This is a genomic window from Flavobacterium adiutor (assembly GCF_048282555.1).
In the GTDB taxonomy this organism is placed as follows: domain Bacteria; phylum Bacteroidota; class Bacteroidia; order Flavobacteriales; family Flavobacteriaceae; genus Flavobacterium.
This window is the reverse complement of record NZ_CP182487.1, coordinates 3,455,515-3,512,970: the sequence shown is the minus strand read 5'-3', so window position 1 is coordinate 3,512,970 and position 57,456 is coordinate 3,455,515. Positions and strand designations below refer to the sequence as shown.

57 protein-coding genes (2 of these 57 cut by a window edge) are annotated in these 57,456 nt (G+C 32.9%); 22 read left to right on the top strand and 35 right to left on the bottom strand.

The features are described 5' to 3' along the window. A protein-coding gene (locus tag ACNC7R_RS14925) for a hypothetical protein (RefSeq protein ID WP_417941869.1) crosses the window boundary here: on the top strand, positions 1–152 show its 3' portion. Its footprint begins 145 nt before the window's first position; the window shows 152 of its 297 coding nt (coding positions 146–297); the start codon falls outside the window, past its left edge; it ends in the stop codon at positions 150–152. Between the two features lie 50 nt (positions 153–202). Here ACNC7R_RS14925 and ACNC7R_RS14920 read toward each other — a convergent pair whose 3' ends face one another. The 6 genes from ACNC7R_RS14920 to ACNC7R_RS14895 form a co-directional block, all read right to left on the bottom strand. Beyond that, positions 203–2,989: a T9SS type A sorting domain-containing protein gene (locus ACNC7R_RS14920; protein WP_417941868.1), complete on the bottom strand. Its 2,787-nt coding sequence runs from the start codon at positions 2,987–2,989 to the stop codon at positions 203–205. Positions 2,990–3,276: 287 nt separating this feature from the next. Beyond that, the gene (locus ACNC7R_RS14915) at positions 3,277–3,579 is read right to left on the bottom strand and encodes a DUF6787 family protein (protein ID WP_417941867.1); all 303 of its coding nucleotides are present in this window, start codon (positions 3,577–3,579) and stop codon (positions 3,277–3,279) included. Positions 3,580–3,612: 33 nt separating this feature from the next. Then, complete coding sequence (locus tag ACNC7R_RS14910) at positions 3,613–4,050, bottom strand: DUF6146 family protein (RefSeq protein ID WP_417941866.1); 438 nt, start codon at positions 4,048–4,050, stop codon at positions 3,613–3,615. A gap of 160 nt (positions 4,051–4,210) precedes the next feature. Further along, the gene (locus tag ACNC7R_RS14905; RefSeq protein ID WP_417941865.1) at positions 4,211–5,161 is read right to left on the bottom strand and encodes a D-2-hydroxyacid dehydrogenase; all 951 of its coding nucleotides are present in this window, start codon (positions 5,159–5,161) and stop codon (positions 4,211–4,213) included. Positions 5,162–5,353: 192 nt separating this feature from the next. After that, on the bottom strand, positions 5,354–6,424 hold the full coding sequence (gene serC / locus ACNC7R_RS14900) for a 3-phosphoserine/phosphohydroxythreonine transaminase (protein ID WP_417941864.1): 1,071 nt from the start codon (positions 6,422–6,424) through the stop codon (positions 5,354–5,356). A 79-nt stretch (positions 6,425–6,503) separates the two neighbouring features. After that, positions 6,504–7,589 carry an acyl-CoA reductase gene (locus tag ACNC7R_RS14895; RefSeq protein ID WP_417941863.1) on the bottom strand — a complete coding sequence of 362 codons (1,086 nt, stop codon included), beginning with the start codon at positions 7,587–7,589 and terminating at the stop codon, positions 6,504–6,506. A 137-nt stretch (positions 7,590–7,726) separates the two neighbouring features. Between ACNC7R_RS14895 and ACNC7R_RS14890 the strand changes: the two genes are divergently transcribed. Both ACNC7R_RS14890 and ACNC7R_RS14885 read left to right on the top strand, forming a co-directional pair. Then, complete coding sequence (locus ACNC7R_RS14890) at positions 7,727–8,077, top strand: 4Fe-4S dicluster domain-containing protein (RefSeq protein ID WP_417941862.1); 351 nt, start codon at positions 7,727–7,729, stop codon at positions 8,075–8,077. Positions 8,078–8,234: 157 nt separating this feature from the next. Further along, positions 8,235–9,398, top strand: a complete 1,164-nt coding sequence (locus tag ACNC7R_RS14885) for a hypothetical protein (RefSeq protein ID WP_417941861.1) — start codon at positions 8,235–8,237, stop codon at positions 9,396–9,398. A gap of 63 nt (positions 9,399–9,461) precedes the next feature. Here the strand turns inward: ACNC7R_RS14885 and ACNC7R_RS14880 are convergent, their stop codons facing one another. Then, positions 9,462–12,197 carry a TonB-dependent receptor gene (locus tag ACNC7R_RS14880; RefSeq protein ID WP_417941860.1) on the bottom strand — a complete coding sequence of 912 codons (2,736 nt, stop codon included), beginning with the start codon at positions 12,195–12,197 and terminating at the stop codon, positions 9,462–9,464. Positions 12,198–12,493: 296 nt separating this feature from the next. On the opposite strand from ACNC7R_RS14880, the gene ychF reads away from it, so the two are divergent. The 4 genes from ychF to ACNC7R_RS14860 all read left to right on the top strand — a co-directional run bounded on the left by ychF (position 12,494) and on the right by ACNC7R_RS14860 (position 16,370). Further along, a complete protein-coding gene (gene ychF / locus ACNC7R_RS14875) occupies positions 12,494–13,588 on the top strand; it encodes a redox-regulated ATPase YchF (RefSeq protein WP_417941859.1) in 1,095 nt (364 codons plus the stop codon). A 417-nt stretch (positions 13,589–14,005) separates the two neighbouring features. After that, positions 14,006–14,683: a TIGR02117 family protein gene (locus ACNC7R_RS14870; protein WP_417941858.1), complete on the top strand. Its 678-nt coding sequence runs from the start codon at positions 14,006–14,008 to the stop codon at positions 14,681–14,683. A 7-nt stretch (positions 14,684–14,690) separates the two neighbouring features. Beyond that, positions 14,691–15,392 carry a hypothetical protein gene (locus tag ACNC7R_RS14865; RefSeq protein ID WP_417941857.1) on the top strand — a complete coding sequence of 234 codons (702 nt, stop codon included), beginning with the start codon at positions 14,691–14,693 and terminating at the stop codon, positions 15,390–15,392. 63 nt (positions 15,393–15,455) lie between these two features. After that, positions 15,456–16,370: a YihY/virulence factor BrkB family protein gene (locus ACNC7R_RS14860; RefSeq protein ID WP_417941856.1), complete on the top strand. Its 915-nt coding sequence runs from the start codon at positions 15,456–15,458 to the stop codon at positions 16,368–16,370. 43 nt (positions 16,371–16,413) lie between these two features. Here the strand turns inward: ACNC7R_RS14860 and ACNC7R_RS14855 are convergent, their stop codons facing one another. The 9 genes from ACNC7R_RS14855 to murQ form a co-directional block, all read right to left on the bottom strand. Then, entirely contained in the window at positions 16,414–18,225 is a 1,812-nt protein-coding gene (locus tag ACNC7R_RS14855) for a cytochrome-c peroxidase (protein WP_417941855.1), read from the bottom strand. 73 nt (positions 18,226–18,298) lie between these two features. Further along, complete coding sequence (locus ACNC7R_RS14850; protein ID WP_417941854.1) at positions 18,299–19,774, bottom strand: hypothetical protein; 1,476 nt, start codon at positions 19,772–19,774, stop codon at positions 18,299–18,301. A gap of 161 nt (positions 19,775–19,935) precedes the next feature. Beyond that, positions 19,936–20,565: a PolC-type DNA polymerase III gene (locus ACNC7R_RS14845; protein ID WP_417941853.1), complete on the bottom strand. Its 630-nt coding sequence runs from the start codon at positions 20,563–20,565 to the stop codon at positions 19,936–19,938. A gap of 2 nt (positions 20,566–20,567) precedes the next feature. Beyond that, the gene (locus ACNC7R_RS14840) at positions 20,568–22,481 is read right to left on the bottom strand and encodes a DUF294 nucleotidyltransferase-like domain-containing protein (protein ID WP_417941852.1); all 1,914 of its coding nucleotides are present in this window, start codon (positions 22,479–22,481) and stop codon (positions 20,568–20,570) included. A gap of 381 nt (positions 22,482–22,862) precedes the next feature. Next, entirely contained in the window at positions 22,863–23,234 is a 372-nt protein-coding gene (locus tag ACNC7R_RS14835) for a DNA topoisomerase IV (protein ID WP_417941851.1), read from the bottom strand. Between the two features lie 144 nt (positions 23,235–23,378). Beyond that, positions 23,379–23,954 carry a DUF1572 family protein gene (locus ACNC7R_RS14830; RefSeq protein ID WP_417941850.1) on the bottom strand — a complete coding sequence of 192 codons (576 nt, stop codon included), beginning with the start codon at positions 23,952–23,954 and terminating at the stop codon, positions 23,379–23,381. 2 nt (positions 23,955–23,956) lie between these two features. Then, positions 23,957–24,529: a pentapeptide repeat-containing protein gene (locus ACNC7R_RS14825; protein ID WP_417941849.1), complete on the bottom strand. Its 573-nt coding sequence runs from the start codon at positions 24,527–24,529 to the stop codon at positions 23,957–23,959. A 52-nt stretch (positions 24,530–24,581) separates the two neighbouring features. After that, the gene (locus tag ACNC7R_RS14820; RefSeq protein WP_417941848.1) at positions 24,582–24,803 is read right to left on the bottom strand and encodes a DUF6095 family protein; all 222 of its coding nucleotides are present in this window, start codon (positions 24,801–24,803) and stop codon (positions 24,582–24,584) included. Positions 24,804–25,046: 243 nt separating this feature from the next. Next, the gene (murQ, locus tag ACNC7R_RS14815; protein WP_417941847.1) at positions 25,047–25,859 is read right to left on the bottom strand and encodes an N-acetylmuramic acid 6-phosphate etherase; all 813 of its coding nucleotides are present in this window, start codon (positions 25,857–25,859) and stop codon (positions 25,047–25,049) included. A 180-nt stretch (positions 25,860–26,039) separates the two neighbouring features. Between murQ and ACNC7R_RS14810 the strand changes: the two genes are divergently transcribed. Together ACNC7R_RS14810 and ACNC7R_RS14805 are read left to right on the top strand one after the other, a co-directional pair. Beyond that, complete coding sequence (locus ACNC7R_RS14810; protein ID WP_417941846.1) at positions 26,040–27,173, top strand: helix-turn-helix domain-containing protein; 1,134 nt, start codon at positions 26,040–26,042, stop codon at positions 27,171–27,173. 156 nt (positions 27,174–27,329) lie between these two features. After that, positions 27,330–29,717 (top strand): TonB-dependent receptor domain-containing protein, encoded by a 2,388-nt coding sequence (locus ACNC7R_RS14805; protein ID WP_417941844.1) that lies wholly within the window; start codon positions 27,330–27,332, stop codon positions 29,715–29,717. Between the two features lie 191 nt (positions 29,718–29,908). Here ACNC7R_RS14805 and ACNC7R_RS14800 read toward each other — a convergent pair whose 3' ends face one another. Both ACNC7R_RS14800 and ACNC7R_RS14795 read right to left on the bottom strand, forming a co-directional pair. Further along, positions 29,909–30,577: a ZIP family metal transporter gene (locus ACNC7R_RS14800; RefSeq protein WP_417941843.1), complete on the bottom strand. Its 669-nt coding sequence runs from the start codon at positions 30,575–30,577 to the stop codon at positions 29,909–29,911. A gap of 16 nt (positions 30,578–30,593) precedes the next feature. Next, positions 30,594–31,358, bottom strand: coding sequence for a class I SAM-dependent methyltransferase (locus ACNC7R_RS14795; RefSeq protein ID WP_417941841.1), 765 nt, complete (start codon positions 31,356–31,358; stop codon positions 30,594–30,596). Positions 31,359–31,489: 131 nt separating this feature from the next. Between ACNC7R_RS14795 and ACNC7R_RS14790 the strand changes: the two genes are divergently transcribed. The 3 genes from ACNC7R_RS14790 to ACNC7R_RS14780 are packed head-to-tail and all read left to right on the top strand — an operon-like array spanning position 31,490 to position 33,622. Next, a complete protein-coding gene (locus ACNC7R_RS14790; RefSeq protein ID WP_417941840.1) occupies positions 31,490–32,653 on the top strand; it encodes a THUMP domain-containing class I SAM-dependent RNA methyltransferase in 1,164 nt (387 codons plus the stop codon). Positions 32,654–32,679: 26 nt separating this feature from the next. Further along, positions 32,680–32,916, top strand: a complete 237-nt coding sequence (locus ACNC7R_RS14785; RefSeq protein ID WP_243233134.1) for a hypothetical protein — start codon at positions 32,680–32,682, stop codon at positions 32,914–32,916. A gap of 13 nt (positions 32,917–32,929) precedes the next feature. After that, positions 32,930–33,622, top strand: a complete 693-nt coding sequence (locus ACNC7R_RS14780) for an aspartate/glutamate racemase family protein (RefSeq protein ID WP_417941839.1) — start codon at positions 32,930–32,932, stop codon at positions 33,620–33,622. 68 nt (positions 33,623–33,690) lie between these two features. Here the strand turns inward: ACNC7R_RS14780 and ACNC7R_RS14775 are convergent, their stop codons facing one another. From ACNC7R_RS14775 to rlmD, 3 genes are read right to left on the bottom strand one after another with little or no spacing between them, the layout of a single operon-like run. Then, the gene (locus ACNC7R_RS14775) at positions 33,691–34,500 is read right to left on the bottom strand and encodes a DUF6048 family protein (RefSeq protein WP_417941838.1); all 810 of its coding nucleotides are present in this window, start codon (positions 34,498–34,500) and stop codon (positions 33,691–33,693) included. Next, on the bottom strand, positions 34,481–35,014 hold the full coding sequence (locus ACNC7R_RS14770) for a DUF6452 family protein (protein ID WP_417941837.1): 534 nt from the start codon (positions 35,012–35,014) through the stop codon (positions 34,481–34,483). The genes ACNC7R_RS14775 and ACNC7R_RS14770 overlap by 20 nt, the downstream gene beginning before the upstream one ends. 11 nt (positions 35,015–35,025) lie before the next feature. Further along, a complete protein-coding gene (gene rlmD / locus ACNC7R_RS14765) occupies positions 35,026–36,438 on the bottom strand; it encodes a 23S rRNA (uracil(1939)-C(5))-methyltransferase RlmD (RefSeq protein WP_417941836.1) in 1,413 nt (470 codons plus the stop codon). A 157-nt stretch (positions 36,439–36,595) separates the two neighbouring features. Between rlmD and ACNC7R_RS14760 the strand changes: the two genes are divergently transcribed. Beyond that, positions 36,596–37,648, top strand: coding sequence for a sensor histidine kinase (locus ACNC7R_RS14760; protein ID WP_417941835.1), 1,053 nt, complete (start codon positions 36,596–36,598; stop codon positions 37,646–37,648). Here the strand turns inward: ACNC7R_RS14760 and ACNC7R_RS14755 are convergent, their stop codons facing one another. The 5 genes from ACNC7R_RS14755 to epsC all read right to left on the bottom strand — a co-directional run bounded on the left by ACNC7R_RS14755 (position 37,649) and on the right by epsC (position 41,488). Further along, entirely contained in the window at positions 37,649–38,089 is a 441-nt protein-coding gene (locus ACNC7R_RS14755) for a hypothetical protein (protein WP_417941833.1), read from the bottom strand. It lies immediately after the preceding gene. Positions 38,090–38,156: 67 nt separating this feature from the next. After that, a complete protein-coding gene (locus tag ACNC7R_RS14750; RefSeq protein WP_417941832.1) occupies positions 38,157–38,573 on the bottom strand; it encodes a hypothetical protein in 417 nt (138 codons plus the stop codon). A gap of 138 nt (positions 38,574–38,711) precedes the next feature. After that, positions 38,712–39,698 (bottom strand): aldo/keto reductase, encoded by a 987-nt coding sequence (locus ACNC7R_RS14745; RefSeq protein ID WP_417941831.1) that lies wholly within the window; start codon positions 39,696–39,698, stop codon positions 38,712–38,714. Positions 39,699–39,807: 109 nt separating this feature from the next. Then, positions 39,808–40,695, bottom strand: coding sequence for a cysteine synthase CysM (gene cysM / locus ACNC7R_RS14740; protein WP_417941829.1), 888 nt, complete (start codon positions 40,693–40,695; stop codon positions 39,808–39,810). Between the two features lies 1 nt (position 40,696). Beyond that, entirely contained in the window at positions 40,697–41,488 is a 792-nt protein-coding gene (epsC, locus tag ACNC7R_RS14735) for a serine O-acetyltransferase EpsC (RefSeq protein ID WP_417941828.1), read from the bottom strand. A gap of 190 nt (positions 41,489–41,678) precedes the next feature. Between epsC and ACNC7R_RS14730 the strand changes: the two genes are divergently transcribed. Then, complete coding sequence (locus tag ACNC7R_RS14730; protein ID WP_417941827.1) at positions 41,679–42,380, top strand: DUF1003 domain-containing protein; 702 nt, start codon at positions 41,679–41,681, stop codon at positions 42,378–42,380. Between the two features lie 14 nt (positions 42,381–42,394). Here ACNC7R_RS14730 and ACNC7R_RS14725 read toward each other — a convergent pair whose 3' ends face one another. Further along, positions 42,395–42,661: a DUF2752 domain-containing protein gene (locus ACNC7R_RS14725; protein WP_417943175.1), complete on the bottom strand. Its 267-nt coding sequence runs from the start codon at positions 42,659–42,661 to the stop codon at positions 42,395–42,397. 123 nt (positions 42,662–42,784) lie between these two features. Between ACNC7R_RS14725 and ACNC7R_RS14720 the strand changes: the two genes are divergently transcribed. After that, positions 42,785–42,970, top strand: a complete 186-nt coding sequence (locus ACNC7R_RS14720; protein ID WP_417941826.1) for a hypothetical protein — start codon at positions 42,785–42,787, stop codon at positions 42,968–42,970. Further along, positions 42,960–43,511 carry a Smr/MutS family protein gene (locus ACNC7R_RS14715; RefSeq protein WP_417941825.1) on the top strand — a complete coding sequence of 184 codons (552 nt, stop codon included), beginning with the start codon at positions 42,960–42,962 and terminating at the stop codon, positions 43,509–43,511. The genes ACNC7R_RS14720 and ACNC7R_RS14715 overlap by 11 nt, the downstream gene beginning before the upstream one ends. 142 nt (positions 43,512–43,653) lie before the next feature. On the opposite strand, the gene ACNC7R_RS14710 is transcribed toward ACNC7R_RS14715, so the two are convergent. Further along, positions 43,654–44,604 carry a hypothetical protein gene (locus ACNC7R_RS14710; protein WP_417941824.1) on the bottom strand — a complete coding sequence of 317 codons (951 nt, stop codon included), beginning with the start codon at positions 44,602–44,604 and terminating at the stop codon, positions 43,654–43,656. Positions 44,605–44,691: 87 nt separating this feature from the next. Here ACNC7R_RS14710 and ACNC7R_RS14705 point away from each other — a divergent pair, with 87 nt between their 5' ends. Then, a complete protein-coding gene (locus tag ACNC7R_RS14705) occupies positions 44,692–45,816 on the top strand; it encodes a cysteine desulfurase family protein (RefSeq protein WP_417941822.1) in 1,125 nt (374 codons plus the stop codon). 7 nt (positions 45,817–45,823) lie between these two features. On the opposite strand, the gene ACNC7R_RS14700 is transcribed toward ACNC7R_RS14705, so the two are convergent. Then, positions 45,824–46,393, bottom strand: coding sequence for an L-threonylcarbamoyladenylate synthase (locus tag ACNC7R_RS14700; RefSeq protein ID WP_417941820.1), 570 nt, complete (start codon positions 46,391–46,393; stop codon positions 45,824–45,826). A gap of 269 nt (positions 46,394–46,662) precedes the next feature. Here ACNC7R_RS14700 and ACNC7R_RS14695 point away from each other — a divergent pair, with 269 nt between their 5' ends. Next, a complete protein-coding gene (locus ACNC7R_RS14695) occupies positions 46,663–48,495 on the top strand; it encodes an ABC transporter ATP-binding protein (protein ID WP_417941818.1) in 1,833 nt (610 codons plus the stop codon). 22 nt (positions 48,496–48,517) lie between these two features. Further along, on the top strand, positions 48,518–49,774 hold the full coding sequence (locus ACNC7R_RS14690) for a glycosyltransferase (RefSeq protein WP_417941817.1): 1,257 nt from the start codon (positions 48,518–48,520) through the stop codon (positions 49,772–49,774). 6 nt (positions 49,775–49,780) lie between these two features. On the opposite strand, the gene ACNC7R_RS14685 is transcribed toward ACNC7R_RS14690, so the two are convergent. Further along, positions 49,781–51,004: a glycosyltransferase gene (locus ACNC7R_RS14685; RefSeq protein WP_417941815.1), complete on the bottom strand. Its 1,224-nt coding sequence runs from the start codon at positions 51,002–51,004 to the stop codon at positions 49,781–49,783. After that, complete coding sequence (locus tag ACNC7R_RS14680) at positions 51,005–52,192, bottom strand: glycosyltransferase (protein WP_417941814.1); 1,188 nt, start codon at positions 52,190–52,192, stop codon at positions 51,005–51,007. Positions 52,193–52,480: 288 nt separating this feature from the next. Between ACNC7R_RS14680 and ACNC7R_RS14675 the strand changes: the two genes are divergently transcribed. Next, a complete protein-coding gene (locus ACNC7R_RS14675; RefSeq protein ID WP_417941812.1) occupies positions 52,481–53,455 on the top strand; it encodes a hypothetical protein in 975 nt (324 codons plus the stop codon). On the opposite strand, the gene ACNC7R_RS14670 is transcribed toward ACNC7R_RS14675, so the two are convergent. Continuing rightward, on the bottom strand, positions 53,447–54,613 hold the full coding sequence (locus ACNC7R_RS14670) for a glycosyltransferase family 4 protein (protein ID WP_417941811.1): 1,167 nt from the start codon (positions 54,611–54,613) through the stop codon (positions 53,447–53,449). The genes ACNC7R_RS14675 and ACNC7R_RS14670 overlap by 9 nt on opposite strands. Then, complete coding sequence (locus ACNC7R_RS14665) at positions 54,586–54,870, bottom strand: hypothetical protein (RefSeq protein ID WP_417941810.1); 285 nt, start codon at positions 54,868–54,870, stop codon at positions 54,586–54,588. The genes ACNC7R_RS14670 and ACNC7R_RS14665 overlap by 28 nt, the downstream gene beginning before the upstream one ends. 57 nt (positions 54,871–54,927) lie before the next feature. Between ACNC7R_RS14665 and ACNC7R_RS14660 the strand changes: the two genes are divergently transcribed. Next, positions 54,928–55,635, top strand: a complete 708-nt coding sequence (locus ACNC7R_RS14660) for a polysaccharide deacetylase family protein (RefSeq protein ID WP_417941808.1) — start codon at positions 54,928–54,930, stop codon at positions 55,633–55,635. On the opposite strand, the gene ACNC7R_RS14655 is transcribed toward ACNC7R_RS14660, so the two are convergent. Beyond that, complete coding sequence (locus ACNC7R_RS14655; protein ID WP_417941807.1) at positions 55,627–56,364, bottom strand: glycosyltransferase family 2 protein; 738 nt, start codon at positions 56,362–56,364, stop codon at positions 55,627–55,629. The two genes, ACNC7R_RS14660 and ACNC7R_RS14655, sit on opposite strands and share 9 nt — an antisense overlap. A 55-nt stretch (positions 56,365–56,419) precedes the next feature. Here ACNC7R_RS14655 and ACNC7R_RS14650 point away from each other — a divergent pair, with 55 nt between their 5' ends. Next, positions 56,420–57,235, top strand: a complete 816-nt coding sequence (locus ACNC7R_RS14650; RefSeq protein WP_417941806.1) for a glycosyltransferase family 2 protein — start codon at positions 56,420–56,422, stop codon at positions 57,233–57,235. 146 nt (positions 57,236–57,381) lie between these two features. On the opposite strand, the gene ACNC7R_RS14645 is transcribed toward ACNC7R_RS14650, so the two are convergent. Beyond that, positions 57,382–57,456: the 3' end of a glycosyltransferase family 9 protein gene (locus ACNC7R_RS14645; RefSeq protein WP_417941805.1), read on the bottom strand. 984 nt of this gene lie beyond the right edge of the window; 75 of the gene's 1,059 nt are visible here — the last part of the coding sequence; its start codon lies beyond the right edge, outside the window — the gene reads right to left on this strand; its stop codon occupies positions 57,382–57,384.

Here is a 57,456-nt window from a genome sequence, read left to right as displayed (position 1 = left end):
TCATGACGAGAATGTACAAGGGAAGAGTAGGACGTGTGACCAGTATTTTGACTTTTGTAGAAGAAATAATACCATTTACGGATGTTATTCCATCCTTTACGATAACCTGGATTTATACTTATTTTTTTCAGAGACAAAAAGAAATTCAATAAAAATGACAGCCTGTAAAGCTGCCATTTTCAAACTAAAAAATAAACTAAACTTATTGTACTATAATTTTTTTGACATGTAAAACTGTTTTTGTTTCAGGGTCAGAAATCTTTATAATGAACACTCCTTTTGATTTTAAGTTGATATTTTCAGGTGTTTTTCCGTTAATATTTCTTTTTATTACTTCTTTGCCTAAAATATCGAAGATTTTAAGTTCTGCATTGTTTCCGTCATTTTCCATTAGTAAAGAAAATGAACCGTTATTTGGGACAGGCCAAATTTTTAAAGCGCTATTTTCTATGTACGCTTTTTCCACGGATAGAGTAGAATTGTATCTGCTAACGATATTTACTTTACGGGTCATACTTGCTCCTTCATTGTCTGTAACAGTAAAATCGAAAGAACATAAACCGTTTGCATTTGGAGTGAATCCTACAATGTTTGAATTAAGTGTAGCATTTCCGTTAACTACATTTGAAAGTGAATAATTCACACCGTTTGTAAAACCTCTTGAAAGTTTCTGTATATCAATGTCAACTTTATTTCCGGCTGGAGAATCATAATGCGGTAGGGACATCCATTGCAGATACTGGTCTAAATTGGTGTATCCGTCTAAATCGTTATCTGCATTAGAGTCTGAAAAATCACCAATAGCTGAATCTGGATTTGTGCCTATGATTGTTTCCCACCAATTTGGCAGACCATCCAGATCTGTGTCCCAATTAGTATTTCTGACAATTTCAGGGTATGTTTCGTATCCGCCAACATCAGATTCATTATCGGGAAAACCAGCTTTATTAGTAACGCTTCCTCTGTGTGTGTAAGTTCCTGCCAATGTTTCTGTTATCATTCTTTGATCATGTACGTCCAATTCAGGCTGTACACAACCTACATCAGAGAGTACAATTTTATAAGCATTCGCTGCAGATTGTGTTGTTACAAAAGATGGAAAAAATGGTGCATTTACAAATGTTTCATAATTTATGGTAACGCCATTTGATAATCTCGATCTTCTGCCAAGTGATTGGTTTGTTTCATCAAAATATCCAGGCATAACATTTCCATTGAAGTAAGCTCTTTGCATACCTGCAAAATTATTCTCATGATCCATAATTAGTGCGTATTGCTTCAACTCAGTACCTGGGCCTGGTTTATAATAGTTATTAACAAAGTTGACTTCGCTGGCTCCACCATCTGTTGTTCTGGAGCCCCAGTTGTAAACTACATTATTGGTAATATCTAATTTTCCGCTAAAAACATTATTGGCATCTAATCCTCCGCCTAAACTCCAATTACGCCCATAATTATGTGCTAATAAGTTATGATGAAAACTTCCGACATCGCCACCAATAGTTGCAGCATAACCATGCTGAGTTCCTGCAGGGTAATTTGCATGTCCTGCTGCATTCAGTGCTTCTGAGATTAAAGTTCTCTGTAAAGTAATATTTTTTCCTGAGCGAGAACTAAAAGATTCATCAATTGTCCAGCTGATAGAACAATGATCAATTATACTGTTATCAGCACCTGTTAATCCCATACCGTCAAAAGTAGTTCCTCCGCCCAATCGCACCCTTATATTCTGAACAACAACGTCATTTCCTGTGATTCCGAAAGGGGCAGTACGAATGCAAATGCCTTTTCCAGGAGCAGTTTGACCAGCAACTGTAACATATGGCTGGCTTAAAACCAGTCTGGAATTAAGTTGTATGATTCCCGAGGTATTGAAAATAATTGTTCTTGGACCAATATCATTTGTAACAGCTTCACGTAAACTTCCAGGGCCGCTATCGTTCAGATTAGTAACAGCTACTACTTTTCCGCCCCTTCCGCCACGGGCAAAACGCCCATATCCCTCAGCACCCGGAAAAGCAAGCTGGGCTGGACGAAAGCACCAGATGTTTCCTTTTACTATTTCATTGTTAGCCAGAACTTCATCTACTCTCCAATAATAAGTTGCTCCAGTGTATAAGCCGCTTAACTGATAAGAAATATTTGTTTTAAGCTGATTTCCTTTGTATTCTGGTGATGATGTTCCCGCAGCTTCCAAAGCAGCTAAGTCAGTACCAAAATAAACATTGTGAGATACAGCATTGATAGCTGAAGTCCAGCTTAATATTGTGTTTCCGGAGTTTAATTCTACATGTTCGTTATTATTTTTAGGAACAGGATTTGTTGACTGATTAAAAATATTAGGTGTGTTTAATTCGAATCCGTTAAACATGATATTTTTAATGTTTTCATTACCTGAGGTTTCGGCTTCAAATAAAATTACAACATCAGTATTTTCGGTTGCATGAAATTTCAAATAAGCTGATTTTGCAGACGCTGGTGTTAATGCTCTGACACTTGGAATTAAATTGTCTACTACTTTATTGCCGTCAACCGAAATATCAATTGGACTAAAGTTGTTACCACTGGGACTGTCGACAGCGTTTAAAAAAGCCATTAAGGTATGTTCTCCCGTTGCTAACCCCTTTATTTTAAGTTCTATTTTTGCTCCCAGATTGGCATTTGTGCCTTTTACAGTAAGGCCATCACCAGTTAATTTTGCAAAATTAGGGGATTGTATTCCGGCTTTATACCAATTAGTGCCTAATTCCGTACCATTATCTCCCATTCTTGTTACAGTAAAAGTTATTCCATTTGTTGTAAAAGTACTAGTGTTAAGTGATCCTACAACCCATGGAATATAGCTTGGTTCACTTACCTGAGCTGTTGGTTGATTAATAATATCAAAATCAATTTTTACTACCGGGCTTTGGGCAAAAATCTTTGTAGTTAACATTGTAAAGCAAATAGTCGCCATTACAAATGATGGTTTTAAGGTGTTGTTGAACATGTAGTTTGGTTGGTTTTGTTAGTAAAGAAATTTTTATCTTAAATGTAAATTTTTAAAATATTAAATACAAAACTGTCCTGCCCCATCCTGTCCAATGTTTTTTTTTAGTGATTATTGATGATAATTTAACCTAATGACACATGTTTTATAATAAAAAAAATATTAAATTGTTAAGATTTATTCAAAATAGTAAAAATGATTACTGTCATAAATCGATAATGTGTTGCGTATTTAAAGGAGGTATTACAGAAAGAAAATATGACCTGTAAATATAGTTTAAACTAGAGTTAATCTTTAAATAAAAACCCCAATCCCATACTTTTAAGCATTTTCTTTTCGAAGTTCCAAAAAAAACGAAACTGACCAAATAAGGTTCCTATTCCAACTAGCAGAACTTGATAAATCGGGAAAATAATCAGTAGCCTAATCAAGGTGAACCAGCCACCGAAATCTTCTTTGGTTATGTTTAATAATTCACAAAAGGGTCTGGACAGCCATGCAGATGCCGATCCGGTGATGGCAAATACGATAAATATAATAACAAGCTGAAAGTTTGAGGTGATCCCCCAACGTTGTTTTAATCTGTTCATTTTTTGTCTGTAGTGATTGCAAATATACTAACATTATCTGGAAGGGACATATCCTGCCAGTTTTTGTTTGTAAGTATTTTGGAAGTAAATCATGTAATTGTAGATTAGGTAATTTACTTCGTATCCGTATCGAATATGTGGCTGATAATCTATGGTCATCTCATATAAATTTTGATTATAACGGTTAGGCTGTAAAACGCGATTGTTCCATTCTGTTACATAAATCTGATTTTTATTTTCCAGATAGGTCAAGGAATAAAAATTTCTCGGTAGCGCCACCGATGCCAGCCAAAAACTAAATCCGTTATCTATGATTATAACTTCATATTCTAAAGAGTCATTTGCAATTCGCACCGTATCGTTTACAGCTGCTTTTATTGAAGTATCAGTTGTCGCAATTGTATTCTTTGAAGATGTGGAGCATGCAATAATTGTAAATAAGATTCCTAGTATGTAAACGAAATTCTTCATGGCTTAAATTTGAAAATTAAATTTACGGAAAAAGAAGTAATGGTTTTATTATTTAACATAAGCGATTAAAATGATGCAGTTGTTAAATAAAAGCGAAAAAGAAAGGGGATTTATTAAGCAGCGTTAATAAATCCCCTCGAATTATTTAGTTATAATGAAATTAACTCAATAAAGTAATGATTTGTGAAGCTAATTCAGTACCGATTCTATCCTGAGCTTCTCCTGTAGCAGCTCCAATATGAGGAGTCAATGAAATTTTAGAATGCATTAAAATAGCCATTTCAGGTTTTGGTTCGTTTTCAAAAACGTCTAATCCTGCAAATGCTACTTTTCCTGAATCTAACGCTTTTACAAGCGCAACTTCATCAATAACACCTCCACGTGCACAGTTTACGATTCCAACACCATCTTTCATGATTTCAAATTCTTTCTCACCAATGATATATCCATCCTGAGCAGGAACGTGCAAAGTGATGAAATCAGATTCTTTTAATAAAGACTCTAAAGACTGAGGAACGATAGTAGTTGTAATAGACTGGCCATCAAAAAACTCAACTTTTACATCTACAGAGGGAATAAATCCATCGGCAGCAATAACTTTCATGCCTAAACCAAGAGCCATTTTTGCAGTTGCCTGACCAATGCGGCCAATTCCAATGATGCCTAATGTTTTTCCTCTTAATTCGGTTCCATTTGCATAAGCTTTTTTCAAACCGTCGAAGTTTGAATCACCTTCCAAAGGCATATTTCTGTTTGAATCATGTAAAAATCGAACACCAGAAAGTAGGTGTCCAAATACTAGTTCAGCAACTGATTCTGAAGAAGAAGCAGGAGTGTTAATTACATGAATACCTTTACTTTTAGCATAATCAACATCGATGTTATCCATACCAACACCTCCACGTCCGATGATTTTGATACCAGGACAAGCGTCGATAATATCTTTACGAACTTTAGTTGCACTACGAACTAAAATTACATCTACATTGTTTTCATTGATAAAGTTGGCTACTTGTTCCTGAGCTACTTTTGTAGTGATAACTTCAAATCCACCTTTTTCTAGAGCTAGAATTCCGCTTTTAGAAATTCCGTCATTGGCTAATACTTTCATTTTAGTCTATTTGTTTTGATTATTATTAATCGTTGAAAATAAATAATAATTATGAATGATATAATTTTTCTTTTTTATTTAGAAGCTAATCCCGCTATTCGTTGCAATCTTTTATGTTTTAAAGAAAAACATAAAAGGATTTTCACTGCTATCGGGGCTAAGACTCTGGTATTCTACTGCTCTTTTTGGTAACTATACTTTAGTTTCCAAAGCTTTCATGACATCTACTAACACCTGAACACTTTCGATAGGCATAGCGTTGTAAATTGAAGCTCTGTAACCGCCTACAGAACGGTGTCCTGGCAATCCTGAAATTCCGGCTTCTTTCCACAATTTATCAAATGTTTCAGTATGGTCAGGATTTGTAAGAAGGAAAGTTACGTTCATGTTAGAACGGTCTTCAACATTTGCAGCACCTTTGAATAATGGATTTCTGTCGATTTCGTTATAAAGTAACTCCGCTTTAGCGTTGTTTAATTTTTCAACAGCAGCTATACCGCCTTTTTCTTTAATCCATTGTAGTGTTAGTAATGAAACATATACCGCAAATACAGAAGGAGTGTTGTACATACTTTCTGCTTTGATGTGTTTGCTGTAATCCAGCATACTCGGAATTGTTCTTCCGTTTTTACCTAAGATTTCTTCTTTAACTACAACTAGAGTCGTTCCTGCAGGCCCCATGTTTTTTTGAGCACCGGCATAGATTAAGTCAAATTTAGAGAAATCTAATTCACGTGAAAAAATATCAGAACTCATGTCGCATACCACTGGAATGTTGGTTGATGGAAATTCCTTCATTTGGGTTCCAAAAATGGTGTTGTTGCTTGTACAGTGAAAATAATCTGCATCGGCAGGTATTTCGTAACCTTTTGGAACATAAGTATAATTATCGTCTTTTGAAGAACCTACGATAACAGTTTCTCCAAAAAGTTTAGCTTCTTTGATGGCTGCTGTCGCCCATGTTCCTGAATCTAAATAAGCTGCTTTTCCATTTTCTTTCATCAGGTTGTAAGGAGCCATTATAAATGCTGTACTTGCTCCGCCTTGTAAAAATAAAGCCTGATATCCTTTGCCTGTAAGCCCTAATAAGTCTAAGGCCAATGCACGGGCTTCGTCCATAACTGCAACGAAATCTTTGCTTCTGTGCGAAATTTCAAGAATTGATAATCCTGAATTATTAAAATCTAAAACTGCTTTTGATGCTTTTTCAAAAACTTCCTGAGGTAAAATACTTGGTCCTGCGCTGTAGTTGTGTTTTTTCATGGTATAGTTAAAAGTCCAAATTTTAAAAACGCAAATTTCGGGAATACAAGCCGAAAAACCGTTAAATTATTCGCAATAATTACAAATTTTTATCCGATGTTATTAACAAAAACGATATAGTATCGACGTTGTCTGCATAATCCCATAATTGCGGAGTCTGTGTTTTTCCGAATGGAATGCTGTTTTTAATCAGATTATTGCTCACAATGCACTGGATTTGCTCAGATTCTGCTTCCAGACGATTTTTGAGATCTTCTAAGTTTTCGTAAAATTCATAAAAGACACTCGAAATAGGAGAGGCATAACTGGAATCTTCCTTTATTGTCAAAAAACCATTGTCAAGCAATTTAAAATTGCTCATTAAAAAAACGGCTTTGTTATAGTCATAATTATTAGCATATTTTTCGTAATAAATTACATCCTGATATTTAAAAATAGCTTCAAAAAAAGTGTCGAATTTATACTCTTTCGGAACAAAAAGTTTAGACACGTTACGGCATCCCAAACCAAAATAGCGAAAAATATCTTCTCCTAAAGCTTCTAAATCTTCCTTTGTTTCCTGACCATTTAAGACGGCAACAGAATTTCTGTTTTTGCGAATAATAGATGGTTTGTCTTTAAAATAATATTCAAAATAGCGGGCAGTATTATTGCTTCCTGTAGCAATAACGGCATCAAAATTCTCTAATTTTCCTTGCACGAAAGTGATCTTGTCTTTTAGACTTTGATCAATAAAAATTAAATATTTGGCTAAAAATGGCAGTAAATGCTGGTCGTTCGAAGATGTTTTTATCAGAGCCTTATTTCCGGTAATTAACACAGATAAAAAGTCATGAAACCCTACAAGCGGAATGTTACCGGCTAAGATTAAAGCTATGTTTTTTTCTTTTCTATTATACTGAGAGAACTCGGCAGAATAGCCCGAAAGCCATTTGTCTATATTTTCTTCAGTCAGGGCATCTGCCCATGATCTTATGGCGAAATAGACTTGTTCAGGCGTGTACCATCCATTGTGTGATTGCGAAAGTTCAATGAGTTTTATAAAATCATCAAAAAACAAATCATTACCTAAAACAGATTCATTTTGAGTATTTTTTTCTTCTGAAAACTGACTCAAAAACCGACCAAGTGCTATAAAAGATTGTTTTTTTTCGTTTTGTAACATAAGTAATTTGTTTATGAAAGGTTTTGATTGTAATTTTGCACAAAAATAAGCTATATTAAGTTATAAGGCAAAGCAGAATAAAATGTTTGACATTTTTAATAAAGCCTTCTAATTTTTAACCTGTAACCAAGAATAAAATGGCAATAATTATAACTGACGAATGCATCAATTGTGGGGCTTGCGAACCAGAATGCCCTAATACAGCAATTTATGAAGGAGCTGATGACTGGAGATACAAAGACGGAACAAGTCTTTCCGGAAAAGTAATTTTACCTGATGGAACAGAAGTTGACGCAGATGATCCACAAACGCCAATTTCGGATGAAGTGTATTATATTGTACCTGGAAAATGTACAGAATGTAAAGGTTTCCATGATGAACCTCAATGTGCAGCTGTATGTCCTGTTGATTGTTGTGTGCCAGACGAAAACCACGTTGAAGATGAAGAAACCCTGTTGAACAGACAGGCATTTTTGCACGCTGAATAATATTCAAAATTATACTATATTAAATCCTGAGTGTTAAGCTTAGGATTTTTTTTATTTTATATTTATAATAAATTATTCAAATATTTTGTATTTATCTGGTTTTTAATGTTTTGTTTTTGTTAAATTTGGCCATAATTTTTGTATTTTTATAATAACCATGAAAAGACTAATACTTATATTTATTCTGTTGTTCAGTGTTGATTTTTTTGCTCAAAGCACGGAATATTCGATTGTTATAAAAGATATAGAAACGTTGATGCCTATTGAAAATGCTACTGTTTTTATTTTGAAAACCAAGCAGACTTTGATAAGTAATAAAGATGGGAGAGTAACTTTTGAACTGAATGGTGCTTCAAACGTTCAGGTGTCTGAAACAAATTATGAAAAACTGACGCTTCGGTGGGCAACTTTAAAGGAAGATCAGTTTGTAGTTTATCTTAAAAACAGCCATAATAAATTAGATGAAGTAGTTGTTTCAACTGAAAACCCTCAAAAAACGCTTCAAAAAATCGTTTCTAATTCAAGGCACAAATTAGCTGATTCTTATCGTTTAAAGGTATACGTGAGAGAGTTTTTTTTGTTAGATAACAAATACTCTTATTATAATGACGGACTTGTGAATTTTCAGTTTTCTGTCAGTCAGAAAAAAGCAACAACAACATTGCTTGTCGAGCAAAACAGGTCTTATGGTTTATTGGAGGCTGATATCAGTGCGGATTTAAGAGGATATAATTTGAATAATATTATGGAAAATTATTGCAATTTAAATTATTTCGACCCTCTTTTAGAATCAAAAGCAAAAAAAGAATACGGCTTTACAATCAAGGGGCATCCAAATAATAAAAATTACTATATAATGTCTGTAGTACCTTTGGATGATTCAAGAACTGCTCTCGATACTTACGAAATAGTCTATGACCCTGAAAAAAAGTTAATTATAGAGTTTAGTGTCATCATTGAACCAAAAAATTTATCGGAAATAGCAGAAAATGAACAAATTGGTGCTAAAAATGTTACCAGGTCGATTGTAAAGGTTAGTTACAGAGCTGAAGGTCAGGATTATTATCTTTTGACTGCCAACGAAGAGATAGGATATGATTTGGTTTTAAAAGAGGAAATTAAAAACATTCAGGTACGTAATAATTTTATAACAACCAACTTCAACAGACAAAATTTTACTTATAAAGAAAGCGATGTTTTTAAAGAAAAATCGCTTTTCAACAAGAAAAATAAGGTGCTGACTAAATATTGGGATATTTCCGGATTTACAGCAACAGATGAGGAAAAGGCAATTATAGACGCCTTAGAGTTTAAATTATAACGTTTGTATAAATAAAATCCTGAGTTTATAGCTCAGGATTTTTTGTTTAGAAAATGATGTGAGTTAAAAAGTAAAGCCAAGTCTTGCATAGTAATAGGCACCACTGAATCCCATTTGTACAGCATCCCAGTAACCTCCGGCTTCTACCCAGTCATCTTGCTGGTCAGGATAAATATTTAGTAAATTGTTGGCACCAATACTTAATTTGGTGGATTTGCAAAGTTTAAAACCTAAAGTCAGATCAGTTACTATTTTGGCTCCATATGTATCTGTAGCGGCTCTCTTTTGGTTAGCCAATACCTGCTCTTCGGTTTCAGAAGGACTTGTTCTGTAATCTTCGGGATCTTCATCCATTTGATAATCTAATAGTTTTACTTCGCTGAATCTGGTAAATGCTAATCCTGCATCAAACCATTTTCTGCCGTAATTAAGGTTTAGGCCAAATTTATTTGGTGGGGCAGAAGCAAGTAAAAAGGCTTTGTCACGTTCCCCAAAAAATGTTTTTTCTTCTAAATCGTCATTTTTTACCTTATCGATTTTCATGTCGTTGATGTTTCCAACTAAAGTTGCGCCAAATCTGTTTTCGTTAATTGTTTTTTTCCAGGCTAAAACAATATCGAGACCTTTAGTTTTGGTATCTACGCCATTTACAAAAAATTGTGCTTTATCTACATTAAGTCCTAAACCTGAAGCATCAAAATAACCCGTCAATACAATTCTGTCTTTTACGTTAATTAAATAACCATCCAAAGTCGCAGTAAAATCTCCAAAATTGGCCGTTAAACCTAAAGATGCGTTTATAGCTTTTTCTTCGTTTAGATTATCAATACCAAAAGCTTTCGTTACAGGACTATTGTTGGGAGAAAGCAATACTTCTGTAGCGCCTCCAGAACTGAAATTTGTAAAACGTAAGTTATAATAAATTTGGGCTAATGATGGCGCACGAAATCCGGTACTAACAGAGCCTCTTAAATTAATATGATTAGTAAGCATGAGTCTTGAAGCTAATTTCCCGTTTATGGTACTGCCGAAATCACTGTAATTTTCAAAACGTACAGCGCCACTTACCATAAAAGATTTAGTAAAATCTAATTCTGCGTCTGTGTACAATGAAAGATTAGTCCGGCTTTTATCAACAACGTTATTTGGGCTATAGCCAGGAAAACCTTGCGAACCTCCGGGTCTTGATATTGTTGGTGAAGAATTTGGATCAGTTGGGTCATATTCTGGATTTGGAATAGTAGGAGCACTTTGATTCGCAGGGTCTGTAATAGGTCTTCCGTCAGTATCATAAGTAGCATAAGAACCTTCCTCTCCCGCAAAAATATTGAATTTTTCTGTTCTGAATTCGGCTCCAAAAGCAAGATTTAATCCATCAAAAACGCTTTCATAATTCTTTGAAACGTCAAAATTGGAGGTGTTTTGTGTTAAGCTGTGCCCACCGGCATCAAACTCAGTTGGAGAAGCTTCAAGTAAAGAAGCATTGATGGTGCCTTTAACGTAGTAATGGAATAAATTTTTTCCAAATGTATTGCTAAAGTCAATTTTCCATCCGCTGGCAGTTTGCGTCCTGATTCCTGCTGCAAATGAATTATCTATTATATTAGAGGTGATTCTTGGTGTGTAGCCACCAGGATATACTTCTTCTACAACTCGTTCCCCATCATTTCGGGTAAAGGCATAGGCATCTGTGTCCCTGTGATTTTTTCCGCCAAAGGCATAAAATTCAGTTTTATCGGAGATTGGGAAAGCTAAATTTCCAAAAAAGTTAAAACTCTGAATTGCAGCTTCTCCAAAACCTTTTCTAAAATCAAAGCCCGGACGCAAAGTTTTATTCTTATTCAAATACTCAGTAGAAAAATTTGCATAACCGCCTTTGTCTCCTATAGCAACACCATAATTAGCAGTTACTTTTACCGATCCTCCATCAAATGCCTGATCTTTTCCGAAAGTATTTCCATTGCCGTTTTGGTCTAATCGGTAACCATCAGTATTTGCAGTACCTTCAGGAAAATCTCCTTTTGCATTAGTATTGTAAACACCATAAGTTACAGATCCTGTAAATTCATCAACAGTATCATTCAATACAATATTAATAACTCCTGCAATCGCATCAGAGCCATATTGTGCGGCAGCACCATCTCTTAAAATTTCAATTCTTTTAATTGAAGAAGCCGGAATTGCATTTAAATCAGTTCCTGTATTACCACGTCCTCTTGTTCCGAATAAATTTATAAGAGACGATTGATGTCTTCTTTTTCCGTTAATCAAAACTAAAGTCTGATCTGGTCCCAGACCTCTTAAAGAAGCCGGATCAACATGGTCAGCTCCATCTGATCCTGATTGTTTATTGGCATTAAATGAAGGAGCTACATACTGTAATAATTCATTGATTTCAAGTTTTCCGCTCTGTGTGGTAACATCTTTGACATTAATAACATCAATAGGAACAGCTGAATTTACAACAGTTCTTTTAGTATTTCTGGAGCCTACAACGACAACATCATTTAAAATCTGTCCACCGTTTTCATCCAGAACAATATTGAGATTATCGCCCGAAACTGCTTTTTCTACTGTTAAGAAACCGACGTAACTAAAAATTAAAGTTGCGTCTTCTTTTACTTTAATACTATATTTTCCTTCGAAATCAGAAGAAACACCGTTGGAAGTTCCTTTTTCAACAATATTCACTCCAGGCAAAGGATTGCCTGTTTTGTCTTTTACAATACCCGTGACTTCTTTTTGGGCAAAGAGAAAAGCTGTATTAAGAAATAATAAAAATAATGCAATCTTTTTCATGGTGATGGTTTTTTTTTGGTTTGTTTTTATTCTTTAGTTTTTATAAAAATACAATTATTTAACAAAATATTAATAAAAAGTTTAAAAATTTTCTGACGCCTATTAAAAATTGTATTAAAGCACATTTTTACTTCACTCCCGAGGTATTAAATCTTATATTTGCAAAATTTTAAAGCCAAAAAATATCATTTTGGCAGAAACCAAAATGAATCAATTAGTTCATAAAATATTAAATTACAAGGATTAATGTTGAATACAAACATTAAAAGGCCGAATAAATAAATAGAAACAAACAGATGAAAGCAGGAATTGTAGGATTGCCAAATGTTGGAAAATCAACATTATTTAATTGTTTATCTAATGCAAAAGCGCAAAGTGCCAATTTTCCGTTTTGTACAATCGAACCTAATATTGGTGTTGTCAACGTTCCGGATCCAAGAATCAACAAACTGGAAGAATTGGTAAAGCCAGAACGTGTACAAATGGCAACTGTAGATATCGTAGATATTGCAGGTTTGGTAAAAGGTGCAAGTAAAGGAGAAGGTCTTGGTAATCAGTTTTTAGGAAACATTAGAGAGTGCAACGCTATCATTCATGTTTTGCGTTGTTTTGATAATGATAATATTGTACACGTTGACGGAAATGTAAACCCAATTCGTGATAAAGAAACAATCGATATCGAATTGCAGTTAAAAGATTTAGAAACAATCGAAAAACGTCTTGAAAAAGTAAAACGTGCTGCAAAAACCGGAAATAAAGAAGCTCAGGCAGAAGAAGCTTTGTTGAACCGAATCAGAGAAGCATTATTGCAGGCAAAATCTGCCAGAACAATCATTCCACAAAATAATGACGAAGAAGTTTTGTTAGAAAGCTTCCAATTGATTACTGCTAAACCAGTTTTATATGTTTGTAATGTAGACGAAAGTTCAGCAGTAAACGGAAACAAATATGTAGATCAGGTTCGTGAATTAGTAAAAGATGAAGATGCAGAAGTAATTGTACTTTCTGTTGGGGCAGAAGCTGATATTACAGAATTGGAAAGCTATGAAGAACGCCAGGTTTTTCTTGAAGATATGGGATTGCAAGAGCCAGGAGCATCCGTTTTAATTCGCGCAGCCTATAAATTATTAAAACAACAGACTTACTTTACAGCTGGTGTAAAAGAAGTTCGTGCCTGGACTATACCAATCGGAGCAACTGCGCCTCAAGCTGCCGGAGTTATTCACACTGATTTTGAAAAAGGATTCATTCGTGCAGAAGTTATTTCTTATGAGGATTACGTTCATTACGGTTCTGAGGCAAAAGCAAAAGAGGCTGGAAAATTCAGGGTAGAAGGAAAAGAATACGTTGTAAAAGATGGTGATGTAATGCATTTCCGTTTTAACGTTTAGTCTTTTTTAGAAAATAGAATAGAGAAGAAAGAAAATAGAGAAAACTGCTGGAGAAATTCAGCAGTTTTTTATGTTTTAATTTATCATCTTTGATAAAAAGAGAAGTCAGTTTAATCTGTAAAATCTGCGAAGAAGTAAAATAATAAGTACCCATTTCCAGCTTTCCATTTCAAGATTTTTTCCAAATTTATTTTTTGCCAGGCAGTAAAAAGAGCTTCTTCCAGTCGCTTTTTTATCACCGCAAAAAATATAAATTCAAAAAAAATGCTTTCCATTGCAATCTGGGGTAATCAGTAAAATAAAGGACTTTTGTTGTAAAGGATAAAAAAGAAAACAAAATTTGAAAACTAAAAAAAATTGGCTCAAAAATTGGTTACAGAAAAATTAACCAATAACTAAATCTAAAACCAATCAAAAATGCTAAAAAAAACTTTCAAATTTCTCGGCTGGACACTTTTCGGAATTTTCGCTTTTATTGCGCTGTATATTTCATCAGTTCTTCTAATTTCAAAAATCACTGTGAATTCAGATATTGCAAAAGTGGAAGAACAAAACGCTATTCCAATTTACATTCTTTCCAACGGAGTTCATACAGATATTGTGGTTCCTGTAAAAAACGAAATCAAAGACTGGCGAAATGAGATTCAGTTCAGTCAAACGCAATCAAAGGATTCTTTGATGAATTATATCGCTTTCGGCTGGGGAGACAAAGGTTTTTATCTGGATACGCCCGAATGGTCAGATTTAAAAGCAAGTACAGCATTAAAAGCCGCATTTGGTGTAAGTTCGTCTGCAATGCATACCACATTTTTTAAACAATTAAAAGAAGGCGATGACTGCAAACGAATCCTGATTTCAAAAGAAAACTATCAAAATCTGGTAACTTATATTTCAGACAGCTTCAGTGATGCTGTTCATCCGCAATGGATTCAAGGTCACAGCTACGGAAAAAAAGATGCTTTCTATGAAGCAAAAGGCAGCTACAGTCTTTTTTATACCTGTAATACCTGGGCAAATAACGCATTAAAAGCGGCAAACCAAAAAGCAAGTTTATGGACGGTTTATGATAAAGGGATTTTTTGCCATTATAAATGATTAAGCGATGAAAAAGGTAATTTTAATCATTGCTTTTATTGTGGTATTAAGCGCTTGCAAAAAAGCAGATGCAGCATGTGCAGATTGTTTTAATATTTATTTTGCAAATCCACAACCTGATAAAGATTTAGAATTAGATCGTTTTCCAAATAAATTTAGAGGATTGTATATGAATAATGATTCGACTTTTATTAGAATTGACGAAAGCAGAATCTTAAAAGAGTATTTTAATAAAAACATCATTCACAAACTAGCTTTAGATTCGTTAAAAGAAGAATTTGACATTGGGAAAGGAAAATTAATACTTAAAAGTTTTAAGACAGAATTTAATATGATTCCAAAAGGGGATTCAATAGAATTAATTGAAAAACATATTGATACTTTGTTTCGGTTCTCACTTTATCAAAAAGCAAAACGAATCGATGGACAATTGATCTTAAGCAGTAAAGATTCTATATTTTGGAGAATTCAGTTTCTTTCAATCGAAAAAAATATATTGAGATTTAAAAATCTTTATGAAAGGGAAGATTTAAAAAAACTTGATTCTGTTACAAAAGTAAAAAGCAAAATGCTGGACTCTACTTCCTATTTAATAAAACCAACAAGAAGTGAATTCAAAAAGATTTTAAAAATTAAGAATTTGGGATTCGATCAGGAGTATCAAAAGATTTCATATAAGCCACATGGCAAAAATGTAAAATTTGATTAAAAATTAGAAATTATAGATTTTTCATTATTGTTTAAATTTGAGAGAATATCAAAAAAACAGCAAATGAAAAATCATAATATTCTCTCTAAAACATGGTATCTCCTAAAAAGAACTTCTTTAGAGTTTATAGAAGATGATGCTATAAAACTGAGTGCAGCATTATCCTATTACACTATTTTCGCATTACCACCATTGTTGATTATTATTATCACCATTTGTGGTTTCTTTTTTGGAGAAGAAGCCGTAACTGGGCAGTTGTATGGTCAGATAAATGAGCTCGTTGGAAACGAAGCTGCCAAACAAATTCAAGAGGCTATCAAAAATGTGCAGCTTTCAGATAGTAATGTTTTTGTAACGGTTTTTGGTGTAATCATGCTGCTTATAGGAGCTTCAGGAGTTTTTGCTGAGATTCAGAGCTCTATTAATTATATCTGGGGACTGCGGGCAAAACCGAATAAAGGGTTACCAAAATTTATTCAAAACCGGCTGATGTCTTTTTCGATGATAGTCTCAGTAGGTTTTTTAATGCTGGTCAGTTTAATACTAAATGCGACTTTGGATATTTTGAATGCGAGATTAAAAATTTACTTTCCAGAAAGTACAGTGTATCTCTTTTATGTGATTAATATTTTAATCGTTTTAGGAAGTATCACTTTACTTTTTGCTATTATTTTCAGAACATTGCCTGACGGAAATATAAAATGGAAAGATGCCTTTATTGGTGCCGGATTTACCTCAGTTTTATTTATGATCGGTAAATTTGCTATAGGTTTTTATTTAGGAAGTTCTACTATTGCTAGCATTTATGGTGCTGCAGGATCAGTAGTTATCATATTAGTCTGGGTATATTATTCGGCTATTATCTTATATTTTGGAGCTGAATTTACCAAGGTATATGCGAAAACTTTTGGGGGGAATATTTCTCCAAACGATTATTCCGTAGAAATTAAGAAGAAAATTTTTGAAGTAACTCAATAAAAAAACTGGGTGCATGTTTTACACCCAGTATATTTGGTATAAATTACAGGTATCTTTTATCAGTTAGGGTTTTCATAAACGCTACTAAAGCTGATTCTTCTTTTTTAGTGAGTTTAAGCTCGTCAAAAGGAAGGGTTTGATTTTCGACTGGATAACCTAAACCTTTGCCTCCTCCTTTATTATAAAAATCAACAACTTCTTCTAATGTAGTAAATACACCGTTGTGCATATATGGGGCAGTTTTGGCTACATTTCGAATAGACGGTGTTTTAAACGCATTTTTAAGCTGCTCCATTTTAAACTGATTATATTTCCCCAAATCGGGACTTATTTCTTTTGCGGTTTTATCCTTTGGTGTTCCAATTACTTCCTGTTCGGTTTTACTGTAATTTGGTGGCACAGTTCCGTTAAATAAAGGGATAAAGTGACAGGTAGCACATTTTGCTTTGCCTGCAAAAAGATTAAATCCGAGTTTTTCTTCTTCACTAAACTCACTTGATTCATTTTTGATGTATAAATCAAATTTGGAGTTAAAATCATTCAATGAACGTATGTAAGAAGCGATAGCATTCTGCAATTGCCATTCTTCGATTTTATTGCTTTTAGGAAATGCCTTTTCAAACAAGGCTTTGTACTTCTTATCTTTATTGATTAAAGGAATAATCTGACTAAATGAGCCATGCATTTCCTTTTCGTTTTGCACAACGTCTACGCTTTGCTTTTCTAAATCGATCTGTCTTAAATCCCAAAACAATGCATTTTGTAAACCGGCATAAGTTAGGGTTGGGGTATTTCTCGGCAAATCGAATCCGTCTAAAGAAAGATTTGTTTTGCGTCCATCTGTAAACGCTTTTTCAGGAATATGGCAGGTTGCACAGCTTCTTTTTTGATCTTTTGAAATGGTAGCATCATAAAATAATTGATTGCCTAAAGCAACTTTGTCTTCAGAATAAGCATATTCTGTAGAGGGAATAAAAGCATTAACGTTGAATGCATTTTTTTCAAAAAGAGTAGCAGTATTTGGATTGACTGCACTGTTTTTATTGATATTCGCAATATTGTTTTGCTTTTGCAATTCAAAAACTGTTTTCGAAATTATATTCAGATAGTCTTTAATGAAGGTGGCTCTGTCAAAAGTATTAAAGACATTGTTTTTATAACAATATGAAATACTTTTTGAAATTGTCTTTTTTAATTTTGACTTTAAATCGATGGATTCCTTAGAATTACTTTTGCAGGTTTTTAAAACAATAGTCTCAATCGAAACCAAAGCAGGAGCCACTTCGTTAATGGATTCCTGAGCTACAGGAGAATCAAAACCGGTGATTCCTAATGTTAAAATTCGGTAAACCTCAAATCGGGCGGCATCGATAATATGTTTTTCTCCAATACTTATAGCGTCTAAATGTTGTTTTACCTGTGCGATATTAGCACGCATGATTGCTATTTCACGAATCAGATCTGTTTTATTAGTAATGTCGTATTTAGGAAAAATCAGTTCTTCAATGACCTGAAAACCATTTGGCGGGAGAAATTTGTTTTCTTCCACTTCAAGTTCATCTAAAGCGGGACCATTAATAAATCTGGCTGTTTCAGGTACAAAATACTCAACTGCCCATTCTGTTTTTTTGTATAAAACTCTCGTTTCCTTAAAACAATCCTGAATTTTTTTGGAATCTTTTTCGTTTTCAGCAAGCTTTTTGAAAAGCACTATTTTGTTTTCAAGTTTTTCCAGATCAATCAAAAGATCCTGTTTAACAGAAGTTTCAGTTTTTTCTTTTGTACAGCTTGTAAAAAAAGTCAGAAAAGAGAAGAGAATAGGAAAAAATATATTTTTGATGAAATCCATTTTCATTTGATAATACTTTAATAAATAGCAAAAACAACCCAACAGATATTGGATTGTTTTTGTTGTAATTTTTGTAAAATTATCTTTGTACGTTACGGATAATTACGGTTTGACCACCTTCTTTATTTGTACTCACTCCTGAACCATCAGCATTTTTGAATGTGTCATTTTGCCAGGTATGAGCGTGAATATTCAATGTAAAAGTATTTGGAACACCAATAACATCTGAGATATCTTCCATCGCGCCATATTCCCAGCTTCCAAATCTCATTTCGCCAGATTGGTTGTATAATGTATTCCATGCAGCGTCTGTACGTTTATGGTTCATGGTTAACCATGGTTTATTTGTTTTGGAAGCAATATTATATTGCCAGATGTATGAGTCATGTTTAGCATCAGCATAATAACTGTCACCATCTTCCTGAATGTAAACATAATTTTCAGTTACACAAAGGTTATCAGGATTGATCACGCCAGTACCTGGTGTAGAATCGCCTTCAACCACTAGCTCAAGTTTTCCTTTTAACGGATCTTTTTCATCCAAAACTAATTTATATACTCTTCCCCACATAGTATAGCCTTCAACAGGAGTAGTTCCGTTTGAAGATTGACCTGTAGCTGTAAAATAAATTTCTCTGTTATTTTTTGCAGATCCTTTTCTGTAATCGACATCCTCCACTCTTGAAAAGCGGATTGCTTTTAAGTCATTTACCGTAGTATTGATTTCTGCTCCTGTGATATTTTTAGCATTCGGAATTTCTACAAATGATACATCGAAAGAGTTTCCAATAGTCATGGTAGTTTCTACCTGAACGTTATCATTTCTTTTCAAAGCGTATAATTTTCCGTTATTCAGATCACCAACTGTAGAAACATACATAATAACCTGACCGGCACTTGCATGTGATGCTGTATACGATTGATCTTCACCCATGATAATAACACTTTTACCTGGATAAGCTTGTTTTGTCAACGGAACAGCATTTTCCATACTCGCTTTTCCTAAGGCAGGTAAAACCCTGTCTTTTCTGTTTTTATCAGTTGTTGGTGCAAGTGGGTTGATACCATGAACCATACTTTCCTGTCCGCTTTCTCCTGCAGTTAAAAATATAGGGCCAAAACCATGAATTTCAGGCGTAGCCAAAGTTGCAGAACAAAGTCTTGTCTGACCACCAACAGCATCAACGATATAATCTCCTTTTACAGGCTTTAAAGTTTTATCAAAATACACTCTTGAAACTGATTGTATGATTTCGTGATTGGTAATCATTACATAACCATCACCGTTTGGATTTTTCATAAATCCGGCACCATCCGGCTGACCAGCATAAATGAAAGAAGGACTTTCCGGCAATACATCAGTGGTAGAGATTAAAGTTGAAATTTGAAGATTTTCGAAGCCAGGCTGAGCTAGTACAAATGCAGGAACTTTTGATTTTGTTGTAAAATCAATGTTTTTGTTTGTTTTGTCGCCCTCATCGTCATTTTGACAACTAATTACACAAATTCCTGTAATTCCAAGTAAGGCAATAGATTTTAAAAAATTAAATTTCATAACTGTTTTTTGTTTTTTTGATTGAAGCAAAGCTATCGCCGAAAAACAAAATGTATGTTAACTAAATTTTTTAAAATTGCTAATAAATAATAGGGCATATATTACGAAATGGTAAAATTGTATTCGCAATGTAAATTTAAGCTTCACAAAATATTCTTAAATTATTTAAAAAGCTGATTCAGGTTGATTTCTTTTTTCTCTCGTAGCTTTTTTATGATTTTCAAAAAAGCAATGGCTGTAATATAGGCATCGCCCAGCGCAGTATGGCGGTCTTTTTTTGAAATATCAAATTTGTCGGCTAAATCATCGAGCGAGTAATGGTCTTTTCTTTCAAAAAGATGAGATTTTATAAGTGTCCTTTTATACAATACCCCAGTATCAAGTGACTTGTTTCTTAATTCAGGCAAACCGTTTCTTTCCAGGGCGCGATTAATCATGGTAATATCAAAATAGGCATGATGTGCAATAATAACAGCATCCCCCAAATAGTCTAAAAACTGTTTTAAAGCTTCAGATTCTGAAGGGCGCTTTACAACGAAATCTTTTAAAATACCATGAATCTGCGCAGTTGATTCATCGTAATGATCCTGTTCGATGTAAACTTCAAAACTATCCTGAACTGAAATAGTCCCATTTTGCAAGACAAGTGCGCCAATACATAAAATGCGGTCGTTTGTAAAATCAAAACCAGTTGTTTCTGTGTCCAGAACTACAAAACGGGTTTCTTCGATAGTGATGCTTTCATCGAAAAACTTTTCTTCTTCTTTTTGCCAAAAATTAAATAAACTCATCCTTATACTATATTAGAAACATTAAAACGTACCGAAATCAATTCCTGAAGTTCCTTAATGGTTTTAAAAGTTCTTTTCAGTTTTATTTTTTCCATTTTCGAAAGGGATTCTAAAGCAATAAACTGCCCTGAGTCATGATGCAAAAGACCTTGTTTGGTTCTGAATTTCAATAAAGCTTTAAATGAATACGAACAGGATAAATAAAGTTCGCTGTTTTGAGGTTCCAGTTCGGCTAGCTTTTCAAAACGTTCTGCTGTGTTGCTGATAGATTTTACAGAGTGTGATAAAATCAGCACCCTTGCAGCATCTGTCAATGGCATTAAAGCTCTTCTTTTGATATCGAACTGGTCTTTATTAGCACCATCCTGTTCCACTAAAAACTGTCTGAAGAAACCGGTTGGAGAAGGACTCTGCAAAGCACCACTCACCAAATGAACATAAAAAATAGGATTGGCTTTTACATTTTCAAATATCGAATCTGATAACTGATCTACAAGTTCACGATTGCCATATTTTACACTGTAATCAAAAAAGATGAACGATAACAAAACTTCATTTTTACCCGGATTTTTAATCCAATATGCCACCTGATCCTTCCATTCGTCAAGGCTCATACACCATTTTGGATTGGATGCCATCATTTCGGCAGGACAATATTCATAACCAATAGTAAAAAGTCCTTTGTTGATATAGGTGGCTAATTTTAGAAAATAAGCTTTGGTTTCATCCTTAAAAACTTCCGAAACATTTTCATACACAATTGCATTATCCTGATCGGTATGCAGCATCTGCTCATCACGACCCTGACTTCCCAATGCCAGCCAGGTAAATTTTACAGGCGGAGGTGTATTCATTTTTTTCAGCGAAATATCAATAACACGGGTTACGCAGGCATCATTTAATTCGGTTATGATTTTGGTAATCAGTGTCATCGGGATATTTTGGTCAAGATATCCCTGCAATAACTGCATGATTCTGGCTCTGATTGGCTTGATTTCTTTAACTTTTGTGGTTCTTTTTAAAGCCTTAATCAATACTGCCGGATTATTCCCCAGCGAGACCATAAGGTCGTGTTTTGATAAAATACCTACCGCTTTTGTATTAACGGTTCCGTCTTTCGTAAGACACAAATAACTGATATTACTTTTAATCATTGCCATCTGAGCTTCAGTGACTGTCAATTTTTTAGAATACGTAATAACCGGCGATGTCATAATGGTTTCAGCAGGCGTAGTAATAGGGTAGTCTCCTGAAACAATTTTATTGCGCAAATCTTTATCGGTAATAATTCCGATTGGTAGCATTTCATCGACAATCAAAATGGCACCAACTTTTTTCTTGGTCAGGATTTTTGCGATTTCTTTTGCAGTTGTTGACGGACCGCACGTAACAATTTTTTTTGAAAATTTTATAGGCTGTAAATCAAATACCTCTTTTTCATTATTCTGATCATGCTGAGCAATTACTTCGCCGTACAGATTGTTTTTATGGACTTCTGAATAAGGGTTTTTAGTATTCGAGGCATAACTTTCGATCAGGAAATTCCCAATGGCTTTATTTTCTAATGCATACGGCTTAAAAACTGCAATTGGAATCGCGTATAAAATGCTCTCTTCATAAGTACTGGATTCCATAACATAATTTTCCTGCGCCAGAAGCGGTCTTAATCCAAAAATATCACCTTCATCACACATGTCCAGGGTTTTTTGATTCTTTTTAAGGGCAACCGCTCCTTTGTGGACTACATAAAAGGAATCATGGGTCTTTTCGTTTTCAGAAAAAATCACTGAATCCTTTTCTTTATATATGATTGAAATCTGCTCAGATAATTTTTCAAGATCTTTTTGATTCAAAAGATTAAAAGGAGGGAAGCTCTTTAAAAAATCAGCAACTCTATGCGAAATGGTATTTTTCATGTTGGATTACGTTCTGAATTTAGAATTAGAAAACATATTGTAAAAGAAACAAATTTCAGTATCTATTCAAACTATATTTTTTGAAAAATCAGGTTTATTTGTGAAACAAAAAAGTTCCTCAAGGGAACTTTAAAATTTTAGCTATAATTTTTTCTTTCGGATTCGCATATTGATAAATTCCAAAGCCAGAGAAAATGTAATGTCAAAATACAAATAGCCTTTCGGAATAGCTCCAATGTTTTCGGTAATCAGGCTGCATGAAATTAAGGCATACTTTTTCTTTAATAACCATAAAACCAATCAGTATTAGGAATGAAGGTTCTAATACCAGGGTTTAAAAATACTTCTATGTAAATCTTAATTTACATTCAAATTACTATTTTATTCAATTTTAAAAACTTTTCCGTGCTGTTTTTCTTCTGAACCCACGATACCAAATTCAAAAGTATAAGAATCTTTCGAAGTCGTTAATATTTTCATGCCAATAGCTTTTTCTTCCGCCATGTTTTTCGGATGTTTTTTCTGCAGAATATATTCGCAGTCACTTACCCAGCGTATGGTTGAGGTATCTGTTTTTCCTTCAAAAGTTTCAATTTCTATACTGTCTTTGCGTTCAAAAATCGTTGTTTTTTTTACGCCGTTTACTTCAAATTCAAATTTGAATTTACCATTTTTGAAATCTTTGCAGTTGTGCTCTGCGTTATAGCAAGATACTAAAGCAAATATTGGAAATAAGAATATAATTTTTTTCATTTTAATAAGTTGTTTTATAAGAAGCTAATCCTGCTGTCCGCTATATCTTTTGTGGTCTCGTAAAAAAAACGAGACCACAAAAGGATGCCGCTTCCATCAGGGCTAGGGCAGTCGTTTTCATCAGAAAATTAAAAGAGAGAAGAATTATTTCAGTCTGTTTAATTCATCATCGGTAAAGTTCTTTATTTCTTTTTCTTTGGCAAACTTTTCGGCATTGTAATTCCCGGATTTGTTTTTAGGAATCGATAAGCTGTTCCATGAGCTGTTTTTCAACTGTTTCGCATAAAAAACAATCTGCCCGATATGATACGGATAATGTGCCAATTGCCGATTAATAGCTTCAATAACCGTATGTCCTTCATTTCGAATATAAATGATATCAGAAAGCTGTTCGGGTTTCAAATTGTTTAAAGTATCAAAAAAGATATTCCACCCTTTACTCCAGATTTCCAGAACTTCTTCTTTTGACTGTAAATCATTTTCGAACTCGGCATCGCGATTGCGCCATTCTTTTTCACCGTCAGAAGTTAAAAAGTCTGTCCATCGTGACAGCATATTTCCTGAAATATGTTTTATTATAGTGGCGATGCTATTGGTGTCTTCGTTTAAAGCAATAAAAAGCTGTTGAGGTTCGAGCTGATCGATAGCTTTTTCACCAAGCATTTTATAATACAAAAACTGCTTTTTAACGCTTTCAAGATAAGATTCGTTCGTTTCCATCATTATACAATTTTAATGTCGTATTTATCTAAAAGTCCCACGATTCCCTGAGTAGAAAACTGTGCTTTTTTCATCGGGTTAAATTCGGGATCGATTTTATAATTGTAAGCTGTTCTAAAATCAACTGCAGCGAGTTGGGTTTCATTAAAAATGGCACCATCCAGATCACAATTATCAAAAACCGAACTGGTTAAATTGGTTCCTATAAAAGTAACTTCTCTTACAGAACAATTGATAAACTTTGTTTTCGGCATTTTTTTATTCGAAAAAATAGCGTAATCCAGAGTGCTTTCTTCAAAATAAACCTGAAATAAGAAGTCGTCACATTCGTTAAAGGCAATTCCTAAAAGTTTGCAGTTTCTAAAAGTCACATTCTTTAAACTCGTTCCGGCAAGGTTCGTCATCGACAAATTACAGTCGATAAACTCGCAGTCTAAAAAGGTATTGTAAGCGAAATTACTATTGGAAAAATCACAGTTTTTAAAAACACAATCCTCAAACTCTCGGTTGTTTATTTTTTTGTCAATATAAATGACTTTTTCAAATGTTTTCTGAATGTGAATTAGGCTTTCCATGTGATTGAATAAGAAATTAAGAGTTTGTTAGATTCGTCCTGGCAGCTAAATATTAGTCATTAAACAAACCTTTCATAATCGTTTTTAATCCGTAAAAAATCAAAAACATGGAGCTTAAACAAGCCACGATTCCAATTCCCAAAACCATATAATGCCAGTTGGTATGCTGATTCATAAATGCGTTATAAATCAAAGATGGACCAATAAACATCAACGGCAGTGCACCGGTTAAATATTTAATTCCTTTTCCTAATAATTGTTTATTTGTTGCCATTTTAATTTTTGTTTACTTCGTCTGTTCGTCTTTCGGCCTCGGGTCAGGTTTGAAAAACTTTCGAGTTTCAGTTTTTTTAGTTAAGTTTTGTTGCAATCTTGTCATTTCGAGGAACGAGAAATCACACGCGGGGATTACACAAAGATTGGATTCTCTTTGTGGAGCTACTAATGTGATTTCTCGTTCCTCGAAATGACAAACTTATGATATAAAAAAAAGCCATTTCACATTTCACAAAACTTCTTACTTCAAATAACTGTCAACAGCATTTCTAACACTGCCATATTTTTTTAATAATTCAGAAGCTTCTTCATACGAAACCGGAATTTCTCCCATAATCATTTTGACACCACGGTCAACCAGTTTGCTGTTGCTCAATTGCATATCGACCATTTTGTTGCCTTTTACTTTTCCAAGCTGAATCATCGATGCGGTTGAAATCATATTTAAAACCAGTTTCTGCGCAGTTCCGGCTTTCATTCTTGAACTTCCGGTTACAAATTCAGGTCCTACAACGACTACTACAGGGAATTTTGCTGTTAGTGCTAATGGACTTCTTTCATTACAGGTAATACAGCCGGTTGCAATATTATTTTCGTTACAGGTTTCCAACCCGCCAATAACATACGGGGTTGTTCCCGAAGCGGCAATTCCAATCACGATATCGTTTTGATTGATCTTATGTGCCTGCAGGTCAATCCAGGCTTGTGCTGCATTGTCTTCGGCATTTTCTACGGCACGACGAATAGCTGTGTCGCCGCCCGCGATGATTCCGTTTACTAAATCAGACGGGACACCAAAAGTAGGAGGACACTCAGAGGCATCTACAACTCCCAAACGTCCGGATGTTCCGGCCCCGATGTAAAAAATACGCCCGCCCAATTTTAAATTAGCAACAGTCTTTGTTACCAAAGCTTCAATTTGAGGTAACGCTTTTTCGACAGCATGAGGTACTGTTTTGTCTTCGTTATTAATATTAGTCAGCAGTTCCTGAACTGACATTTTCTCTAAATGTTCGTATTTTGAAGATTGTTCGGTTGTTTTTGTGAAGGTCATTTTTTGTCGAAATTGTGATCCTCCAAAATTAAACTTTTTTATCCCAAATCGGGAAAAATTAGAAGGCAAAGTCATTAAGAATTTAATCTTTTTTTTGAATGATTTTGTTTTAGGTCAAACCACTTCATAAACCTTGATTAAAGAACTAAAATGTTATATTTGTTACATAATAGAAGATAAATGGATCAATTAGTTTTACTAGAAGGCATTGCCAAAATTTCAGTTTTTGTTTCTTTATTAATGGCGTTTTTTCTGCTGACTGTTAAAACTGAAAACAAATTAGCGAACCGTTTATTTGCTTTCTTTTTTATTTTCTCTGCCATCGATCTCAGCGGATTTTTTACGTACCTATACAATGAAAATCACAGGAATTTAGAGATTTTCAGATCAACTTTCTGTTTGTTAGGAATGCCGTCGTTTTATCTTTATGTGCTTTCTGCCTGTTATTCGGATTTTAAATTACAGTGGAAACATTTAGCTCATCTGCTCCCTTTTATTATTACCAATTTACTTTTTATTCCCAGAATATACATCAGTATTCAGGAAGGAACTTTTACTGGTATACTAAATCAAATGTCTGAGATTTACTTTATCCAGATTTTGATTGAATTTCAGTATGCGTATTATATTGTGAGTGTCTTTTTGATTTTGAAGAAATACAAAGAAATCTATTTAGAAAATTATACAAATCCGGGGAGTTCGACATATAAATGGCTTTTTCAGATGACCTGCGTTTTTCTTGCTGCACATTCTGTTGTACTGTCAAAAAATATAATACGCTACAGCGGTTTTAGAGAAGTCTTTCTTTGGGCAAACGTGCTTGTCGGAACGATAGCATTATTTATAACCTGCTGGTTTATAATGAAAGCCTTAAAACATCCGGAACTTTTTAGAGGCATTAATTCTAAATTAAAGCTAATCAAACATATTATTCCTGAAGTTGAAGAAAAATCAGAATCTGTAATTTCACAAAACGATATAATTAGTGGTCAGATTTCAAATTTAAGACAATATATGACAGAGAAAGAACCTTTTCTTGACCCGTCGCTTACGATTCAGGAACTCGCCAATCAGATTAATATTCCGGTTCGGGATTTATCTGTTTTGATTAATCATCATATGGATCAGCATTTTTTTGATTTTGTGAATGAATATCGCATTCAAAAGGCCATGCATATTTTAAAAGACCAATCAAAAAGTCAGCTTACGGTTCTCGAAATATTGTACGAAGTAGGTTTTAATTCAAAATCTTCGTTTAATACCTCTTTCAAAAAATACACCAATTTAACGCCAACAGCTTACAGAAACGGTTGAAAATAAACGTTTTGTAAAAAGTCGTACTTCCTAATAAATAAAGTCGAACCAATTTCATATTTAGAAAATGGTTCGACTTTTTTTTGTCGGTCGCGTAGGGAGATTTTCTAAGGCACCTTTGCTTCAAATTCATCGAACAAGTTAAAATTAGAAACCATGAAAAAATTACATCTCCTTATCTTTTTAGTATTGCCTTTATTTTGTCTGGCTCAATCCGCATTAAAATTAAAGGGAAAAATAATAAGCGAAAAAGCTCCTTTAGAATGGGCAAACGTATCTGTCACAAATTCAGAAGGGAAAATCATTAACGGAACCACAAGTAAATCGGATGGTTCTTTTGAAATCATTCTTAAAAGCGGTTTGTATAAAATAGCAATCAGTCTTTTAGGATTTACTGATTATGAAAAAGAAATTTCATTAGAAAAAGATACTGAACTGAATACCATTATTCTAAAACAAACCGCTACAGATTTAGGAGAAATTGTTATTCAGTCCCGAAAAAATACAATTGAACAGAAGACAGATCGTCTTGTTTATAATTTTGAAAAGAATGTCACAACCGCCGGAAGTGATGCATTAAACGCCATTAATACCGCACCGGGAGTTGTCGTAAAAAACGATGCGATTACCCTATTAGGAAGAGGAACTTCACGTGTCATGATAGATGGAAGAATTATTGAATTAACCGGTGAAGAACTGAATAATTTTTTAAAATCAATTTCGGCAGCGGATATTAAAAACATTGAGATTATCAGTAATCCGCCAGCAAAATATGAAGCAGATGGTTTTGGCGGACTGATTAATATTGTTATGAAAAAAGGAGTCCGTGATTCCTGGAAAAACACAATGACGGCTTCATACGACCAAAATAAATATGAAATTTATACTTTGAGGGATAATTTCTTTTACAATAAAAACAAGTTTCGATTTTCGGCAAGTCTGAATGGAAAAACCGGTTATAAAAATGCTGATGAAAATTTGGAAATGTATTTTCCTGACGGACTTTCTAAAATGAGCAGTACGACAAAAGTAAAAAACGAAAACTTCTCTGGAAAACTGGCTTTGGATTATGATTTTTCTGAACACACAACAATTGGTTTTCAATTTATGAATGACAGAAACAATCCTGATTTTGGTTCAGATATCAGAATTGAAAAGTTTAATAACCAAAGTGAATTACAGAATGTGACACTGAATAAAAGCTTTACAGATAAAGGGTCAAAAAATCAAATATACAATGCACATTTAGTCACCAAATTAGATTCTTTGAACCGAAAATTGTCTTTTGATGTGGATTATTTCAATTACAACTCAAAATTTGACAGAGATTTTATCGCAAACAATTATACTCCGGAGATGGAATTTGTTGATGTAAATCAGGCGGGAAGAAATATTTCGAATCAGGATATTGACAACTGGAGTTTTAAGGCCGATATGGAACATCCGTTTCAGGCTGTAAATTTGTCTTATGGTGCAAAAATGAGTTTTACAAACAGCTTAAGTGACGTACTTTTTTACAATACTATTTCAGGAACGCCGGAATTAGATCCAAATCAGTCGAACCGTTTTAAATACAGGGAGAATAATCAGTCGATTTATATTAACGGAAATAAAAAACTAAATGAAAAATGGAACCTTCAATTGGGTTTAAGGCTTGAAAACACACAAACAACAGGATTTTCGGAAACGCTGAATCAGGAAACCGTAAATAATTATTCGAAGCTGTTTCCAACATTTTATGCTTCGTATAAGAAAGACGAAAACAATACTTTTAGCTTAAATTATGGAAAAAGAATCAACAGACCTCGTTTTGATTTACTGAATCCGTTTAAAGTTTACATTAATAGTAATAGCTATTCTGAAGGAAATCCTTTTTTGAAGCCTTCGTTTAGTGATAATTTTGAATGGTCACATTCTTATAAAGGGCTTTTGAGAACGAGCCTTTTTATGAATGTCATTACAAACGGTTATGGTGTTATTTTTACTTCGGTTCCGGAAACAAATACACAGATTGTAACTCGAGAGAACTATTTTAAAGGTGTAAATTATGGTCTGGGAGAAAGTTATTCAGCTAGTTTTGCAGATTGGTGGGAGAGTGAAAATACTTTATACTTTTTAGGTTCAAAAACAGAGTTTACAAAGCGTTTTAATGCCAAACCGTCAAACAGCCTGCAAATTGACTTTACTACAAACAATACATTTATTTTAGGAAAAACAACTAAACTTCAGATTGATTTTAATTACAGTACTCCATTTAGAAATGGTTTGTATGAAGTGGGGTATGTTTCGAGTTTTGATATTGGTTTCAAACAGGATTTATTGAATAAAACTTTACAGATTGCATTCCTGGCGAATGATATTTTTAATACTTCTTATTTAAAAGATTTCACTTCTGTTGTAAATGGCGTTAAACAGGTTTACAGTCAAAATGAAAGCAACCGATTTGTTCGTTTATCTTTGGTTTACAATTTTGGAAATAAGAAGATTAATGTGAAGGAACGTAATTTTGGAAATGAAGAAGAGAAGAAAAGAACTGGGAATTAATTGAAGAATTAGATAATTCGAAATGTAAATTGAAAAACTGAATTTGGAATTTCTTTTTTAGAATTTAACAGGTTGCGTGAGGGATAGGAGCAGACTACCGAAGTAGTGCGGATGAGCCCGACCAGATTTGCGAAAGGCGCAAATAAGCGGTTTGCGAAATAGCGCCTTTTGTAAATTTGGGCACGTCCAGATTATAAAAAGAATGCCAATAGGATTCCTAAGACAATCATCGAAACTTTGGCCACATTAAATTTGTGTCCTTCGCTGCTTTCGAAAATAATAGTTGATGAAATGTGAAATAATATTCCGATTACGATGGCTGTGATTTCGGTGTAATATTCTTTTAGAATGGGTAAGAATTCAGAAGCAACAGTTCCTAGCGGAGTCATTACAGCAAAGGTTAGCATGAAAGCGAAAATAGCTTTTTTTTTCAGGTCAGCATTGATTAAAAACGTTGTTAAAATAACAGCAATAGGCAAATGGTGAATCGCAATTCCGATAGACAGACCATGATGATGGCTTACCGGAAATCCTTCTAAAAAAGCATGAATACAAAGACTGATGAAAAGCAGCCAGGGAATCTGAGACATTTTTGCATGTCCGTGAACGTGCCCGTGTTCGGCTCCTTTTGAGAAAAATTCGAGAATAATCTGGAATAAAATTCCGAACATAATGAATAAACCAATATTATGATTATGTGCTTCGTAAACTTCAGGTAAAAGATGCATCACGGTTAGCGACAATAAAAATGAACCGCTAAAAGCAAGCAATAATTTAAGATTGGTCTTGTTTTTTGGTTTTATAAACAAAGCCACCGCATAACCTAAAAGTACAGAAAATAAGGGTAATAAATAGTTCATTTGCTGATTTACCAAATTATTTAAAAATCATGATTAATCGTTCGCTTTCGGTTTTATGGAATTTTTTGAGTTTGTAATCGCCAAAAATATCTAAAAGATAAATACCGGCTTCATCCATGAGATCCTGAAAATGCTGCAAGTTAAGTGCTTTTACTTTTTCTGTAAAATGGTATTTTTTGCCCTGATCTTCAAAATCAATTTCTTTAAAAATATGTCCGTCTTCAACATATCTTTTGATGTTGAAATCAATTCCGTCAACGGTTTTTACTTCTTCCGGAACTAAAGTTTCAATAACCTGATTTACATTCATGAAATCAATTACGGCAAAACCATATTCAGATAAACTTTCTTTGATTGCTTTTAGGGTGGTTAGATTATCAGCGTCATTTTCGAAATAACCAAAACTGGTAAACAAATTGAAAATAGCATCGAATTTTTCTTCAAAAGGTTCCCGCATGTCGTGTACTTTAAAATGCAGCGTTTCATTACTGTTTTTGCTGGCTTCGGCAATACTGTTTTCAGACAGATCAGCTCCTAAAACGTTAAAGCCTAACTGATTTAAATAAATTGAATGACGGCCTTTTCCACAGGCAAGATCCAGCACTTTTGCTTTTTCAGGCAGGTTCAGATAATGAGTAAGATTATCCATGAAAATCTGAGCTTCTCTGTAATTACGATCCTTATAAAGAATATGATAATACGGTGTATCAAACCATGATGTAAACCAGTTTTCGGTGTTACGGTCCTGATTAGGTGTTGATGGGTTAGGTGCTTCAGACATTTATTCTATTTCAATTAATTCAAAGTCCGGCAAATTTAGTGTATTTTTGCCGAAAAATAACTATTTCGTGACTATACCTGAATAATCAGATATGTGTATGCGATCGGAGTTTTTTTTAAACAAAAATAAAGATGGAAGAAAATTTTAGAATGATAGCCAAATGTTTTTTTGGTTTTGAAGAAATATTAGAAAAGGAATTGCGTGATCTTGGTGCCCAGGAAGTTGAAAAAGGGGTAAGGATGGTGAGCTTTAAGGGAGATAAGGGGTTTATGTACAAAGCCAATTTGTCACTTAGAACAGCGCTTAAGGTTTTAAAACCGATTTATTCATTCAGAGCCAATAACGAAAAGGCATTGTACAAAGGAATTTCGGGGATAAACTGGTCGAAATTGCTGAATGCCAATCAGACTTTTGTAATTGATGCTACAGTTCATTCTACTTATTTTAATCATTCTGAGTTTGTTTCCCAAAAATGTAAAGATGCCATTGTAGATCAGTTTAGAGAAAGAACAGGACAGCGTCCAAGTATTGATAAACAGCATCCAGATTTACGAATTAATGTCCATATCGATAAAGATCAGGTTTCGGTAGCTTTGGATACTTCAGGAAATTCACTGCATCAGCGTGGCTACAGAACGGCTACGAATATAGCGCCTATCAATGAAGTTCTGGCTGCAGGGATTCTTTTGTTGTCAGGCTGGAATGGGCAAAGTCATTTTTTAGATCCAATGTGCGGTTCTGGAACCTTTTTGGCTGAAGCAGCTATGATTGCCTGCAATATTCCGGCAAACATCAATAGAAAAGAATTTGCCTTTGAAAAATGGAAAGACTGGGACAATGATTTGTTTGATAGAATCGTTGACAGCCTGATGAAAAAAACAACAGAATTTCATTATACAATTAAAGGTTTTGATAAAGCACCAAGTGCAGTGAACAAGGCCAAAGACAACATCAGAAATGCAAATCTTGAAGATTATGTAACGATTTCTGAAGACAACTTTTTTGATACTGAAAAAGCAGTGGAAGGAAAACTGCATATTGTATTCAATCCGCCTTATGATGAGCGTCTGGATATTCAGATGGAAAGATTTTATGCTAATATCGGCGATACTTTAAAGAAAAATTATCCGGGTACAAATGCCTGGTTTATTACAGCAAATCTTGAAGCCTTGAAATTTGTTGGACTAAAGCCTTCCAGAAAAATCAAGCTCTTTAACGGAAGTCTCGAAGCCCGTCTGGTCAAATACGAAATGTACGAAGGAAGTAAGAGAACAAAGTTTCAGGTTTCTGAGTAGTAAAAAATAGATAAAATTTCAAAAAAATGACAAAACTACAAATTAGAGCTTTTTTATATCAATTAGGATGTTTCGCAATTTTATTTATTCTGGGAAGATTTATAATCGCAGAATACTCAGGACTAACCGGAATCTGGATTCCTATGACTGCTTTTATTGTGGCAACTTTGATCGCTCCGCAATTTAAGGCGCTAAAAACCAAAGACGGCGAAAAACTTTTTATGAAATGGATTTTCATAAAAGGAATTAAGGAAATTGGATAGTTAGAAATTATTTATGAAAGTAATTGGTCTTATAGGTGGCATTAGTTGGGTTTCGACAGCAGATTATTATAAACTTATAAATGAAGGAATAAATCAAAAAATGGGCGGACTTAACTTTTCCGAATGCATGATTTATTCTTTCAATTATGCAGAGATAAAAAAAAATAACGAAGCCAATGACTGGGATGCGACTTTTAAATTACTTTTAAAAGGATGCGAATTTTTAAAAGCAGGAGGAGCAGAAGCTATTGTTTTATGTGCTAATACGATGCATTTTATTGCTGACCGGTTAGAGGATGCTATTGATTTGCCTATTATTCATATTGCAACTGTAACTGCTGTAGAAATTAAGAAAAAAGAAATAAAAAAAGTTGGCTTATTGGGAACGAAGTTTACAATGGTGCTTGATTTCTTTAAAGATAAACTGGCAGCAAACGAAATAGAAGCCATCATTCCGAAAAGTCAGGAAGACAAAGACTTTATTCATAATACAATTTTTGATGAATTAGGAAGAGGTCTTGTCAGTGCAGAAACAAAAAGACGCTATTTAGAAATAGCGAATCAATTAATAAAGGATGGCGCAGAAGGGATTATTTTAGGTTGTACAGAAATTCCACTGGTAATTAAGCCCGAAGATGTTTCTGTTCCGGTTTTTGATACTGCAATGATTCATTCAAACGCGGCAGTAGAATTTCAACTATCTTAAATCAAATAAAAAAAGCCATAAATTAATTAGTTAATTTGTGGCTTTGATTTGATTTTTTAAAAAAGTAATTATTTTTTCTTAGGGGCTTTTTTTTCTGCTCCCGGAATTATTACTTGCTTTTTATAAAGAGGAATAAAATAGGAAACGGTATAATTGAATCCAACTCCGAAACTTCCATCATAAGTTCTGTTAAATCCAGGAATATAAAGGTTTTCAAAATCCTCAGGTTCTTTATTAGCTAAGAGCAATTTCAACTGTACTCCGAATCCCACAAAAACGTTATTAAAAACCTTAGCTTTCATTCCAAGAGCAACTTCGGCCCAGGCAGCTGTTAAGCCAGTGTATTTTTTACCATCAGTAATCACTGGTGTTTCTCCCCAATATTGATCAGGATTATAAATTTTATAGCTGTTTAGTTCCTGACTAAATGTACTAAAACCTCCTCGTAAACCTATTGTTATCAGATTTTCCATATCCAGCCAGTTATTATACAAATTGTAGTCAAAACCTCCTTTTATGTAAGTTCCTGTTGCTGTTGAATTTAATCGGTCGTCATCAGTAGTTTTGTCTTCTATTCCCAGTTCAGCGGCTATATAATATTTTTTAGTAAGGCGAAAATCCCCCACAAACTCTACTCCTTTATAGTCTTTGTCGTAAAAACCTCTGGTAAGTTTATACAAGTCAACACCAACACGTAAGCCGTACCTGTCTTTTTTTACAGGAACACTATCTGTTGCGTTTTTTGCAGCAGCTGGAACTGTTTTAGGTTTAGGTTTTGTTGCGCTTATTTCTTTTTTAATCGTATCAGTAACTATTTCCTGAGCCTGACCAAGAAATACTATAAAGAATAAACAAATACTAAAAAAATATTTTGACATGTGTTTCGTTTTCTAATTCGACATTAGGATTAAATAAACTAATGTTACTTATCCAATAGTTAATTGCATCTTCATCTCCTGCTCGTTCGATTGAAGTTAAAGTGTAGATCGTTTTAAAACCGCAGGCTCTGGAGACATACACATTTTTCCTTGAATAGTTAAATGTCAGCATATCTGTATTGCTTAAACCAGGATTTGCAGTGCTAAAATTAGATATAAAACTGTAAGTGACAGCATCTTTTGTAGGATCTAATGGAATTAAAACCTGATTTGCGCTAGTCGTATATTTTAAATCGTCAGTTGTAGCGGTTTCGTTAAAAACAATCCCGTTTGCTACATTATTTCCCTGTACTTTCAGGCGAGTGACATTTTTTTCGACTGCTGGCCGGTCGGCATAGAAAAAAGAGATCAACATTCTTGGTGTTGTGGGTGTATTTGCATCACAAATATCATCTTTTTCACAACTGGATAATCCAAATGTTAAGACCAATAGAAAATACAATATTTTTTTCATTTATAATTTTGTTATCGAAGTTCTAAAAGTACTACATTTTCAACATGATGTGTCTGCGGAAACATGTCTACCGGACGAACGCGTGTTACTTTGTATTTTTCATCCATTAAAGCCAGATCCCTTGCCTGGGTGGCAGAATTACAGCTTACATAAACTATTTTTTTTGGCGAAATTCTTAAAATTTGCTCAATAACGTCCTTATGCATCCCATCTCTTGGAGGATCTGTAATGATAACATCTGGTTTTCCATGCTGCGCAATAAAAGTTTCATTAAAAACAACTTTCATGTCTCCAACAAAAAACTCACAATTTGTAATATTATTGCGTTCAGCATTTGCTTTTGCATCTAAAATCGCTTCCGGTACACTTTCTACGCCAATTACTTTTTTTGCTTTTTTGGATACAAATTGTGCAATAGTTCCCGTTCCTGTGTATAAATCATAAACAGTTTCGTTGCCTGAAAGTCCTGCAAAATCCCTTGTTATTTTGTATAGTTCGTATGCCTGATCTGAATTGGTCTGGTAAAATGATTTAGCATTTATACTGAACTTTAATCCTTCCATTTCTTCCAGAATATAATCTCTTCCTTTATAAAGCTTTATATCCTGATCGTAAATAGTATCATTTTGTTTTGAATTGACCACGTATTGCAAAGAAGTAATTTGTGGAAATTTTTCGTATAGATGATTCAGAAGTAATTCACGTGAGGTTTGATCATTTTCGAAAAACTGAATTAAAACCATAATTTCGCCTGTCGAAGCAGTTCGAATCATGAGAGTCCTCAATAAACCTGAATGTTCTCTTGGATTAAAGAATGTTAAATTGTTTTCGTTTGCAAATGCCCTGATTTCGTTCCGTATTGCATTTGAAGGATCTTCCTGTAGATGACATTTGGTGATATTCAGAATTTTGTCCCACATTTTAGGGATATGAAAACCTAAAGCATTTCTATTTCCTAAATCTTCAGTACTTTCTATCTCTTTTTCGGTTAGCCAGCGGCTATTTGAAAAAGAAAACTCCATTTTGTTTCTGTAAAAAAACTGTTTCTCAGAACCTAAAATATCTTCAAATTCAGGTAAGGCAATTTTTCCTATTCTTTGCAGATGATTTTTTACTTCGTTTTGTTTAAAATACAACTGCTGGCTATAGCTCATATTTTGCCACTTACATCCACCACAAACACCAAAATGTTCGCAAACCGGATCTACACGGTGTTCTGATAATTCATGAAATTTAACGGCTTTTCCTTCGTAATAAGCTTTTCTTTTTTTAAATGTCTGCACATCAACTACATCGCCCGGAACTACATTCGGTATGAAGATTACTTTTCCGTCTGGAGCTTTTGCAACTGATACGCCTTTTGCGCCAGCATCAAGAACTTGTATTTGATGAAAGACGACTTTATCTGTATTTTTTCTTCCCATAGCGCAAAAATAAGGGTTTGTAAACTTTTATAAATTTAATTTTCAAAATATTTTATCAAATTCTAGAATTTACATCTTTAAATCAGCTTTTAAAGCTAACTTTGTTATATCAAATGCTTCGATAACCCCAATTAAGTCTAAGTAATTGTTATTTCGTATGAAGTTATATCATAATCTTTCCAAAATTGGCTTTTTAAAAAAAAGTTATGCATTCAAATTTTTGTTTGTTGCTTTTATAGGTATGCATATTCCTTTAATCGGAATTTTGTTTTTTGTTTTATATTTCGACAAATTGATTCCGGCGACATCAGTTTTGATTTTTTTATTAATTATGACTTTGCTTGCAACTGCAGTTACGCTTTTAATTTTAAATAAGCTTATTAAACCAATAGTTGTCGCTTCAAAATCATTGGATGACTACAGAAATAAAAGGAAATTATCAGTTTTACCTACCGAATATGATGATGAAGCCGGTCTGCTAATGAGCAATATTCAGGAATCTATTTTTGAAGCGGAAAGTTTTATAAATGAAAAGCAGGATTTGATTTATATGCTTTCACATGACTTGAAAAACTTTGCAGGAAACCCTCATGGACTTGCGAAACTTATTATAGAAGAAAAGCCATCCGAGTCAATAAAGGATCTGGCTGAGTTGATTTGTGAATCAACAAATCTGCAATTCAGGTATATAGAAAATTTTATCAATTTGCTGGCAGAACAGGATCGGGTGCCGAAAGTAAATCCCGAACCCAGAAAAATATCTTTTCCGGATGTATTGTACTTTGTCAACGAACAGGTAGAACAGCGTCTTATAGATAAGAATATTAGTTTAAATGTAAGTATAGAAACTGAAGAAACTAAACTTAAAATTGATGAGGGATTATTAATTCAGGTTTTGGTAAATTTAATTAGTAATGCTGTTAAGTTCTCTTATTTTGACAGCGAAATTAAATTAAGAATTTTTACAGAAGGCGGTTGTCTGATTATAACAGTTTCTGATACCGGAATAGGTTTTAGTCAGCATCAGATTGAAGAGATGTTCAAGAAATTTACGAAAATGAGCCGACTAGGAACCGCCAATGAATCTTCAACAGGAATTGGTTTATATCTGTGTAAAAAAATCATTGAAAGAAATAAAGGAAAACTAACTGCTTCCAGTGAAGGAACAAATAAAGGAGCTGAGTTTAAAATTGTATTTGATAAGGGTTGATTATTTCCTTTTCATTAATTCATAATTGACAATTGTAAAAAAATAAAAACACAAATCAGCTGAAATTTTCCCAAAAATAATTCCGAAGAAATAATTCCCAAAAAGTATTGGCATCCAGTACATGCAAAAAGGGCGAATTATCAAAAAATCCAGAAACGCAGGGTAACCAAATTCTAAAATAAGATTTTTTACAAGCCTGAAGATTTCATAAGAAGAAGTTTTTTTGTTTGAAAGGCTGTTTTGTTTGTAAAGCTTTTTATAGGTAGAACATAAAATCACACTATAAAAAGCCAGATATTCAGCAAATGTAATCAGGTAAGCTGTTGTTAATCCGCTATAGATTTTGCTTAAAAGTGAAGTGGCAAGTGCGGCACTCGTACTGGATAATTCGGCATACTTATACCGGTCAAACCACTCTTTGAAATTTGATTTTGTAAGCATTTTAATTTTTTCATGTAAAAATCGAAGGTAGTAAAACTAAATATGAACTTTTACGAATCTTAAAATATTAAAATGTAGTTTTTGATGCTGAAGGGTTTTGATAGCTTAATCTTGGTTTTCCATCCAGACATTCTACTCCGGAAGGTCTTATCGTAATGTCGCAATTAGATATAATTCCCCACTTTTTGTTATAATTGCTTTGTGATTCAGTGTATTCTTTTATTTTTGCTAAAAACGCATCAATATCAATTTTTTTAGAATATACAATATAGCCAGCATCGCCGCCGCAAGCTTTAGAGCCAATTGGGGCAAAATCCCATTCTTGAGAATTTGTACAAGGCTGAGAGTTCGATAAAGAAAGAGAAACAATCTCATTGTACATTGCTTCTAATTTTTGGGTATTTTCTTTTTGGATTTCTTCTTCACTACTGCAGGAAGCAGTTACAAAGCAAACAATAAATACAAAAATGCTTAATTTTTTCATGGTTAATGATTTTAGAGTAGTTTATTGATAAGATGCTCTGATTATAAAAGGGTTGCGCATTAATAAAAAAGTTTCTAAGATTCTGCTTTAAAATCTTAGAAACTTATGTGATATAATGTCACAGTTTTTTTAAAAGAGTTACCACAACTGGTGTACAGAAGGTTTTATATATTCTTCATAAATTTTATTCATTGCCTCAATTTTTTCAGGAGATAATTTGGGTAAATCATAAACGGATAAATTGGATAATACATGGCTTTCTTTAGAGGCTCCAGGAATAATGCAGCTTACATCTTTAAAACTCAAAATCCACTGTAAAGCATAGGGAGCCAAATTTGTAGCTTCAGGAAATAACGCTTTTAATTTCTCAACGGCTTTTAGTCCTAATTCATAATCAATACCCGAAAAAGTTTCTCCTTTGTCGAAAGCATCTCCGTTTCTATTGAAATTTCTGTGATCCTGCGGTTCAAAAGTTGTTTTTGTATCAAATTTACCTGTTAAAAGTCCACTTGCCAAAGGAACCCTTGCAATGATCCCGATGTCTTTTTTTCTAGCTTCAGAAAAGAATAATTGTGATGGGCGCTGACGAAATAAGTTAAAAATAATCTGTACAGTGGTAACGTTTGAGTATTCGATTGCTTTTAAGGCTTCTTCTACTTTTTCTACGCTAACGCCAAGATTTAAAATTTTCCCCTGCTCTTTAAGACGATCAAATAGTTCAAAAATTTCAGGGCGATAGAAAACCTCAGTAGGAGGGCAGTGTAACTGAATTAAATCTATTGTTTCTAAACCTAGTCTTTTTAAGCTGTCTTCAATGTATTTTTGAAGCACTTTGGGTTGATATCCCTCGTTGACATGCGGATTAATATGGCGCCCGCATTTTGTAGCCACATAAATACGCTCAGATCTTGAACGTATAACTCTTCCAACAGCAATTTCACTTAAGCCATTTTCATAAACATCTGCTGTATCAATAAAGTTAACACCATTATCGATGGCTGTATTTAAAAGCTCATCTGCAGTTTTGTTTTCAAAAGCGGATCCCCATTTTCCCCCAACCTGCCAGGTGCCAAGTGAGATTTCGGATATATTAAAATTGGTTTTGCCTAATTTGCGATAGTTCATTTTGTGTATTTTAAGGTTCTAATTTGCCAAGATGCTGAAGTGCTAAGATTTGTAAGCTCAATAAAAAAACTTAGATTCTTAGTAGCTCAGAACCTTAGATACTTTGTTTTTAATCAAATAAATCAGAAGACAAATAGCGATCACCGCGATCACAGATAATGGCTACTATAACACCAGATTCTAATTGTTCTGCAATTTTAAGGGCTACAGCTACAGAGCCTCCACTGCTCATTCCGGCAAAAACACCTTCTTCTAATGCTAATCTTTTCGTCATTTTTCTTGCTTCTTCTTCACTTACATCCACAACAGTATCTACTTTCGAAGCGTCAAAAATCTTCGGTAAATATTCCTGTGGCCATTTGCGTATTCCCGGAATTTGTGATCCGTCGCTGGGCTGGGCACCAATAATCTGAATGTTTGGATTTTTTTCTTTCAGATAAGATGAGGTTCCAATGATAGTTCCTGTTGTTCCCATAGCTGACACAAAATGGGTTACGGTTCCTTCAGTATCTTCCCATATTTCAGGGCCGGTAGTTTTATAATGTGCCTTCCAGTTATCATCATTCGCAAACTGATTTAACATCACATAACCGCCACCGGCTACTTTTTTGTCGGCATAGTCACGTGATCCAATAATTCCTTCACTGGCAGGTGTTAAAATAACCGTTGCGCCATAAGCGCGCATAGTTTGTGTTCGTTCTTTTGTAGAATCTTCAGGAAGAACTAATTCTATTTCAACCTGAAATAATTGAGCAATCATTGCCAGTGCAATTCCGGTATTTCCGCTTGTTGCTTCAATTAGTTTATCTCCTTTTTTGATGTCACCTCTTTCTAAAGCTGATGCAATCATGTTGTAAGCAGCTCTGTCTTTTACGCTTCCACCGGGATTATTCCCTTCGAGTTTTAATAAAAGTTTTACATTTTTATTTTTGACCAGATTAACAGTTTCCATCAAAGGGGTATTGCCAATCAGGTTGATTAATTTCTGTGGTTTCATTCTATTTTTTTTCTTTTATTTTAACTTCGGTTGTAGTCGTATTCAGGACAATAGAATCTGCCGGGATAGATTTGGTAACCCAGGCATTTCCTCCCACAATACTATTTTTGCCAATAATAGTTTCGCCACCTAAAATGGTAGCATTTGCATAAATGCAAACGTTTTTCTCGACAGTTGGATGACGTTTTGCATTTTTCATGTCCTTGCTTACACTTAATGCACCTAAAGTAACTCCCTGATAAATTTTTACATATTTTTCGATTACGGTTGTTTCACCAATAACGATTCCGGTAGCGTGATCTATAAAAAACGGCGAAGCAATATTTGCCCCCGCATGAATGTCTGTTCCGGTTATACGGTGGGCGTATTCGCTCATCAGTCTTGAGAATAATAATAAATCGAGTTTGTATAATTCGTGGCTTAACCTGTAAATAGCAATCGCATAAAATCCCGGATAGCCTAAGTAAACTTCATCGATACTATTTGAAGCGGGATCATTTTCCAGAATATATTCAGCATCCTGGTTTAGTTTTTCTAAAACATTTGGTAGTTTTTCCAGAAAAAGGTCCCACATCGAGTCGCATAATTTTTCGGGTTTTTTACAAGCTAAAACGGCGATTTCTTTGAAGCGAAATTCAAGTTCGTCAATACTTTCATCTAAAGCTGCATTTGAATCAAAAAGGGTGTAAAAAAGCTTTTCAGTAAACTCCTCTGTTTTAGTTTTAATGCCGTAATTTATGTTTGAATGGCTTTTTAAAGCTTTGATATTTTGTATGATAAGATCTCTTGACACAATTGTAAAATTGAATGGATAATTTGAAAGGTTAAAAGTAAGGTGTTTTTTGTAAATAAAGGCATGAATTTTCTAAAGAAATTTTCTATTGAGTATTCGATTTGTGATAAATAAAAGAAATTTTGAGGGCATAAATTTATAAGAATGTTAAGAAGTTTAATGTTTAAATTAGCCATAAAAACATAGTAAAATGAAAAATAATTCTACTTTTAAAAGTGCTATTTCCAATCTTTCATTCCCTGTATCAGAAAAAGTTTCAGGTAAATCGATACATGATCCGCTCTTAGGTCTTATTGTTAAAGATCATCCTTCGTTTTGTGATAGTGATTTTATCTCTTTTCAGGAATTAAATAACTATCGGCAGAAATACATTTCGGATTATTTAAGTAGTGAAATCGGTGCGCTTTCCAATCTTGAAAAAAGTGTTATTTCTTCTTTAAATGAAGATAAATCCATTGTGAATATTGTAGAAGATGAAAATGAAACAAGAAGCTTTGGTCAAAAAATAGCCGATAAGGTAGCAGACTTTGGCGGAAGCTGGACATTTATTATTTCTTTTTTGCTTTTCATTGTCATTTGGATTAGTTCTAATGTTTATATTTTAATGAACAAAGGCTTCGATCCCTACCCATTTATTTTACTGAATTTAATTTTGTCATGCATTGCAGCTTTGCAGGCACCTGTCATTATGATGAGCCAGAATCGTCAGGAAGAAAAAGACCGCACCCGTGCCAAAAAAGATTATATGATAAACCTTAAATCAGAACTTGAAATCAGAATGATTCATGATAAAATCGATCATTTGATAATGCATCAGCAACAAGAGCTAATTGAAATCCAAAAAGTACAAATCGAGATGATGAATGATATTTTGAATCAAATTAAAAAGTAATTTTAAGAAAATAATTAAAGATAAAAATGCTTGTAGTAATATCCGGCAATCATAAAAATGCCATTTATAATTCCGGAAATCCAAAGTAACTTGTTGTAATTTTTGGCTTTGTTTAAAAAATGTAAAGCTACAAAACTTAAAAAAATAAGCGTTGTGTAGATTGCCGGATACATCTTAAATGATGCTAAAAAGTCACCCCGAAAAAGTAAGAACAGGGCGCGTTGAAATCCACAGCCCAAACATTCGATTCCGAACAGGGTTTTGCTAAAACAAGGCAGCATATATTTTTCTAAATCCAAAGTTTTATTTTTTACAATTTTACAAAAAAAGCAGATAAGATTTAAATACGATAGAAGTACTATTTTAAAGTTTCTTATTTTTGAACTCTTATATATTAAAAAAACATGAAAACTTTTAAAATTCTAATAATGGTTCTGGCAATTTCGGTTGCATTATATCAGCAGGTTTCTGAAGATAAAAATACCTATGTAACCGTAATTGCAATTGCCGTTTTTATGTTTGGCATGATGCAGTTAAGTGCAAAAATACCCAGTAAAAATCAAGAAAAAGAAGAAGAAGATGCTGATTAAAGGAGATAAAGTTTCTGTTCTGGACGAAGCTATTAACGGAACGGTAGTTTCCGTTAAAAATCAAGAAGTTTTAATTGAAACTGAAGATGGATTTATGATGACGTTTTTTGTCAATGAATTAATTAAGATTCAGGATTCCAGTAATTTAATGAACTCCATAAAAAGAGTTGATTTAGAATCTGTTTCAAAACAAAAAGAAGAGCCAAAACCACGAAGTTTTGTGAAAGAAAAGAAAGATAAGCGTGAGGTTTCGGCTCCGGAATTTGACTTGCATATTGAAAAACTAGTGCCAAATAAACGCGGGATGTCAAATTATGATATCCTGACTTTGCAAACTGAAACAGCAAAGAGACACATTGAATTTGCAATTAAAAACCGTATCCCCAAGATTGTTTTTATACATGGCGTTGGTGAAGGGATACTAAAAGCCGAGCTTGATTTTTTATTAGGCCGCTATGATGGAGTTGATTTTCAGGATGCCAACTATCAAAAATATGGTCTTGGTGCAACTGAGGTTTACTTTAGGCAAAACAATAAATAGTTTTTTTTAGGCTAGAACAGCTTTCCAAGTGCATAAAAAACATCCCTTTCATTCTAATTGTCTTTCGGAATTAGTTTAGAAAAGGATGTTTTTTTGTAAGAATTAAATAAAAAAAAATCTTTGATTTGGTTTCAAATAACCGTTATGGTGTAGTAATTTCGCCGAAAACAAAGGTACTTGCGAGTTTAAATTTAAGACCTCCACTATTCATAAGTTCGACGTTCTTTAATGTAATAATATGTTTGTAAGTTGTGTTGTCAAGTTTAGTGGTTTCAACTTCAATGGTACCATTAATTACAGCATTCCATGTTTCGTCTATTTCCGGTGTTGTAGGTCTTGGTGTCTTACAAAAATAATCAGTTGGTATATCGCTAGTTTTATAAGTATTGAAAACAATTTTGTTTTGAGTCGCTGTTATGGTGCTTTTTCTAGGTTCTAAAGTTTCTGAATTTTGGATTAATGACTCATCTAAATCATAAATAATCATAGACATATTAGCATTATTATAATTATATATTTTTGTTAGATCACACTTTTCAGCCTTAGTATTAAGGGATACAGTAGGAGAGGTATAAGTTGTTGTCTTCAGGGTGCCAAAAGAAAATGACCTCGGATCAACTTGTACTCCTCCAACTATATCGTAGCTAATATTGTTCATGTATATTAAATGATTGAAACCGATAATTTTTGTACTTCCATCGGTAGTTGATTCAGATATATCCGGAGTGGTTGTAATGGTTATTGTTCCGCCTTTAGCTTTAGAATCTCGTATGATGTTTGGTGAAGAGGGTCTTATGGCATCACAAATATTAGCACTACTAATAACGCCGTCAAAAGTTCTGTAAACAAGCTGGGGAAGTCCATCTTCACTGATAGTGATTGTTTTTTCTCCTACTACATTATCAAGCGTGCCTTCTTCCAATTGTAATATAAAAGCTTCTTGTGTTTTTAACTTATAAATCAGTTCATTGGTTTCTGTATCACAACTTTGAGGGGTTACTTCATCAAAATCAATTATTTCAGGTGTTAAATCTCCGTCATCGCAACCGTTAAGCATAATGGCGAAAAGTAACAGGCAGGCATATTTTTTCATCTTAATTTTTATTTGGTTCAAAAATAGTGAAAAATTTCGCAAATGATATTTAAGAATTGACAATTGATATTTCATAACTTTGCAGCAATGAAAAAAGTATACCTCGATAACGCTTCTACCACTGCCATACGACCTGAAGTTGTTCAGGAAATGACAAAAATCATGATGAATGATTTTGGAAACCCATCATCGACTCACAGTTTTGGCAGAAATGCAAAAACAATTATTGAGCTTTCCAGAAAAAACATTGCGAAATATCTCAATTGTTCGGCTCAGGAAATAATTTTTACGTCAGGTGGTACCGAGGGAAATAACTGGATTCTACGTTCAGCTGTAGAAGATCTGAAAGTGCAGCGGATTATTACCTCTAAAATTGAGCATCACGCAGTTTTATATACCGTTTTGGCTTTGCAGTCAGATTATGATATTGAGATTGATTATGTTGCTATAAATCCTGATGGCAGTATCGATTTAACGCATTTGTCTAATTTATTATCGGAAGAAAAAAAGACAATGGTAAGTTTGATGCATGTAAATAATGAAACAGGAGCTATTTTAGATATGGATAGAGTAAGTGTTATCTGTAAGCAGTATAATGCCCTTTTTCATTCTGATACCGTTCAGTCTGTTGGAAAAACTGAAATTGATTTACAAAAAAGCACTGTGGATTTTATCCTAGCCAGTGCTCATAAATTTCATGGACCAAAAGGAGTTGGCTTTGCTTTTGTGCGAAAAAATTCAGGGCTGCAGCCTTTGCTTTTTGGCGGGGAACAGGAAAAAGGATTACGTGCAGGAACCGAAGCCGTACACCAGATTGCAGGAATGGCAAAAGCTTTGGCTATTTCATATCAGAACCTGAAAACCGAAAGGGAATATATATTGGGTTTAAAAAAGTATTTGATAAATCAGCTTGAAATTTATTTTCCGAATTTTAGAATCGTAGGTAAAAGAGAAGATTTTTATAATATAATAAATATTGTTTTACCCTTTTCTGAAGATAAAACTTCTATGTTGTTGTTTAGTCTGGATATGAAAGGAATTGCAGTTTCAAGAGGAAGCGCATGTCAGTCCGGAAGTATAAAGCCTTCACATGTTTTAAAAGAAATACTTTCGGAGACCGATTTGAAATTACCTAATCTCCGAATTTCTTTCAGTCATTATAATACTAAAGAAGATATTGAGTTGCTGATAGAGAGCCTCAAAACAATATAGTTGTCAATTACTTGCGTATTATTTTTACCTGAGAATCATTTGTTAATTTAATGATTGTTGAAGGTTTTCCGCCAACTTTATCACGATACAAATCCACGACATAATCAACTCCTTTTATAATTTCAGGATTAATATCTTTGAAAGCTAATGGGGTTGGCTGTCCTGAAATATTAGCAGAGGTAGAGACCAATGGTTTTTTCATTCTCTCTAATAATTTAAAACAAAAAGGTTGTTTTACAAGTCGTATTGCTAAAGAGTTATCTGAAGCGATGATGTTAGAAGCTACATTTCGCGGTTCGTCTAAAATTAAAGTGGTTGGTTTTTCAGATAAATCAAGAATTTGCCAGGCTACTTCAGGGATGTTTTTAAAAACATTGTACATCATTTTTTCGCCATTCATTAATACAATCATGCTTTGTGTTTCTGCACGTTGTTTAAGTTTGTATATTTTAGCAACTGCTTCGGGATTTGTGGCATCACAGCCAATTCCCCAAACGGTATCTGTTGGATAAAGAATGATACCTCCCTCTTTTATGATTTCAAAAGCTTTATGTACTTCTTCGTTTAGATTTTCCATTTTATAAATACAAGTAACAAATTTATAGTTGCAAAGTAACAAAAAATATTTCTGGAAATCTCCATAAATTGGATAGCTTGTGCTTGTACGGATCATTAAAAATAGAATTCATTTTGATTAAGAATCAGGGAATTTAGAAGTTGAAAATCATTGGGGTTTAGAGGAGATTCGGTACTACTTTTCTGGTTTTAAAACTATTTTAATTTTATCTTTGCAGAAAAAAATATTGGCCTTAAAAATTAAATTAGCCTTCAATTCAAAATAATTAAATGAAAAATTTTAAACGCTTTTTAAAGTATTTAATACCTCACAAGAAAAACTTAATAATCAGTATCATCTTTAATATCTTATATGCACTTTTTTCTGCTATTTCGATGCTTTCGCTTTTCCCGTTAATGAAAGTATTGTTTTCGGATGGTGAAAAAATACATGTTAAACCCGTATATGAAGGCCTTAAAAGTATTGATAAACGATATTTGGAAGACTCCTTAAATTATTTTATAACTCATAATACTGAAGTAAATGGAGCTTTGGATACCTTGATATGGATGGTAATATTTGTTTTGACTACTTTTTTGCTCAAGAACCTTTTCAACTTCATTTCCATTGTTTACATGACTTATTTGAATAACGGAATTTTGAAAGATTTACGGAATGATGTTTATCAGAAAGTAATTAGTTTACCTGTTTCTTTTTTTTCAAATGAAAGAAAGGGTGATTTAATTTCAAGAATGACCTCGGATATCAATACAATAAAAAGTGCTTTTTTAAGTATTCTGATGATGGTTAGTGAACCATTGACTATTGTATTTACTCTGATATCGATGGTCTTTATAAGTTGGAAATTAACCATATTCGTATTTCTTTTTCTTCCGCTTTCAGGGATTTTAATATCCAGAATGAGTAAATCTATTAAAAGTCAGTCTGGTGATATTTTCTCTCTGGAGGGACATCTTTTGTCAGATATTGAAGAAACTTTAGGCGGTATAAAAGTGATTAAAAATTTTACTTCTGAGAATTTTTTTATACGACGTTATTTGAATTCAACAGAGTTTATTAATAATCTAAACAATAAAATAGGGGTTAGAATGAGTCTGGCCGGCCCTATGAGTGAGTTTTTAGGGATTTTCGTAATTTCTATTTTATTGGTTTATGGAGGGTCTTTAGTGTTGATTGACGGATCGATGAGCGGTAGTGCCTTTATCGCATATATGGGCCTGGCTTATCAAATATTGACACCTGCTAAGGCTATAACCAAAGCCAATCAGGCTTTAATGGGAGGAAATGCAGCTTATGAAAGGGTTGCTTTTATTTTAGACGCAACCAATCCGCTAAAAGACAATCTTGATGCTATAGAGATTACCGAATTTAAGCATGAAATTAAATTTACGAATGTTTGGTTTAAATACGATTCGGAATATGTTTTAAAAGATTTTAATCTAACGGTTCCAAAAGGCAAAAGAGTCGCGCTGGTAGGAGAATCCGGAAGTGGAAAATCAACATTGGCAAACTTAGTGACAAGGTTATATGATGTCTCAGAAGGAAGTATCACTTTTGATGGTGTTAACATAAAGGATGTTACTGCAGATTCATTAAGGAAACAAATGGGAATTGTTGCTCAGGACTCTATTTTGTTTAATGATACTATTGCTAATAATATTTCGTTAAGTATAGATAATCCTGACATAGAAGCTGTCATGAATGCTGCTAAAGTGGCTAATGCCCATAATTTTATTTCAGAATTTCCAGAACAGTACAATAGCCCTGTTGGTGATGGAGGTGGAATGCTGTCTGGCGGTCAGCGTCAGCGTGTTGCTATTGCAAGGGCGGTAATGAAAAATCCACCTATTATGATTTTAGATGAGGCTACATCAGCACTAGATACAGAATCAGAACAATTAGTGCAAATTGGTCTGGAAAACATGATGGAAAACAGAACTTCAATTGTAATTGCACACCGTTTATCTACAATTCAAAATGCTGATTTAATTGTGGTAATGAGTAAAGGCAGGATTGTAGAGCAAGGTACTCATGAGCAACTGCTCAATATGAATGGAGTGTATGCCAATTTAGTGAGCCTGCAGTCTTTAGAGGTGAATTAAAGTTTTAATATTAAAAAAAAGAATGAATAATTTAAATGTTGGTGTTAATGTTATTGGTTATACTGATGGTGAGTTTGGTTTAGGCGAAGCTGTACGATTAAATCTAAAAGCAATGGATGCTGCAGGACTTCCTTATGCCAAAATTGATTATCTAAAATTAAAAAACGGAAATCTTACTGAAGATGCTTTTAAGTATAATATTAACCTGATACAATTATCGTTATATGATGTTTCTGTTTTTTTTGCAGGACTTAAAACGAATTCTTTTCTAAATAGATATAATATTTTATTTCTGGTTTGGGAATCAGAATATGTCCCTGATGAAATACAAAAAACACTTGATTTATTTAATGAAATATGGACACCTTCCGGTTATTGCAGCGAAATTTTTAAAAAATATTTCTTAGGACCAATTATGACAGTTCCTCATCCTGTAGAAGTTGAACTGCTTCCTTTAGTAAATACCGGCTTTCTAAACAAATACGATGATAAAAAATATAGCTTTTTATTCATTTTTAATTTTGGAAGTTCTATAATAAGAAAAAATACGTTGTTCTTAATTCAGTCATTTATTAAAGCATTTCCTTTCGAAACAGATGTTGAATTAATTATAAAATGTTCTAATGCAAAAAAATATCCTAATGATTATGCCTTAGTGATGAATGAAATTGGAAGCAGGTCTAATATAAAAATTGTAGATATTAATTTGGAAAAGAACGAATTAAATCACTTTATAAACCAATGTGATTGTTATGTTTCCTTACATCATTCAGAAGGCTTTGGACTGACTCTTGCTGAAGCTATGTGCATGGGCAAACCAACAATTGCAACTAATTATTCAGGAAATTTAGAATTCATGAATGGCAACAACAGTTTTCTCGTAGATTATGTAATTAATTCTATAGAGAACCCTGATGTTAATTTTTGTGAAAATACCATCTGGGCAGATCCTTTGCTGGAGGATAGTGTCGAGAAAATGAGATTAGTTTATAATAATAGGGATTTAGCAAACGAAAAAGCTAAAAAAGCTCAAATCGACACACAAAATAAATTATCTTATAAGAGTATTGGTTATAAAATTCGTGATAGAGCGGAATCTGTTAAACGAAATTTTAAAAATCCAAATGATAATCAATTGCTTTTGATTACTTATAAAGGTAGAGTAACAGAATTAGAAACAGAATTAAAAAAAATCAAAAAAAGTAAAATTATTAACTGTGTATTGGGAGTAAAACAGGCATTGAGGACAATAAAATCAAAATATAAAACTAAGATGTAATTAGTTTTAAGATTTTAAAATTGCTTTTAACTTTATAAGTATGTTTTTTTCATATTTCTTAATGCTGTTTTTTAATCGTATGTTCTCGGTGATTAAGAAGTTCTTATTGTTTAAAATATTAGTATCCCTTTCTTTCATATAACAACTTATTTTATCTAATCTTGAATAAATTAATTCTCCAATTTTTTCCTTACTAAAATAGGTTTCTATAGTTCGTTTCGCATTTTTTTGTATTTCTTCGATATTTTTATAATTATCATGAACATGCCTTAAAATTTTCTTCGAATTTTCGATATCAGGCTCAGCATATTGATATCCTTTTTTTATAAAGCCTGAATCTTTGTCCTTTGTTATCAACTCATAATTGATCAAGAAACTATTTTGATTGTTCATGAATTCTAAGTTGCCGGAATATCCAGTTCCAATCACTATTTTTTTTCTTAACATAGCCTCTGCAAGTGTCAGACCAAAACCTTCAGCCCGATGTAGTGAAACATAGCAATGGCAGTCATCAATAAGTTGTGTAAGTTTCTTTTTAGAGTAGTTTTCGTTAATAAGTATTATAGAGTTATGATTTTTTGTCTTTTCTGTAAGCTCCTTATGCAGTCTTTTGTTTTTTTCTAAATTAACTGTTTTTAGGACTAATACAATATTAGGGTTATTCTGGAAAGTGTCTAAAAAACATTCTATTAGACCATTAGTGTTTTTTCTTTCAGGAGTACTTAGTGAATCAAAGATTGATAAAAAAATAAACTTATTTTGTAATTCTATTTTAGGAGCATTTTCCTCAGTTTTGATTGCTTCAATTAGATGAGGGATTTTGATAACAGGTTTAAAAGAATAGGATGAAAAGACATTTTGGCAAAAACTGCTGGGAACCCATATTTCATCAAAAAGATCGACTAAATCTATAAATTCTTCAGGGAGTTTATTAAATTCCCAGGCCCAATAGGCAATATTATAAATGTGTGATGCGGTAGGTATGGTATTGTTTAAAAGAAAACAAGGGATATCATTAATATTGATATGATAAATGTTGATTATATTTCCACTAATTTCATTTACTAAGTGATCATCTTGTCTAATCAGTAATTTTTCACTTTCATTATAATTAACCTGATTAAGCGTAAAAGGGCATTCTTTCAGTGCTGCAAAATTTGCTCTTGCAGCTTCAGAAATGCCAGAAGTTTTTGAAAAAGTAGAATGATAATTAACAATGGTATTGTTCATTTATATTTGCGTTAATACAGATTTTAATTTTTCTTTTGAAAAAGGATAAAGGCTTTCAGTAGAGTTAACAGATAATTTAGACCATATTTCCTTGTCGTTATAAAGTGTAATTATCTGTTTTGAAAATTCATCTGCAGTTTCAGAAATAAAAGCATTTTTTTTGTTTTCTAAATACATTCCTTCAGCGCCTATAGAAGTCGTTACTACAGGTAAAAAGTATTCAAAAGACTGACCTATTTTTCCTTTTACACCTGCGCCATAACGCAAAGGAGCAACCATCAGTTTCGAGTTGATAAAATAGGACTCAATATTTTCTACAAATCCCAATAGTTTGAAATTAGGATGGGAGATAGAGTGAATCTTATTTTTTACATTTCCAATTACATTTACTTTTAAATTGGGTAATTTTAGCCAGACTTTTGGCATTATTTCATTGTATAAGTAATGAATAGCATCGATGTTTGGTTCATGTGAAGAACCAATAAACAAAATATCGCTTCTTTTTTCAAATGGGGCAATTTGACTTTCGTCTATTTTACAATAATGTATATTTGAAATTAACAATATCTGATTTTCTTTCAAATACTGTGACATGATTTCTTTTTCTACTTCAGATATTGCGATAACAATATCTGCTTTTTTTGCTAATTTTGTTTCTATTTTAAAATAGTGATAATATTTTTTTCTTAACGAAATTCGATAAGGTTCAATTTCTATGGCTCTTTTATATCTTAAAAAATGAATGTCTACCATGTCAAAAATTGATTTTGAACTAGGGAATAATTTTGATATTTTTTTCAGATTTTTTTTTAAGCTATTAGCATTATAATACCATACATAATCGACTTTAGGAACTGACTTTAAAAAAGCAAAATAATTTTTGTATCGATTTGTTTCAACATAAACTATAATTCCCAAATCACTAAAATTGTTAATATAATAATTGGTTCTAAAAGCCTTATTTGTACATATGATACAGTTATAACCTAGTTCTTTTGCGCATAAAATTATTTCTCTAAGTCTATTGGAGCCAGAATCTTTGTCAAAAGTGGGTATGCTTGTAGTGATAAATACAATTGTTTTTTTGGAAGGATTGTAATTTTGATAATTAGGAATACTTTGGTCTGATTGATTTTTGATTATATATTTTTTTTCAAAATAAAATTTGATGGTTTTTAATAGGCCCATTGATTTTTTTATTTAAAATGATTGCAAAAGAGGATTAATTAAATAACTAGACACGTCTGACTTTTGGCTTAGACAGGTGGGATTAAGAATAATTCATGTAATTTTCAAAGATAATATTATTTTTTAGAGTCTTGTTCTTTATTGAAGATGGACTTAACCTATAATAGTTGCGCGTTTGGTACTATTATTTTTTAAGAAATGCTGCTGTTTAAATAATAAAATTATTATTTAAGTAGGATTGTTGTTATTAATACTTCTATTTTTGCATGAAATAAAAAATAAAATATAATGCTTAAGCCAGAACGAATTGCAATCATTAGTACACGCTCTTTTGGTTATATTGATTTTTTAGCTGAAAAATTAAAGGCAACCGAAAATATTGATTTAGTATATATAAATATTGATTCAATATCTTTTTCATATAAAAACAGGCTTTCTAGAATTAGAAATGGGTTTAGAAAGCTTTTTTCTTTACCAAATATGAAAGATATAAACAGAATAGAATTTATTAAAAAGGAGCTAGCGGATAAGGGGACTTTTGATACGATTTTGGTTATTAGACCTGATAAAATTTCAAAATTGGCATTGATGTATTTAAGAGAAAACACATCGAATTTGGTTTGCTATTTATTTGATGGTATTGAAAATTTTAAAGATCAAAAAAAAATATTGCATTATTTTGATTTTGTTTATAGTTATGATAAAAAAGATGTATTAAATAATAATTTTAAATTCCTTACTAATTATATTTACGATTTTAAAATTGATACAAAAAAAATTTCTAATCTTGCATTTAATGTTTCTTCATATGATGAAAGATTTCCTTTTTTAGAAAAATTAGCAAATCATTTTGAAAACATTAATTTGCCTTTTCGATTTATTGTAAAAAAAGAAAAGCCATTTAATCATGACTTAATTGAGATTTCAGCGGTATACTTATCACTACTTGAAGTAAAAGATGTTTTAGCTGAAAGTTTTGCTATTGTGGATATACAAAAGCAAAACCAAACCGGGCTGAGTTTTCGTGTTTTTGAAGCTTTGGGATACAGAAAGAAACTAATTACTAATAATCAGGATGTGGTGAATTATGAGTTTTATAATCCTACCAATATTTTTATAATTACAGAGGATAATTATCAAATTCCTAAATTTTTTTTTGATACTCCTTATGTGGAAATAGACCCACAAATATTAGCTAAATACTACATAGATAACTGGATTTTGCAAGTTTTTAATATTGATTGTAATTCCAGTTTAAAGTAATGTTTTGTAAAACTTATAATATTGTTTTTGCATACAAGAAAGGTCGTGATTTTCTTTGACTAAGTTGTAAGCATTAGTTTTTATTTTTTCTGATAGTTCAGGGTTTTGTAAAATTTCTAATACATAATTAGATAAATTTTCTGAATCTTTTAAATCGGTTAAGAAACCAGTTTTATTGTTTTCAATTACTTCGGAAATTCCACCAGCATTTGTTGCAACAACAGGGATTTTTGAAGCAAATGCTTCATATATAGTCAGAGGTAGGCCTTCAGTTTCTGATGTTAATAAGAAAATATCAAAATCAGGCAAAATTTGCTGTATGTTTGAACGATAGCCCATAAAAATAATATGCTCTTCTACTTTTAGTTTTTTTGAGTATTTATGAAGTTCGTCTTTAAGCGGACCATCACCTACAATTACAAACTTAAGGTCTAATTTTGAATCTTTTTTAGCTATAATCTTTTTTGCAGTATCTATAAAAGTATGAATATCTTTTTGTGAAGTTAAAGCTGCTACATTACCAACTATTTTAGTATCTAATGATAATTGATATTCTTGATGAATTAAGTAAGTTTTTTTTACATTCTCGAAAAAATTTACATCAATTGCGTCATAAATAGTTACTAATCTGCTCTTGTCATGTACGATATTATCAAATACTTTTTCAACAGCTTTAGAAACTGATATAATCTTTTGAATTTTGGGGTGCGAATACTTATATCGATTAAGAAATTTATCTTTTATTCTATTATTTCTTTTTCTGCTTAATACAATTTTGGTTGATTTAGGTAAAAATAAAGTAGCAATTAATGAAGCAGTCAAAGCATTTGAATCATGTACATGAATAATGTTTATTTTTTCTGCTTTGCAAATTTTGATTATAGGTTTTAGTAAAGAAGATACTTTCGATTTTTTAAAATATGTAAAATGTTTTGATTTACTTTCAGTGCATTTTTCGGAAAGAACTGAATTTTCTGGACAAAGAATCATTTGATTCAAATCCTTAAAATTTTCCAATAAGCGAAAATATTGATATAACTGAGCTTCGCCTCCTCGCCATTCATGTGTAGTTGTTACATTTAATATGTTCATCTTTCGATCTATATTTTCAAAGTTTTTAAAAAGCAATTTTATTCCATTTTTCGATACTTGAGCCATAAAAACAAATACTTTTTAAAAGTTGCAAAAGCATGAATATAAGAGAGAATAAAACCTTTTTTACCTTTTAGTATTTGGAGTTTTAAAAAATAATTTATGATAAAATTACCAAAAGGTATCATTATCAAATGAAAGTAATTTGGCCTGATTTTCTTTTCGTACAATTTATTAGCGAGCTCTTTGGCTTCAATTGTTAACTTCGAATTGTATTCATCAAAGCCGATACCTTTTTCTGAAAAGAAATTATTTTCCTGCATAAATAAGTTTATGAACTGCAAATGTAATAATTTTACATTCAAATACAATTTAAAGACATGGCAGGTTTACCCATATTAATGTATCATAATGTTTCTGATGATATAAATAGTAACGGTCTTACTATTTTTAGTAAAAATTTAGAAGAACAATTTTACTATTTGAAAACGAAGGGATATTCAACGTATCATTTTTCGGAATTGGAAAACAAAAAATCTATAAATCCAAAAAGTGTAGTGATTACTTTTGATGATGTTACTGAAAATCAAATGGTTTATGCTCTTCCGCTGCTTAAGAAGTATAACTTAAAGGCTACTTTTTTTATTCCGTTTGCCTATATTGGAGGTGTTGATTCATGGAATTCAGGCCATGAGAAAATTATGTCCGTTAAACAATTGAAGGAATTGGATGATTGTGTAGAGTTAGGACTACATTCGTTCGAACATAAAAGATATGCCTCTTTAACGGAGGGTGAAATCAATACCGATTTTTCTAAATGTTTTGAGATTATAGAAACAAAAGATCTAAAAGTTTATAATGCTTTAGCCTATCCTTATGGTAACTATCCTAAAAAAGAGCCTCATAAATCAGTATTCACTGCTATTTTGCAGCAAAATAATGTCAAATTTGGATTGAGAATAGGAAATAGGATTAATAATTTTCCTTTTAAGAATCGGTACGAAATTCAGCGGATAGACATTAAAGGGGAAGATAGCCTGCTGAAGTTTAAACTCAAGTTGCGTTTCGGTAAATTAAGATTATTTTAATCCCTTTTCGATTAAGATGATTTTGGCATATCTCGAAAAAACACCATAAGCATTAACGCTCGCTAAAGCTAAACCGGGAACTCCATCCATAAATCCTCCTTTTAAAATATAAGAAGAGAAAAAACGGTAAAAAGGTTTAAAAATTAATTGAAAATAACCTGCTTTTTTCCCTTTTTTGAAAGAAGTATTAGCCTGAAACCAGGCATAAGAATCTTTTTTTTGTAATAAATGAAAAAGGCCTTTATAGGTGTAATGGATCATGAAGTTTTTTAGAGTACCTAAAGTTCCCTGAAACAAAAGTTTTTCATGGACATCTCCAGAAAAAGAAATAGAATCATTTTTTACAAGTCTGACTACTTTATCTACTTTATGATATAAAAAACGATTCATATAAAAATGAGGAAACTTAAGCTTGTATCCCTGATGTCTTCCAGTTTCGATTACCGATAATATTTCAATTTTTAGTTTTTGGGAAACCCGTTCATCAGCATCAATAAATAGGATCCAGTCACCTGTTGCATAAGAGATGGCGTGGTTTTTCTGGCTCGAAAAATTATCAAATTTTCTATCTAAGACTTTACAGCCTAACTCAATGGCTTTTTCTTTGGTGCCGTCAGAACTAAAGGAATCAATTACAATAATTTCATCAGCAAATTCAACTGATTTTATAGCATCTTCAATATAATCAATTTCATTGTAAGTAGGAATTATTACGGTTAATCTGCTCATTTTTTTGTTTTAAGGAAAAACAAAATTAATAATTTTAGGTTACCTTTGCGCCATTATGAAAAAGAATATTTCCGTTATAATCAGCACTTATAATTCTGTCGAATGGCTAAAAAAAGTCATTTGGGGATATAACACTCAAACCTATCGCAATTTCGAAATGGTGATTGCCGATGATGGCTCGCGTCAGGATACTTTCGATTTAATTGACGAATTGAAAAAAGAAGTTTTTTACCCCATTATACATGTCTGGCACGAAGACAATGGTTTTCAGAAATCCCAGATTTTGAACAAAGCCATATTAGCCTGCACGACTGATTATATTATGATGTCTGATGGCGATTGTATTCCGCGTCCGGATTTTGTGGAACAGCATATTAAATTCAGGGAAGAAGGTTATTTTCTTTCCGGTGGCTATCATAAATTGCCATTAGATTTATCTCAAAAGATTACCAAAGAAGATATTTATTCAGGAAAATGTTTTGATGTTTCATGGTTAAAACAAAACGGGATGAAGCCTTCTTTTAAAAACAACAAAGTAAGTGCCACAGGTTTGAAAAGTGCTGTTTTGAATTTTTTGACTCCCACAACACCAAGCTGGAACGGACACAATGCGTCCGGCTGGAAAACAGATATTGTGGCTGTCAATGGTTTTGATGAGCGTATGCAATACGGCGGACAGGACAGGGAATTAGGTGAGAGACTGGTTAACTATGGCATAAAGCCCAAACAAATCAGATATAGTACAACCTGCCTGCATTTGGATCATCCTCGCGGTTATGCGACTCCTGAGTCAATAAGCAAAAATAAAAATATCCGAAAAGAAACCCGGATTCAAAAGAAAAAAAGAACCGAATTCGGGATTGTAAAATAATAAAATAATAAAATAATAAAATAATAAAATAATAAAATAATAAAATAATAAAATAATAAAATAATAAAATAATAAAATAATAAAATAATAAAATAATAAAATAATAAAATAATAAAAAGCATTCGTTACTGTCGAATGCTTTTTTCTTATAGATTGTTCTTCAGGAATTTATCCAGTTCTGGAAGTATTATTTCCGGAGTTAGCTGTTTGTACAATTCGTC

Bases quoted from the DNA above. Each gene is read 5' to 3' on its own strand.
- ACNC7R_RS14920 (WP_417941868.1), bottom strand. From the start codon at position 2,989: ATGTTCAACAACACCTTAAAACCATCATTTGTAATGGCGACTATTTGC.
- ACNC7R_RS14915 (WP_417941867.1), bottom strand. From the start codon at position 3,579: ATGAACAGATTAAAACAACGTTGGGGGATCACCTCAAACTTTCAGCTT.
- ACNC7R_RS14910 (WP_417941866.1), bottom strand. From the start codon at position 4,050: ATGAAGAATTTCGTTTACATACTAGGAATCTTATTTACAATTATTGCA.
- ACNC7R_RS14905 (WP_417941865.1), bottom strand. From the start codon at position 5,161: ATGAAAGTATTAGCCAATGACGGAATTTCTAAAAGCGGAATTCTAGCT.
- serC (WP_417941864.1), bottom strand. From the start codon at position 6,424: ATGAAAAAACACAACTACAGCGCAGGACCAAGTATTTTACCTCAGGAA.
- ACNC7R_RS14895 (WP_417941863.1), bottom strand. From the start codon at position 7,589: ATGTTACAAAACGAAAAAAAACAATCTTTTATAGCACTTGGTCGGTTT.
- ACNC7R_RS14890 (WP_417941862.1), top strand. From the start codon at position 7,727: ATGGCAATAATTATAACTGACGAATGCATCAATTGTGGGGCTTGCGAA.
- ACNC7R_RS14885 (WP_417941861.1), top strand. From the start codon at position 8,235: ATGAAAAGACTAATACTTATATTTATTCTGTTGTTCAGTGTTGATTTT.
- ACNC7R_RS14880 (WP_417941860.1), bottom strand. From the start codon at position 12,197: ATGAAAAAGATTGCATTATTTTTATTATTTCTTAATACAGCTTTTCTC.
- ychF (WP_417941859.1), top strand. From the start codon at position 12,494: ATGAAAGCAGGAATTGTAGGATTGCCAAATGTTGGAAAATCAACATTA.
- ACNC7R_RS14870 (WP_417941858.1), top strand. From the start codon at position 14,006: ATGCTAAAAAAAACTTTCAAATTTCTCGGCTGGACACTTTTCGGAATT.
- ACNC7R_RS14865 (WP_417941857.1), top strand. From the start codon at position 14,691: ATGAAAAAGGTAATTTTAATCATTGCTTTTATTGTGGTATTAAGCGCT.
- ACNC7R_RS14860 (WP_417941856.1), top strand. From the start codon at position 15,456: ATGAAAAATCATAATATTCTCTCTAAAACATGGTATCTCCTAAAAAGA.
- ACNC7R_RS14855 (WP_417941855.1), bottom strand. From the start codon at position 18,225: ATGAAAATGGATTTCATCAAAAATATATTTTTTCCTATTCTCTTCTCT.
- ACNC7R_RS14850 (WP_417941854.1), bottom strand. From the start codon at position 19,774: ATGAAATTTAATTTTTTAAAATCTATTGCCTTACTTGGAATTACAGGA.
- ACNC7R_RS14845 (WP_417941853.1), bottom strand. From the start codon at position 20,565: ATGAGTTTATTTAATTTTTGGCAAAAAGAAGAAGAAAAGTTTTTCGAT.
- ACNC7R_RS14840 (WP_417941852.1), bottom strand. From the start codon at position 22,481: ATGAAAAATACCATTTCGCATAGAGTTGCTGATTTTTTAAAGAGCTTC.
- ACNC7R_RS14835 (WP_417941851.1), bottom strand. From the start codon at position 23,234: ATGAAAAAAATTATATTCTTATTTCCAATATTTGCTTTAGTATCTTGC.
- ACNC7R_RS14830 (WP_417941850.1), bottom strand. From the start codon at position 23,954: ATGGAAACGAACGAATCTTATCTTGAAAGCGTTAAAAAGCAGTTTTTG.
- ACNC7R_RS14825 (WP_417941849.1), bottom strand. From the start codon at position 24,529: ATGGAAAGCCTAATTCACATTCAGAAAACATTTGAAAAAGTCATTTAT.
- ACNC7R_RS14820 (WP_417941848.1), bottom strand. From the start codon at position 24,803: ATGGCAACAAATAAACAATTATTAGGAAAAGGAATTAAATATTTAACC.
- murQ (WP_417941847.1), bottom strand. From the start codon at position 25,859: ATGACCTTCACAAAAACAACCGAACAATCTTCAAAATACGAACATTTA.
- ACNC7R_RS14810 (WP_417941846.1), top strand. From the start codon at position 26,040: ATGGATCAATTAGTTTTACTAGAAGGCATTGCCAAAATTTCAGTTTTT.
- ACNC7R_RS14805 (WP_417941844.1), top strand. From the start codon at position 27,330: ATGAAAAAATTACATCTCCTTATCTTTTTAGTATTGCCTTTATTTTGT.
- ACNC7R_RS14800 (WP_417941843.1), bottom strand. From the start codon at position 30,577: ATGAACTATTTATTACCCTTATTTTCTGTACTTTTAGGTTATGCGGTG.
- ACNC7R_RS14795 (WP_417941841.1), bottom strand. From the start codon at position 31,358: ATGTCTGAAGCACCTAACCCATCAACACCTAATCAGGACCGTAACACC.
- ACNC7R_RS14790 (WP_417941840.1), top strand. From the start codon at position 31,490: ATGGAAGAAAATTTTAGAATGATAGCCAAATGTTTTTTTGGTTTTGAA.
- ACNC7R_RS14785 (WP_243233134.1), top strand. From the start codon at position 32,680: ATGACAAAACTACAAATTAGAGCTTTTTTATATCAATTAGGATGTTTC.
- ACNC7R_RS14780 (WP_417941839.1), top strand. From the start codon at position 32,930: ATGAAAGTAATTGGTCTTATAGGTGGCATTAGTTGGGTTTCGACAGCA.
- ACNC7R_RS14775 (WP_417941838.1), bottom strand. From the start codon at position 34,500: ATGTCAAAATATTTTTTTAGTATTTGTTTATTCTTTATAGTATTTCTT.
- ACNC7R_RS14770 (WP_417941837.1), bottom strand. From the start codon at position 35,014: ATGAAAAAAATATTGTATTTTCTATTGGTCTTAACATTTGGATTATCC.
- rlmD (WP_417941836.1), bottom strand. From the start codon at position 36,438: ATGGGAAGAAAAAATACAGATAAAGTCGTCTTTCATCAAATACAAGTT.
- ACNC7R_RS14760 (WP_417941835.1), top strand. From the start codon at position 36,596: ATGAAGTTATATCATAATCTTTCCAAAATTGGCTTTTTAAAAAAAAGT.
- ACNC7R_RS14755 (WP_417941833.1), bottom strand. From the start codon at position 38,089: ATGCTTACAAAATCAAATTTCAAAGAGTGGTTTGACCGGTATAAGTAT.
- ACNC7R_RS14750 (WP_417941832.1), bottom strand. From the start codon at position 38,573: ATGAAAAAATTAAGCATTTTTGTATTTATTGTTTGCTTTGTAACTGCT.
- ACNC7R_RS14745 (WP_417941831.1), bottom strand. From the start codon at position 39,698: ATGAACTATCGCAAATTAGGCAAAACCAATTTTAATATATCCGAAATC.
- cysM (WP_417941829.1), bottom strand. From the start codon at position 40,695: ATGAAACCACAGAAATTAATCAACCTGATTGGCAATACCCCTTTGATG.
- ACNC7R_RS14730 (WP_417941827.1), top strand. From the start codon at position 41,679: ATGAAAAATAATTCTACTTTTAAAAGTGCTATTTCCAATCTTTCATTC.
- ACNC7R_RS14725 (WP_417943175.1), bottom strand. From the start codon at position 42,661: ATGCTGCCTTGTTTTAGCAAAACCCTGTTCGGAATCGAATGTTTGGGC.
- ACNC7R_RS14720 (WP_417941826.1), top strand. From the start codon at position 42,785: ATGAAAACTTTTAAAATTCTAATAATGGTTCTGGCAATTTCGGTTGCA.
- ACNC7R_RS14715 (WP_417941825.1), top strand. From the start codon at position 42,960: ATGCTGATTAAAGGAGATAAAGTTTCTGTTCTGGACGAAGCTATTAAC.
- ACNC7R_RS14710 (WP_417941824.1), bottom strand. From the start codon at position 44,604: ATGAAAAAATATGCCTGCCTGTTACTTTTCGCCATTATGCTTAACGGT.
- ACNC7R_RS14705 (WP_417941822.1), top strand. From the start codon at position 44,692: ATGAAAAAAGTATACCTCGATAACGCTTCTACCACTGCCATACGACCT.
- ACNC7R_RS14700 (WP_417941820.1), bottom strand. From the start codon at position 46,393: ATGGAAAATCTAAACGAAGAAGTACATAAAGCTTTTGAAATCATAAAA.
- ACNC7R_RS14695 (WP_417941818.1), top strand. From the start codon at position 46,663: ATGAAAAATTTTAAACGCTTTTTAAAGTATTTAATACCTCACAAGAAA.
- ACNC7R_RS14690 (WP_417941817.1), top strand. From the start codon at position 48,518: ATGAATAATTTAAATGTTGGTGTTAATGTTATTGGTTATACTGATGGT.
- ACNC7R_RS14685 (WP_417941815.1), bottom strand. From the start codon at position 51,004: ATGAACAATACCATTGTTAATTATCATTCTACTTTTTCAAAAACTTCT.
- ACNC7R_RS14680 (WP_417941814.1), bottom strand. From the start codon at position 52,192: ATGGGCCTATTAAAAACCATCAAATTTTATTTTGAAAAAAAATATATA.
- ACNC7R_RS14675 (WP_417941812.1), top strand. From the start codon at position 52,481: ATGCTTAAGCCAGAACGAATTGCAATCATTAGTACACGCTCTTTTGGT.
- ACNC7R_RS14670 (WP_417941811.1), bottom strand. From the start codon at position 54,613: ATGGCTCAAGTATCGAAAAATGGAATAAAATTGCTTTTTAAAAACTTT.
- ACNC7R_RS14665 (WP_417941810.1), bottom strand. From the start codon at position 54,870: ATGCAGGAAAATAATTTCTTTTCAGAAAAAGGTATCGGCTTTGATGAA.
- ACNC7R_RS14660 (WP_417941808.1), top strand. From the start codon at position 54,928: ATGGCAGGTTTACCCATATTAATGTATCATAATGTTTCTGATGATATA.
- ACNC7R_RS14655 (WP_417941807.1), bottom strand. From the start codon at position 56,364: ATGAGCAGATTAACCGTAATAATTCCTACTTACAATGAAATTGATTAT.
- ACNC7R_RS14650 (WP_417941806.1), top strand. From the start codon at position 56,420: ATGAAAAAGAATATTTCCGTTATAATCAGCACTTATAATTCTGTCGAA.